This is a genomic window from Arthrobacter sp. 9V (assembly GCF_902506065.1).
In the GTDB taxonomy this organism is placed as follows: domain Bacteria; phylum Actinomycetota; class Actinomycetes; order Actinomycetales; family Micrococcaceae; genus Arthrobacter.
This window is the reverse complement of sequence record NZ_LR732912.1, coordinates 4,256,683-4,312,456: the sequence shown is the minus strand read 5'-3', so window position 1 is coordinate 4,312,456 and position 55,774 is coordinate 4,256,683. Positions and strand designations below refer to the sequence as shown.

At 62.0% G+C, this 55,774-nt stretch carries 57 protein-coding genes and 1 pseudogene (1 of these 58 cut by a window edge); 33 read left to right on the top strand and 25 right to left on the bottom strand.

Annotated features, from left to right (window positions below; genetic code table 11):
- Nucleotides 1–152, top strand: the 3' portion of a protein-coding gene (locus BACI9J_RS19845; protein WP_159735878.1) for a sigma-70 family RNA polymerase sigma factor. 1,498 nt of this gene lie to the left of the window's left edge; only the last 152 of its 1,650 coding nucleotides appear in the window; the start codon falls outside the window, past its left edge; its stop codon occupies nt 150–152.
- A gap of 190 nt (nt 153–342) precedes the next feature.
- Entirely contained in the window at nt 343–3,294 is a 2,952-nt protein-coding gene (locus BACI9J_RS19840) for a DUF7507 domain-containing protein (protein WP_159735877.1), read from the top strand.
- Nucleotides 3,295–3,309: 15 nt separating this feature from the next.
- Here BACI9J_RS19840 and BACI9J_RS19835 read toward each other — a convergent pair whose 3' ends face one another.
- Nucleotides 3,310–3,663, bottom strand: coding sequence for a hypothetical protein (locus BACI9J_RS19835; protein ID WP_159735876.1), 354 nt, complete (start codon nt 3,661–3,663; stop codon nt 3,310–3,312).
- A gap of 252 nt (nt 3,664–3,915) precedes the next feature.
- Here BACI9J_RS19835 and BACI9J_RS19830 point away from each other — a divergent pair, with 252 nt between their 5' ends.
- The 7 genes from BACI9J_RS19830 (at nt 3,916) to BACI9J_RS19800 (ending at nt 12,579) form a co-directional block, all read left to right on the top strand.
- Nucleotides 3,916–5,478, top strand: coding sequence for a pyridoxal phosphate-dependent decarboxylase family protein (locus BACI9J_RS19830; protein WP_159735875.1), 1,563 nt, complete (start codon nt 3,916–3,918; stop codon nt 5,476–5,478).
- Nucleotides 5,475–6,818 (top strand): lysine N(6)-hydroxylase/L-ornithine N(5)-oxygenase family protein, encoded by a 1,344-nt coding sequence (locus BACI9J_RS19825; protein WP_159735874.1) that lies wholly within the window; start codon nt 5,475–5,477, stop codon nt 6,816–6,818. The genes BACI9J_RS19830 and BACI9J_RS19825 overlap by 4 nt, the downstream gene beginning before the upstream one ends.
- Nucleotides 6,815–7,405 carry a GNAT family N-acetyltransferase gene (locus tag BACI9J_RS19820; protein ID WP_159735873.1) on the top strand — a complete coding sequence of 197 codons (591 nt, stop codon included), beginning with the start codon at nt 6,815–6,817 and terminating at the stop codon, nt 7,403–7,405. The genes BACI9J_RS19825 and BACI9J_RS19820 overlap by 4 nt, the downstream gene beginning before the upstream one ends.
- The gene (locus BACI9J_RS19815; RefSeq protein WP_159735872.1) at nt 7,402–9,243 is read left to right on the top strand and encodes an IucA/IucC family protein; all 1,842 of its coding nucleotides are present in this window, start codon (nt 7,402–7,404) and stop codon (nt 9,241–9,243) included. Before BACI9J_RS19820 ends, BACI9J_RS19815 begins: the two co-directional genes overlap by 4 nt.
- Before the next feature lie 100 nt (nt 9,244–9,343).
- A complete protein-coding gene (locus tag BACI9J_RS19810) occupies nt 9,344–10,123 on the top strand; it encodes an SDR family NAD(P)-dependent oxidoreductase (protein ID WP_159735871.1) in 780 nt (259 codons plus the stop codon).
- Nucleotides 10,124–10,296: 173 nt separating this feature from the next.
- Nucleotides 10,297–12,063, top strand: coding sequence for a sigma-70 family RNA polymerase sigma factor (locus BACI9J_RS24665; protein ID WP_159735870.1), 1,767 nt, complete (start codon nt 10,297–10,299; stop codon nt 12,061–12,063).
- Nucleotides 12,064–12,147: 84 nt separating this feature from the next.
- Nucleotides 12,148–12,579 (top strand): hypothetical protein, encoded by a 432-nt coding sequence (locus BACI9J_RS19800; RefSeq protein ID WP_159735869.1) that lies wholly within the window; start codon nt 12,148–12,150, stop codon nt 12,577–12,579.
- On the opposite strand, the gene BACI9J_RS19795 is transcribed toward BACI9J_RS19800, so the two are convergent.
- Entirely contained in the window at nt 12,576–13,667 is a 1,092-nt protein-coding gene (locus tag BACI9J_RS19795) for an FUSC family protein (protein ID WP_236558868.1), read from the bottom strand. The genes BACI9J_RS19800 and BACI9J_RS19795 overlap by 4 nt on opposite strands.
- 123 nt (nt 13,668–13,790) lie before the next feature.
- Here BACI9J_RS19795 and BACI9J_RS19790 point away from each other — a divergent pair, with 123 nt between their 5' ends.
- Together BACI9J_RS19790 and BACI9J_RS19785 are read left to right on the top strand one after the other, a co-directional pair.
- Complete coding sequence (locus tag BACI9J_RS19790) at nt 13,791–14,276, top strand: SRPBCC family protein (protein WP_159735868.1); 486 nt, start codon at nt 13,791–13,793, stop codon at nt 14,274–14,276.
- On the top strand, nt 14,273–14,794 hold the full coding sequence (locus BACI9J_RS19785) for a GNAT family N-acetyltransferase (protein ID WP_159735867.1): 522 nt from the start codon (nt 14,273–14,275) through the stop codon (nt 14,792–14,794). Before BACI9J_RS19790 ends, BACI9J_RS19785 begins: the two co-directional genes overlap by 4 nt.
- On the opposite strand, the gene BACI9J_RS19780 is transcribed toward BACI9J_RS19785, so the two are convergent.
- From BACI9J_RS19780 to BACI9J_RS19770, 3 genes are all read right to left on the bottom strand, one after another.
- Entirely contained in the window at nt 14,791–15,330 is a 540-nt protein-coding gene (locus BACI9J_RS19780) for an HPP family protein (RefSeq protein ID WP_159735866.1), read from the bottom strand. The genes BACI9J_RS19785 and BACI9J_RS19780 overlap by 4 nt on opposite strands.
- Before the next feature lie 108 nt (nt 15,331–15,438).
- Complete coding sequence (locus BACI9J_RS19775) at nt 15,439–15,840, bottom strand: VOC family protein (protein ID WP_159735865.1); 402 nt, start codon at nt 15,838–15,840, stop codon at nt 15,439–15,441.
- Nucleotides 15,841–15,902: 62 nt separating this feature from the next.
- Nucleotides 15,903–16,823 (bottom strand): DMT family transporter, encoded by a 921-nt coding sequence (locus tag BACI9J_RS19770; RefSeq protein WP_159735864.1) that lies wholly within the window; start codon nt 16,821–16,823, stop codon nt 15,903–15,905.
- Here BACI9J_RS19770 and BACI9J_RS19765 point away from each other — a divergent pair.
- On the top strand, nt 16,822–18,252 hold the full coding sequence (locus BACI9J_RS19765) for an aminotransferase-like domain-containing protein (RefSeq protein WP_159735863.1): 1,431 nt from the start codon (nt 16,822–16,824) through the stop codon (nt 18,250–18,252). The two genes, BACI9J_RS19770 and BACI9J_RS19765, sit on opposite strands and share 2 nt — an antisense overlap.
- 130 nt (nt 18,253–18,382) lie before the next feature.
- On the opposite strand, the gene BACI9J_RS19760 is transcribed toward BACI9J_RS19765, so the two are convergent.
- Complete coding sequence (locus BACI9J_RS19760) at nt 18,383–20,017, bottom strand: MFS transporter (RefSeq protein ID WP_159735862.1); 1,635 nt, start codon at nt 20,015–20,017, stop codon at nt 18,383–18,385.
- Nucleotides 20,018–20,280: 263 nt separating this feature from the next.
- Nucleotides 20,281–21,111 carry a putative protein N(5)-glutamine methyltransferase gene (locus BACI9J_RS19755; RefSeq protein WP_159736573.1) on the bottom strand — a complete coding sequence of 277 codons (831 nt, stop codon included), beginning with the start codon at nt 21,109–21,111 and terminating at the stop codon, nt 20,281–20,283.
- A 235-nt stretch (nt 21,112–21,346) separates the two neighbouring features.
- Here BACI9J_RS19755 and BACI9J_RS19750 point away from each other — a divergent pair, with 235 nt between their 5' ends.
- Together BACI9J_RS19750 and BACI9J_RS19745 are read left to right on the top strand one after the other, a co-directional pair.
- On the top strand, nt 21,347–21,547 hold the full coding sequence (locus BACI9J_RS19750; RefSeq protein WP_159735861.1) for a hypothetical protein: 201 nt from the start codon (nt 21,347–21,349) through the stop codon (nt 21,545–21,547).
- Between the two features lie 68 nt (nt 21,548–21,615).
- Nucleotides 21,616–21,876: a hypothetical protein gene (locus tag BACI9J_RS19745; protein ID WP_159735860.1), complete on the top strand. Its 261-nt coding sequence runs from the start codon at nt 21,616–21,618 to the stop codon at nt 21,874–21,876.
- A 48-nt stretch (nt 21,877–21,924) separates the two neighbouring features.
- Here the strand turns inward: BACI9J_RS19745 and BACI9J_RS19740 are convergent, their stop codons facing one another.
- Nucleotides 21,925–24,516, bottom strand: coding sequence for an ATP-dependent DNA ligase (locus tag BACI9J_RS19740; protein ID WP_159735859.1), 2,592 nt, complete (start codon nt 24,514–24,516; stop codon nt 21,925–21,927).
- Between the two features lie 38 nt (nt 24,517–24,554).
- On the opposite strand from BACI9J_RS19740, the gene ku reads away from it, so the two are divergent.
- Nucleotides 24,555–25,421, top strand: coding sequence for a non-homologous end joining protein Ku (gene ku / locus BACI9J_RS19735; protein ID WP_159735858.1), 867 nt, complete (start codon nt 24,555–24,557; stop codon nt 25,419–25,421).
- A gap of 84 nt (nt 25,422–25,505) precedes the next feature.
- Here ku and BACI9J_RS19730 read toward each other — a convergent pair whose 3' ends face one another.
- From BACI9J_RS19730 to BACI9J_RS19720, 3 genes are read right to left on the bottom strand one after another with little or no spacing between them, the layout of a single operon-like run.
- A complete protein-coding gene (locus BACI9J_RS19730; protein ID WP_159735857.1) occupies nt 25,506–25,772 on the bottom strand; it encodes a DUF7218 family protein in 267 nt (88 codons plus the stop codon).
- Nucleotides 25,773–25,788: 16 nt separating this feature from the next.
- A complete protein-coding gene (locus BACI9J_RS19725) occupies nt 25,789–26,496 on the bottom strand; it encodes a DUF6766 family protein (RefSeq protein ID WP_159735856.1) in 708 nt (235 codons plus the stop codon).
- Nucleotides 26,497–26,502: 6 nt separating this feature from the next.
- Entirely contained in the window at nt 26,503–27,027 is a 525-nt protein-coding gene (locus tag BACI9J_RS19720) for a DUF6328 family protein (protein ID WP_159735855.1), read from the bottom strand.
- A gap of 129 nt (nt 27,028–27,156) precedes the next feature.
- Here BACI9J_RS19720 and BACI9J_RS19715 point away from each other — a divergent pair, with 129 nt between their 5' ends.
- The gene (locus tag BACI9J_RS19715; protein WP_159735854.1) at nt 27,157–27,378 is read left to right on the top strand and encodes a hypothetical protein; all 222 of its coding nucleotides are present in this window, start codon (nt 27,157–27,159) and stop codon (nt 27,376–27,378) included.
- Nucleotides 27,379–27,484: 106 nt separating this feature from the next.
- Here BACI9J_RS19715 and BACI9J_RS19710 read toward each other — a convergent pair whose 3' ends face one another.
- Complete coding sequence (locus BACI9J_RS19710) at nt 27,485–27,655, bottom strand: DUF4175 domain-containing protein (RefSeq protein ID WP_143711595.1); 171 nt, start codon at nt 27,653–27,655, stop codon at nt 27,485–27,487.
- A gap of 307 nt (nt 27,656–27,962) precedes the next feature.
- Here BACI9J_RS19710 and BACI9J_RS19705 point away from each other — a divergent pair, with 307 nt between their 5' ends.
- On the top strand, nt 27,963–28,442 hold the full coding sequence (locus tag BACI9J_RS19705; RefSeq protein ID WP_141283449.1) for a Dps family protein: 480 nt from the start codon (nt 27,963–27,965) through the stop codon (nt 28,440–28,442).
- A gap of 41 nt (nt 28,443–28,483) precedes the next feature.
- Nucleotides 28,484–29,440, top strand: coding sequence for a DNA topoisomerase IB (locus BACI9J_RS19700; protein ID WP_159735853.1), 957 nt, complete (start codon nt 28,484–28,486; stop codon nt 29,438–29,440).
- Nucleotides 29,441–29,561: 121 nt separating this feature from the next.
- Here BACI9J_RS19700 and BACI9J_RS19695 read toward each other — a convergent pair whose 3' ends face one another.
- The 5 genes from BACI9J_RS19695 to BACI9J_RS19675 form a co-directional block, all read right to left on the bottom strand.
- The gene (locus BACI9J_RS19695; protein ID WP_014920471.1) at nt 29,562–29,837 is read right to left on the bottom strand and encodes an HPr family phosphocarrier protein; all 276 of its coding nucleotides are present in this window, start codon (nt 29,835–29,837) and stop codon (nt 29,562–29,564) included.
- An 87-nt stretch (nt 29,838–29,924) separates the two neighbouring features.
- Nucleotides 29,925–31,931, bottom strand: a complete 2,007-nt coding sequence (locus tag BACI9J_RS19690) for a PTS fructose transporter subunit IIABC (protein ID WP_159735852.1) — start codon at nt 31,929–31,931, stop codon at nt 29,925–29,927.
- Nucleotides 31,928–32,920 (bottom strand): 1-phosphofructokinase family hexose kinase, encoded by a 993-nt coding sequence (locus BACI9J_RS19685; protein ID WP_159735851.1) that lies wholly within the window; start codon nt 32,918–32,920, stop codon nt 31,928–31,930. Before BACI9J_RS19685 ends, BACI9J_RS19690 begins: the two co-directional genes overlap by 4 nt.
- Nucleotides 32,917–33,723, bottom strand: coding sequence for a DeoR/GlpR family DNA-binding transcription regulator (locus BACI9J_RS19680; RefSeq protein ID WP_159735850.1), 807 nt, complete (start codon nt 33,721–33,723; stop codon nt 32,917–32,919). The genes BACI9J_RS19685 and BACI9J_RS19680 overlap by 4 nt, the downstream gene beginning before the upstream one ends.
- A 727-nt stretch (nt 33,724–34,450) precedes the next feature.
- A complete protein-coding gene (locus tag BACI9J_RS19675; RefSeq protein WP_236558782.1) occupies nt 34,451–34,783 on the bottom strand; it encodes a hypothetical protein in 333 nt (110 codons plus the stop codon).
- Nucleotides 34,784–35,060: 277 nt separating this feature from the next.
- Here BACI9J_RS19675 and BACI9J_RS19670 point away from each other — a divergent pair, with 277 nt between their 5' ends.
- The 3 genes from BACI9J_RS19670 (at nt 35,061) to BACI9J_RS19660 (ending at nt 37,730) form a co-directional block, all read left to right on the top strand.
- Nucleotides 35,061–35,834, top strand: coding sequence for a GAF and ANTAR domain-containing protein (locus tag BACI9J_RS19670; protein ID WP_159735848.1), 774 nt, complete (start codon nt 35,061–35,063; stop codon nt 35,832–35,834).
- Nucleotides 35,835–36,073: 239 nt separating this feature from the next.
- Complete coding sequence (locus tag BACI9J_RS19665) at nt 36,074–36,532, top strand: hypothetical protein (protein WP_159735847.1); 459 nt, start codon at nt 36,074–36,076, stop codon at nt 36,530–36,532.
- 58 nt (nt 36,533–36,590) lie between these two features.
- Entirely contained in the window at nt 36,591–37,730 is a 1,140-nt protein-coding gene (locus tag BACI9J_RS19660) for a glutamate--cysteine ligase 2 (protein WP_236558781.1), read from the top strand.
- A gap of 79 nt (nt 37,731–37,809) precedes the next feature.
- Here the strand turns inward: BACI9J_RS19660 and BACI9J_RS19655 are convergent, their stop codons facing one another.
- Complete coding sequence (locus BACI9J_RS19655; protein WP_011773069.1) at nt 37,810–38,211, bottom strand: VOC family protein; 402 nt, start codon at nt 38,209–38,211, stop codon at nt 37,810–37,812.
- Nucleotides 38,212–38,221: 10 nt separating this feature from the next.
- Nucleotides 38,222–38,671 carry a helix-turn-helix transcriptional regulator gene (locus tag BACI9J_RS19650; RefSeq protein WP_159735845.1) on the bottom strand — a complete coding sequence of 150 codons (450 nt, stop codon included), beginning with the start codon at nt 38,669–38,671 and terminating at the stop codon, nt 38,222–38,224.
- Between the two features lie 71 nt (nt 38,672–38,742).
- Between BACI9J_RS19650 and BACI9J_RS19645 the strand changes: the two genes are divergently transcribed.
- From BACI9J_RS19645 to BACI9J_RS19630, 4 genes are all read left to right on the top strand, one after another.
- Complete coding sequence (locus BACI9J_RS19645; protein ID WP_159735844.1) at nt 38,743–39,369, top strand: alpha/beta hydrolase; 627 nt, start codon at nt 38,743–38,745, stop codon at nt 39,367–39,369.
- A gap of 233 nt (nt 39,370–39,602) precedes the next feature.
- Nucleotides 39,603–40,604 (top strand): LacI family DNA-binding transcriptional regulator, encoded by a 1,002-nt coding sequence (locus BACI9J_RS19640; RefSeq protein WP_236558780.1) that lies wholly within the window; start codon nt 39,603–39,605, stop codon nt 40,602–40,604.
- Nucleotides 40,605–40,612: 8 nt separating this feature from the next.
- Complete coding sequence (locus tag BACI9J_RS19635) at nt 40,613–41,344, top strand: HAD family hydrolase (protein ID WP_159735842.1); 732 nt, start codon at nt 40,613–40,615, stop codon at nt 41,342–41,344.
- Between the two features lie 30 nt (nt 41,345–41,374).
- On the top strand, nt 41,375–43,729 hold the full coding sequence (locus BACI9J_RS19630) for a glycoside hydrolase family 65 protein (protein WP_159735841.1): 2,355 nt from the start codon (nt 41,375–41,377) through the stop codon (nt 43,727–43,729).
- A gap of 55 nt (nt 43,730–43,784) precedes the next feature.
- Here the strand turns inward: BACI9J_RS19630 and BACI9J_RS19625 are convergent, their stop codons facing one another.
- Nucleotides 43,785–45,497, bottom strand: coding sequence for a PucR family transcriptional regulator (locus tag BACI9J_RS19625; protein WP_236558779.1), 1,713 nt, complete (start codon nt 45,495–45,497; stop codon nt 43,785–43,787).
- Between the two features lie 130 nt (nt 45,498–45,627).
- On the opposite strand from BACI9J_RS19625, the gene BACI9J_RS19620 reads away from it, so the two are divergent.
- Both BACI9J_RS19620 and BACI9J_RS19615 read left to right on the top strand, forming a co-directional pair.
- A complete protein-coding gene (locus tag BACI9J_RS19620) occupies nt 45,628–46,923 on the top strand; it encodes an alpha-hydroxy acid oxidase (RefSeq protein WP_201296627.1) in 1,296 nt (431 codons plus the stop codon).
- The gene (locus BACI9J_RS19615) at nt 46,923–47,852 is read left to right on the top strand and encodes an ABC transporter substrate-binding protein (RefSeq protein ID WP_159735840.1); all 930 of its coding nucleotides are present in this window, start codon (nt 46,923–46,925) and stop codon (nt 47,850–47,852) included. Before BACI9J_RS19620 ends, BACI9J_RS19615 begins: the two co-directional genes overlap by 1 nt.
- A 59-nt stretch (nt 47,853–47,911) precedes the next feature.
- Here the strand turns inward: BACI9J_RS19615 and BACI9J_RS19610 are convergent, their stop codons facing one another.
- Entirely contained in the window at nt 47,912–48,187 is a 276-nt protein-coding gene (locus tag BACI9J_RS19610) for a hypothetical protein (protein ID WP_201296626.1), read from the bottom strand.
- Between BACI9J_RS19610 and BACI9J_RS19605 the strand changes: the two genes are divergently transcribed.
- The 4 genes from BACI9J_RS19605 to BACI9J_RS19590 all read left to right on the top strand — a co-directional run bounded on the left by BACI9J_RS19605 (nt 48,186) and on the right by BACI9J_RS19590 (nt 51,005).
- A complete protein-coding gene (locus tag BACI9J_RS19605) occupies nt 48,186–48,818 on the top strand; it encodes an amino acid ABC transporter permease (RefSeq protein ID WP_201296625.1) in 633 nt (210 codons plus the stop codon). The genes BACI9J_RS19610 and BACI9J_RS19605 overlap by 2 nt on opposite strands.
- Entirely contained in the window at nt 48,818–49,582 is a 765-nt protein-coding gene (locus BACI9J_RS19600) for an amino acid ABC transporter ATP-binding protein (protein WP_159735839.1), read from the top strand. Before BACI9J_RS19605 ends, BACI9J_RS19600 begins: the two co-directional genes overlap by 1 nt.
- A gap of 37 nt (nt 49,583–49,619) precedes the next feature.
- Nucleotides 49,620–50,000, top strand: coding sequence for a RidA family protein (locus BACI9J_RS19595; RefSeq protein WP_159735838.1), 381 nt, complete (start codon nt 49,620–49,622; stop codon nt 49,998–50,000).
- A 288-nt stretch (nt 50,001–50,288) separates the two neighbouring features.
- On the top strand, nt 50,289–51,005 hold the full coding sequence (locus BACI9J_RS19590; protein ID WP_159735837.1) for a sigma-70 family RNA polymerase sigma factor: 717 nt from the start codon (nt 50,289–50,291) through the stop codon (nt 51,003–51,005).
- A 40-nt stretch (nt 51,006–51,045) separates the two neighbouring features.
- Here the strand turns inward: BACI9J_RS19590 and BACI9J_RS19585 are convergent, their stop codons facing one another.
- From BACI9J_RS19585 to BACI9J_RS19575, 3 genes and pseudogenes are all read right to left on the bottom strand, one after another.
- Nucleotides 51,046–51,435: a hypothetical protein gene (locus tag BACI9J_RS19585; RefSeq protein WP_236558778.1), complete on the bottom strand. Its 390-nt coding sequence runs from the start codon at nt 51,433–51,435 to the stop codon at nt 51,046–51,048.
- Between the two features lie 174 nt (nt 51,436–51,609).
- Nucleotides 51,610–52,976 (bottom strand): annotated as a pseudogene (locus tag BACI9J_RS19580) (MFS transporter).
- Between the two features lie 202 nt (nt 52,977–53,178).
- Complete coding sequence (locus BACI9J_RS19575) at nt 53,179–53,697, bottom strand: MarR family winged helix-turn-helix transcriptional regulator (protein WP_236558777.1); 519 nt, start codon at nt 53,695–53,697, stop codon at nt 53,179–53,181.
- A gap of 122 nt (nt 53,698–53,819) precedes the next feature.
- Here BACI9J_RS19575 and BACI9J_RS19570 point away from each other — a divergent pair, with 122 nt between their 5' ends.
- Both BACI9J_RS19570 and BACI9J_RS19565 read left to right on the top strand, forming a co-directional pair.
- Entirely contained in the window at nt 53,820–54,155 is a 336-nt protein-coding gene (locus BACI9J_RS19570) for a hypothetical protein (protein ID WP_159735836.1), read from the top strand.
- 234 nt (nt 54,156–54,389) lie between these two features.
- Nucleotides 54,390–54,857, top strand: a complete 468-nt coding sequence (locus BACI9J_RS19565; RefSeq protein ID WP_159735835.1) for a DUF4383 domain-containing protein — start codon at nt 54,390–54,392, stop codon at nt 54,855–54,857.
- 94 nt (nt 54,858–54,951) lie between these two features.
- Here the strand turns inward: BACI9J_RS19565 and BACI9J_RS19560 are convergent.
- On the bottom strand, nt 54,952–55,774 hold an 823-nt coding region (locus BACI9J_RS19560; RefSeq protein WP_201296624.1), incomplete at its 5' end, for an HNH endonuclease.

Below are 55,774 nucleotides of genomic sequence, written 5' to 3'. Positions count from 1 at the left end.
AAGTCCGTTGCACCACCTCCTCAATGGCGGCTCGCGAGCTTGCCTTCAGGGTGGGCGTTGCCATGCCGGATAGCGCCGGCAGTGGAATGTTGAATTACCAATTTGGCGGCAATGGCATTGCCGGTAAGTCGTTCGCCAACGGATATCACTAGGCGCTGTATGGCATTCCCAGGTCTTTTGGACAGGCAGATGACGTCTTTCTAAAAGTCCTTGGGATTTTCGCGTCACGATTCGGTTGCCACCCGCACTTAAAGTTCGGGTCCCTTGTGTTTTTCGGTGCCCTCTTGGATTTATTGAACTTTCAACCGCATCAAGCTCCGGTTGAGCGCACTGAGGATAGCCATGAAGGACGCAGGTCCACGCAAGCTGCTGGCGGCCACGATCGCTACGGCGATGGCGACTGCGATGTTGATACTGGGCGGTGCCTTGGCGCCGTTTGCACAGGCCACGGCGGGAACACCTGACGTTACCCAAGCAGGCACCACCGTCTACCTTGAGAACTTCTCAAACGAGGATGCTACTGCCGGGGCCATCAGCATCCTTGATTACCAAGGCGGTCCCGCAGCAGCCAATGAAACTTACGCAGCTGACCTGCCCTACACACCCGCCGGCGGAGAGTGCGACGGTTGGATTCTGAACTCCTCCACACCGTTGCCCACGTCTGACTCCGGCTGCCTCAGGAACCAGCCGGCGGGTTGGGAACAGGTCCGCCAGATGGCGGTTGTGCTCGGCCTGGCGCAGGGGCAAAGCCCGGCTCAAGCTGCCGAAAATCAGGTGTTGTCCGAGTACACCAACAGTGCGGTGGGAAGCATGGCTGCCGGCGTACAATTTCGGTCCGAGCGGAACGCCGTCCCTGCATTGGAGGGCCACTACTACGCTGTGTCCGCATACTTCGCCCAAGTGAACTGCTATGCAGCACATGCAAGTCAGACCTTCAGCCTCCTCGTCAACGGGACGCGGCAGATCCTCAGCGCAGGGCTTGACCCGTGTGGGACCAGTAACCAAGCCGGCGTTCAGGTCACCAAGCTGCAATCGGCTCCGTACCAAATCCCCGTTGGTACCGCTAACCCCACCCTTGGCCTGGAGCTGCGGAATGAGACCACCACCGGAGCCGGCAATGATGTGGCTTTCGATCTCCCTCAGATTGTGGACGTTACTCCGCAGTTGGACAGGGCGTTTTCACCCGATGTGGTGGGTCCCGGCGGAACATCCCGGATGACACTCACTGTCACCAACACTGACGATCTCAAGGCCAAAAACGATTGGTTCCTGACAGATACCTTCCCGGCCGGCCTTGTTGTGGCCGGAACTCCCAACATTGGCGGCACTTGTGAACAGTCGCCGGGGACCGGCCCCTTGGTTCGGACTGCGGTGGCCGGAAGCAGCTCAATTTCCGTTAACGGCGGTGATATGGCGGCGGGAATGACGTCTTGTACCATCACCGTGGACGTCACCGCTGCCGCGGAGGGAACGTATGTCAGCGGTCCCGGAAACGTGGTCACCAATCTGGCCCCGCCTGCGGAAGGTACTTTGACGGTCCGGGCTCCGCGCCTTCAACTGAGCGTGGCCCTGAACGCCACCAGGTTGTTGAACGCGGACCAGTTCACCAGTGAAATCCGCGCAGGTTCGGCCGATGGGCCCGTGGTCAGCAGGAGCGCCAACTCCACCACTATGGGTTCAGGTGCCACGGTTACTGCCGGTACCGGCGTGACGGACGAGTACATTGCCGCAGCCGGCGGCTCGTACTACCTCACCCAATCAGGGTCCAATCTCTCCGGCTATGACAAAAGCATTACTTGCACCGACGCCCGTGGTCTCCAGCCAGGCTTGCCCAACGGCGCCCACTTCACCGGTTCTCTTGCAATTGTTCCCGTTGCCGGTGCGGAGATCAGCTGTGTAGTGACCAACACTGCCGACTCCGCGCCGGACATGGCATTCACTTTCTCCGCCGATGCTTCCGGAGTGCGGTCTCCGGCAGTCGTGGGGGATCGGATCAGTTATTCCTTCACCTCGAAGAACACGGGTAACGTGCCGCTGACCAACGTCGTCATCGATGACCGGAAAGCCGGCCTCTCTGCCGTGGCCTACTCCTGGCAGGGTACTCCGGGCGAGCTTCTTCCCGGCCAAACAGTGACGGCGACGGCGTGGTACGCCATTACCCAAGCAGACATCGACGCCGGCCACGTCGCCAATCAGGCTTTCGCTACCGGACACCCGTCCACGGGTCCGCCGCTCACTCCTCCTCCCGGTGAATCGGATACCCCCTTGGTCATGGCTGCAGCCATGCAGTTCACCGGCTCCTCCCAGGAACCCGATGCCGAGAGGTTGTCCAAGGTTGGCGACGTCATCACTTACACCTTCACCTCGACGAACAGCGGCAATGTCACGCTCAAGGATGTGGGGATCGACGCTCCGCTGCCTGGTATTTCCACCTTGGAGTACGCCTGGCCGGGTACTCCGGGCGTAGTTCTCCCGGGCCAATCGGTGACGGCTGCGGCAACATATGTGATCACCCAAGCGGACATCGACGCCGGCCAGGTAGCCGTAGGCGCTAGTGCCAAGGGAACTCCTCCGGCCGGATCTCCCGTAGCACCTCCGCCGAGTAAAATGGACACTCCACTGAACACCGCCTTGGGCTTGAAATTCAGGGCAACTGCGGACGCTTCTGCACTGGGGGACCCTTCCCTGGCGGGCGAGGTGATTGTCTACAAGTTCACGTTGCAAAACACTGGAAACGTGCCCATGGCGGCCGTTGCGGTCAATTCCCAGATGCCGGGCCTCCCGGTTCCGAGCTACGGTTGGCCCGGTGTTGAGGGAGTCCTGCTTCCCGGCGAAACTGTGACCGCTACGGCAAGCTATGCCATAACCCAGGCCGACGTAGACGCCGGAAATGTCAGCAGTTCGGCCACCGCAACAGGTAAACCTCCCCTGGGGGAGCCGACGAAGACCGCACCTGCACGCGTTCTTGTGACCTTCCCGTCAGATGCCATGAAAGTGACTTCGCCTCCTGCGCCGGGTGCAGAACCTGGGTCAGGTACAGCCCCTACATCCGGGACGGAACCCGGCGCCGGGAGCAAGCCCGCAACTTCTTCCCCCGGAAGTACCCCTGCCACTGAGCCTTCGCCTGACACTGAGCCTTCGCCTGACACTGAGCCGTCGGAGGCCCCTGCCCCGTTCGGCGGATTCCTCGCCGCTACCGGAGCTGCCCTCACGGTCCTGCCCATCGGCCTTCTGGTGGTCGGATTGGGGCTGTTCATGTTCCTCGTCGGACGCCGCAGGCGCCCCCAGCCTTAGTCGTCCGCGTTCCTGTCAGGGCCGCTTCTTTTGCCACTGCACTGCATGCCAGAAGAGGAGGGCGGCGGTAAGCAGCAGGCCCCCCAGAAGTACATATGGCGTGTAGGACATCAGCATGAAGCTCAACTGGGCGGAGGTGTTGAACTGCGTCGGTCCTGCCATGGCGGCCGCTGCTTCGCTCAGAGCCCAAAAGCCAAAAATCATCAATGCCGCGTCCAGCACCCACAGCGCAATGATGAACGGGTTGATTGAACGGCGGGTCCGTTCCGCATCCGGCTGCTCGGGCACATGAGGGCTGACCGCGGGCACAGTGTTGCCGTGTTCGTCGATTTCGCGGAAACCGATGCGCTCGTGAACGTGGTCTTTCATGTGGTCCCCCAACCGCTGGCAGACGATAGTCCTTGCACTCTACTCCCTGCCGATCTGAGCCGCTGGTCGAAAAGAGTGCCATATTTTGCACCCAACGCAGCTCGAAGAAAAGTCAATGACGCCGTACCGAGTGGTTGAAACGTGAGAAAGCGCCTTCTACGCGAAATAGGTCACAAAAGTTTGACGGAAAGGCTTACCTAAGTAAGGCTTGCCTATGCTAACAAGCGCCCAACGCAATGGAAGGAAGCTGACGTGACGTCACCTAGTGTCGAAGAGCGGATCGCTCAGGAGCAGGATTTTGGCTCCAAAGTGGAACTGGCCCTCGCAGCCACAAACCAGCTGTTCAATGCACGAAATTCACCTAGTTACGTCGCTCAGGTCCTCCAGGGGGTCAATGCGGTCTCCACCAAAGTCCAACGGACCTCCCAACCGTTTACCGGCGTCGGGCATGCCGAACTGAAAGCCAAAGTTGGGGCGGTGGACCTTGAACGTCCGCTGCCGGACACTGCCGCAGCCTTGGAAGAGCTCGACGATCTCTACCTCAAGGACGCCATCTACTTCCACGATTCCCGCTACGCCGCGCACCTGAACTGCCCTGTGGTCATACCGGCGTTGGTAGGTGAAGCAGTGCTGTCGGCCGTGAACTCCTCCATGGACACCTGGGACCAGAGCGCGGGTGCCACCATGATCGAGCGCCGACTCATCGATTGGACCGCCGAGCGCATCGGCTTCGCGGAAGACGCTGACGGTGTGTTCACTTCCGGTGGCAGCCAGTCCAATTTCCAGGCGCTGCTGATCGCCCGCAATCATGCCGTGGCCAAGCTGCGGGCGGCGAATGGGGACGCGCGCCTGCCGCACCTTCTTGACCGGCTCCGGATCTTCACCTCAGTGGACAGCCACTTCAGCATCCAGAAGTCGGCTTCCATGCTTGGCCTGGGCTTTGACGCCGTCATCGCAGTGCCCACTACCGAAGACCATCGCATGGACGCCACCGCCCTCGCGGCTGCTTTGGCGGAAGCGCACGACGCCGGGTTGGTGCCTATGGCGGTGGTGGCAACTGCCGGGACCACGGACTTTGGTTCGGTTGACCCGCTCCCGGAAATGGCCGCGCTGGTCCGCGCTTATGATTCCTGGCTCCACGTCGATGGCGCCTATGGTGGAGGGCTGATCGTGTCCGGCCGCCACCGGCACCTCCTGAACGGCATCCACTTGGCGGATTCGGTCACCGTGGATTTCCACAAAACCTTTTTCCAGCCCGTCAGCTCCAGCGCAGTCCTGGTCCGCAACGGCTCCATGATGGGCCATGTCACCTACTACGCGGACTATCTCAACCCGGAGAGCGCTGCGAAGGCGGAGATCCCCAACCAGGTGGATAAGAGTATCCAGACCACCCGCCGCTTCGATGCCCTGAAGCTGTGGCTGACCCTCCGAATCATGGGCGCCGACGCAATCGGCGCGCTCTTTGACGAAGCCATAGACCTCGCCGCCCGGGTGGGAACTTTGCTGGCTGATGACGCGGAGTTCGAGCTCGCCGCCGTACCGCAGTTGAGCACCTTGGTGTTCCGTTACCGTCCCACGATCGACGGTGCGCCCCTCGACGACGACGCCGCAGACGTCCTCAACCCAGCCATCCGTTCCGCGATTTTCGCTTCCGGCGAGGCCGTTGTTGCCGGCACCAAGGTGGCTGGCCGCCACTACCTCAAATTCACCCTCCTCAACGCCGAAGCGAGCCTTCGGGACATCCAGGAAATCATCGAACTCATCCGCCGGACGGGCAACACCCTGCTGGCGAGCACTACGGAGGCTGCAGCGTGAGCACCCAAGACAACGGCAAGATCCACGACGTCGCAGGAATCGGCGTCGGGCCTTTCAACCTGGGCCTGGCCGCGCTCTGTGAGCCGGTTGAGGACCTTGACTGCGTGTTCGTGGAGAGGCGCGAGTCTTTCGACTGGCACCCTGGCATGATGCTGGAGCCGGCGCACTTGCAGGTTCCGTTCATGGCGGACCTGGTGACGCTTGCCGACCCGACCTCGCCATTCTCGTTCCTGAACTTCCTCAAGCAGACCGGCCGACTGTACCGCTTCTATATCCGCGAAAACTTCTACCCGCTGCGCGCCGAGTACAACCAGTACTGCCAGTGGGTGGCCGGCCAGCTTGAATCCGTTCGTTTTAGCACGGATGTGCTTGATGTGACCTACGACGACGGCGTGTACCGCCTTGCAGTGCAGGGTCCGGAGGGCGCTGAGGTTCTTCGCGCCCGCAAGTTGGTCCTGGGCACAGGCACATCTCCGTACGTCCCTGACTCCTGTGCAGGAATAGTGGACGCCGGCGGACTTGTCCTCCACAACGCCGACTACCTGTCGAGGAAGAGTGAGTTGCAGTCCAAGCGCAGCATCACCATCGTGGGCAGCGGCCAAAGCGCTGCGGAGCTGTACTACGAACTCCTTCAGGAAATCGACGTCTACGGCTACCAGCTCAACTGGGTCACGCGCTCGGGCCGTTTCTTCCCGCTGGAGTACACCAAGCTCACCCTCGAGATGACCTCGCCGGAATACGTTGACTACTTCCATTCGCTCCCCGGCGAGCAGCGCGATTCGCTGATCAAGAGCCAGAAGAACCTGTACAAGGGCATCAACTCGGACCTGATAGATAGCATCTACGATCTCCTCTACACCAAGAGCCTCTCCGGCATGGTGGACACCCAACTGCACACGCACTCCTCGCTCACCGCGGCCGAGTGGGATCCCGCTACGGGCACCCACACGCTCCAGTTGCACCACGAGGAACACGGGCAGAGTTACTCGCTGGAGTCCGAGGCCGTGGTCCTCGCCACCGGCTACACCTATAAGGAGCCCGCTTTCCTGGCGGGAATCCAGGACCGGATCCGCCGCGACGCCAAGGGCCGGTTCGACGTTGACCGCTACTACGGCACCGGAATTGAACCCGGGGAAATCTTCGTTCAGAACGCCGAGCTCCACACGCATGGCTTCGTCACCCCTGACCTTGGCATGGCTGCCTACCGTAACTCCTGCATCCTGCGCGAAATCACCGGTCGCGAGGTCTACCCGATCGAGCGCAGCATCGCGTTCCAGCAGTTCGGCGCACCGGCGCCCGTCACTGCAGGCTTGCCCGAAACTGCTGGAGCCACCGTATGAGCTTCACGTTCCGGCCGGTAGATCCCGTAGCGGATGCACCTGTCCTCCACAGCTGGGTCAGCCAGGAGTACGCCCGGTTCTGGGGCATGCTTTCGGCAACCGAGCAGGACGTCGTGGAGGAGTACTCCCGGATTGCCGAATCGGGCCACCACCAAGCGTTTGTGGGGCTCGACGACGGCGTTCCCGCCTTCCTGATGGAGCGGTACCGGCCGGAGTCCTCGCCGTTGGCGGACGTCTACGAGGTCCAGCGAGGTGATGTTGGCATGCATCTTCTGGTCTCACCACCCGAGGGCGAGCCGAAGCCCGGCTTCACCACCCACGTCATGCAGTCCGTGATGGCCGAACTGTTCGCTGACCCCGCAACCCGGCGCGTCGTGGTCGAACCTGACGCCCGTAACCACAAAATCCACGTCCTCAATGAAAAAGTGGGCTTTCGGCCGCACGGCGTGGTGACCCTTCCCGCCGTCGACCCTGCCGAAGACCAGAAACAAGCGCTGCTGAGCTTCTGCACCCGTGAGGATTACCTCGCCACCCTGACCCCGATTCTGGCCGCGCCTGCCGCGGCGACCAGAGGAGAATCCCTGTGACCACCACCGCCGATGCCGCAATCACTGCGGCCACCGATTCTGTATCCCACCTGAGCCCCGAACGTTGGGCCATCGCCAACCGGCACCTGGTCCGGAAGGCAATTGCCGAGTTCTCGCACGAGCGCATCCTGGTCCCGGAGCTGATCCGGGAGGAGGGCGCCGGCGTCGGGCTTTACAAGGTAGTGAGCGATGACGACGCTACGGAATACCGCTTCCGCGCCCGTGTGCTGCAGCTCGATCACTGGTCCGTTGCGGCGGATTCCATGGTGCGCCTCCGCGGCGACGAAGAACTGCCGCTGGACGCGCTGGACTTCATCGCCGAATTCCATGAGGCACTGGCCATCCGTCAGGAAATGCTGCCCGTGTACCTTGAAGAAATCAGCAGCACGCTGGCCAGCCACGCCTACAAGCAGGGCAAGCCCTTCAGTTCGGCGGAATTGGCTGCTGGCATCACCGGCGGTACTGATCGGGCCGCTGACTTCCAAGCCATTGAGCACAGCATGTCCGAGGGACACCCGTGCTTCGTGGCCAACAACGGCCGGCTTGGGTTCGGGATATCGGACTACCATGCGTTCGCACCGGAAACCGGCGCAACCGTGAAGCTCCAGTGGATCGCCGTCCATCGCAGTAAAGCAGTCTTCACGTCCAGCGCAGGGTTGGATTACAAGACGCACTTCGAGGCCGAACTCGGCCCGGCCACTCTTGCGTGGTTCAATGCGGAGCTTTCCGCGTCCGGCATGGATCCGGAGGACTACCTCCTCATGCCGGTCCATCCGTGGCAGTGGGACAACAAGCTCACGGTGACGTTCGCGGCAGAAATCGCCCAGCGCCACATCGTGAACCTTGGCACGGGCGAGGATTCGTATCAGGCACAGCAGTCCATCCGCACGTTCTTCAACATCGACTATCCGGAGAAGGCCTACGTCAAAACGGCAATGTCCGTGCTGAACATGGGCTTCATGCGCGGACTGTCACCGCAGTACATGAAGGCAACGCCGGCCATCAATGACTGGCTGCAGGAACTGATCGGCAATGACCAGGAGCTCCAGAACCGGGGCCTGGCCATGATCCGTGAAACCGCGGCAATCGGATACCACAACCACTACTACGAGGCTGCTTCGGCCAAGGGTTCCCCGTACCGGAAGATGCTCTCTGCCCTGTGGAGGGAAAGTCCGCTGCCGTTGCTCAAGGATGGGCAGCAACTGGCCACCATGGCATCATTGCTGCACGTGGATGCTGCCGGCACTTCCGTGGTGACTGCCCTGATTGAACGCTCCGGATTGGTCCCCACTGATTGGCTTCGCCGCTACTTCGAGGCCTACCTTGTACCCCTTGTCCACTGCCTCTACGAGTACGAGCTCGCGTTCATGCCGCACGGCGAAAACGTCATCCTGATCCTCGAGGACGGTGTGCCTGTCCGCGCGATCATGAAGGACATTGCCGAGGAAATCGTTGTCATGGGGGATCGGCTGGAACTTCCCGAAGAAGTCTCACGCGTGAAGGCGGAAATTCCGGCCGAGGAAATGGTCCTTGCAATCTTCACCGATGTGTTCGACTGCATCTTCCGCTTCCTGGGGGCAATCCTTGTTGAGGACGGGACGGTGCGCGAGGACGAGTTCTGGGGAACTGCCGCCGCTGTGCTGCGGGAATACCAGCAACGTCACCCGGAGCTTGCGGATCAGTTCGCCATGCATGATTTGTTTGCCCCGGACTTCGAGTTGTCCTGCCTCAACCGCCTTCAGCTGAGGAACAACCAGCAGATGCTGGACATCTCGGACCCCTCCGGCGGACTTCAGATGGCGGGGCGGCTGGCAAACCCCTTGGCCACGTTCGCCTGATCCACTCCGCCGAGATGGCAGTTAACTCCAATTGTGGCGGGGGACATGGGTGTTAACTGCCTACTCGGCGTGGAAAATGGGGAGGGGTTAGTCTTGGCGCATGATCACTCGAGCCAACGAACTAACAGCCCTCGTCACCGGGGCCACCGCCGGGCTCGGTGCGGAATTCGCCCGCCAGCTCGCCGAAGCCGGACACCACTTGGTCCTGGTGGCCCGCGATGAACAGCGTTTGAGGGACACAGCCGAGGAATTTGAACGCGACTTCAGTATCTCGGCGGAGGTCCTTTCGGCTGACTTGACCACCGACGTCGGCGTCTCGGCCGTTGCGGACCGCTTGCGGGATGCTGCGCGGCCCGTGGATGTTCTGGTCAATAACGCCGGCATAGGACTTTTGAAGTCTTTCGAACGCAATGACCTGGATGAAGAACGCCGGCACCTGCGGCTTCACGTGCAGACACCCATGGAGTTGAGCCACGCGGCCCTCGAGGTCATGCTGGCCCGCGGAAAGGGCAGGATCATCAACGTGGCCAGCGTGGCGGCATTCGCCAACAGGGGCACTTACTCCGCAGCGAAAGCGTGGCAGGTGACATTCAGCCGTTGGGCCAACATCTCCTACGCGAAATCCGGGGTGCAGGTCACCGCCGTTTGTCCCGGTTTCACACACACGGAATTCCACGATCGCATGGGCATGGATAAGACCGTAGCTCCGCGCTTCCTTTGGCTGACCGCCGAGCGCGTAGTGCGGGAGGGACTGGAGGCCAACGCCAAGGGCAAGGGGGTCTCCATTCCGACGCGTCGGTACAAGGTGATCAGCTTCTTCGCCCGGGTTCTCCCGGCCAAGCTGACGGCCGGCCCGCCACGTCGGCCGATTGAACGATAAACCAAAAAACTTACCGTTGGTGTTTTCTTGATGGGTCACGGGCCTTAGGCTGGGGCTGGAGTGTAGCGCCGGGCACGGCTGCTGCACGGGGACTACAGCAGCGTGGTCCCGCAAACGGACCCTGCGAAAGGCCCGTTTACCTGTGATCTTGCCGTGTCCGAAGCGGGTATCACATGGACGAAACAGCTCCACCGGAGGGCGGCCGGCAGCAGGGAAAGCACGACGGCGGGGCGGTTGCCGTCCAGGACAGCGATGCACAACTGGTGCTGCTGGTCCGTGCGGGGAACCAGGCTGCCTTCGAAACGCTCTTTGCCCGGCATCGTCCCAGTGCCCGAACCGTGGCTGCGGCGCAACTGGACAATTTTGCTGATGTTGACGATGTTGTGGCAGATGCCTTCACGTCCGTTTACCAGGCCCTGGCCGCCGGGAAGGGGCCCGACTCCTTCTTCCGGGCATACCTGCTGACCACGGTCCGGCGATTGGCACACCGCATGAACCGGGATGCCACCCGTATGAGCCCGACCTCCGAGTCTTACATTTTGGATACCGTGGACGCCCACGATGATCCGGCCATAGCTAAATTTGAATCGTCGGCCGTGGCACAAGCGTTCCGCTCCCTCCCTGAACGTTGGCAGGAAGTCCTTTGGTACGTGGACATTGAAGGACTGAAACCTGCCGCAGCCGCGCCGCTCCTTGGCCTGACGCCCAATGGAGTGTCCGCGCTGGCCCTCAGGGCGCGGGAGCGTCTTCGCCAGGAGTACCTCCAGAACCACATCAGTTCCTCGGCAGGGAAGGACTGCGAGGAATACTCAACGCAGCTGGGTGCCTACTCCCGCGAAGGCCTGAGCCGGCGCAACCAGGCGCGGGTTCAGGAGCACCTGGAGGGCTGCCCTCAGTGCACGGCCCTTCTCCTTGACCTCAATGACGTCCAGTCCGCCATGCGTGCATGGATCTTCCCGTTGGTAACGGGGGTAGCGTTCAGTTCGGCTTTCCCGGGGCTGGCAGGGGCAGGGGCCGGCAGTACAGTAATGCACGGCCCTGACGCCACCGGCACGGTAATCCACGGCGTACCGACCCAGGGAATCTCCCTCGCCTGGAAAGTGGGAGCCGGTGTGTTGGCGGTGGCGGCTGTCGCCGCGAGTGCCGCTATGGCGTTGGGAGTCGCAGGACCGGACACCTCGGGACCGAAGGCAAATGCAGCACCCACCGCGGGTCAGTCCGCCGTGCCCCCGCTGAAGCCGCCGGCGGGCGAGGACATTTCAGAGGAAAATCCGCTGTTTCCGGACCTCAACGATCCGTCCAACGGGACCCCTGAGAAGCCGGTCTTCTTTCCCTTCCCGCCGGGCAAGGAACAAGGACCCGGCCTCCTACCCAATCCCTGGCCATCCCCGGGAAAGCCCCTGCCGCCACTCCTCCAGCCGCTGCCTTCCATTGCGCCTACGGTCCCACCGACCCTGCCAGTGCCGCCACCCAACCCAACACCTACCCCCACGCCTGCTCCGAGTACCACCGCAAGCGCTGTACCGGGCCCAACTCCAAGCCCAACTCCGAGTCCCGGTCCGAGCGAAACGCCGGCTCCCGCGCCGGCTGTGACGGCCACCTTCACCGCAGAGCCAGGGACAACGGCGTCGGATACCAATGTCACTGTCACGTTCGAACTCAAGGACCAAGCCGCAGTACCTTCCTCCGCCGAGGTGGTGTTCACGATGTCCGCCGGCACAGACTTGATCCCGGGCAAACTGAGTGAACCGGCAACTTGGACCTGTGTAAAGGAAAAAGCTGCCACAACACAATTCCGCTGCACCAGCACTGCTGTGAACCCTGGCGAGTTGACGTTCTTGCTCGGAGTTTTCAAGCAGGACGAAGAGGAGGCAGCCACTCTGGACTATTCCTTCAGCGGCACAGGCATAGCAAAAGCCGCGTTCTCCAATACCTTCTAGCCCCGACCGCGCCCTGGCTTGACACGACCCCTGCCGAATGGCGGGTTACCATGACACTTCATTCGAGCCTGAGGGGGCAGTGCTATGAAGAACAAAACCTTGGCATTCATGACGGCCATGGTGGTTAGCGGAATGCTGCTGGGCGGCTGTTCCAGTCCCGCGTACACGGGCTTCAAGGCGTTGGAACGCGAGGCAACGGAGTCAGATACTCCACCCAAGGATACAAACCTTGAACAGTTGGATTTGGAAAAGGTTCTTCTGGTTACCGAGGCAAACGGGAACAAGTACTACTTGGGACAAGGCAAGCAAGGCCGACCGTCCTGCCTGATCGTGGCAGCTGCCGATCCGTACTTCTCGCACAGCGGCTGCACCGACTCTCTCCAGGGAGAGATGCTGAGAATCAGCGGGCCCGAGCAAAAGTCGGCGGTGTTGGTTTCCGACGGCTATGACACCAAGGAACTGGAATCGAGCGGCCTGACGAAAATCCACCCGAACATCCTGGTAGTAGCGAACTAGCCCGTTTCTTGAGGAACCCGCCCTCGCGGGGACCTCACCAGTACAGCCACGGCAATGCCAACCACGGCTCCCACGAACGTCTCAATGGCGCGTTCCAGGACCAGCACCCCGGGATCCATGGGTGAAGCCAGCTGCGCAATCAGCAGGATGACCGGAGTGAAGAACACCATGGCCCATCCGTAGTGCCTTGCCATGAACAGCTCCGTGGGGAACTGGCACAGCACCACCAGCACAGCGAGCACCACCGCGGTCTGGCCGGGGAAATACTGAAGCGGTGAGAGCGGGCCTGGAAACAGCACGACGGCGACGATCCCCAGCCCGAGGAACGTCCCCACAATTCTGTGAATACCCCGGTGGACGCGGCTTGGGAGGTCAGCTCCTGCGAGGGGCACAGCCGCTGCGGCCATGGCCCAATGCGGGTGGCCGCTGCCGCTGAGGACTCCAATGGACCCGGCTGCACCAACGGCCAGCGAATAGCGTGCGGCGTGAACAAGAACAGCCCTCATCAGTTTCTTCTGTCCCTGCGGACCGCGAAATACGGGAACATCCCGACCGGCACCTGCTACCCAGGTGCGCCGCCGGAACCAGCCGCCGAAACCCACCACCAGGGAGAAGACGGCGGACGCGGCCCCGATGAGTACCGCCGTCGTCAATGGAACATTGGTGGGCACGGAGGCGCAAGCTCCCAGTGCGAGGATGCCGAAGAACGGGCCGATGGGTTTGAGGCGCACAGCATCGGCGTAAAGGGATCCTGCGCCGGCAAACAGCGTGGCCACGAGTACCAACCACCACGAGTGGATGTGGTTGACGGAAAGGAACACTCCAATAGTCAGCCCGCTCATCAGGAACAAGGCAGCCTGCGCTTGGTGTTTTAGCCTGAGCTGATGAGTTTCGTTGCGGCCGTACATTCCGGTGAGCGCACCGAAAACGGCGTACATCATGAGGTCCGGCCGGCCGATGAGAATGAGGAACAACCCGGGTACTGCCACGCTCAAGGCCACACGTACTGCGGAGAGGCGATCGTTGTTGGCAGGACCCAACTTGTGGAGTTCGCGGGCGTGGACCATCAATGCCGGCACGTCGAACACCACCAATCAGTCAGGGTTGTCCTTGAAAATTATCAGCATGGCCGCACGGGCCGCCATAAGCCCGGTCACAAGCCGTAGCAGATTCCGGCGCGGAGAGAGGAGAAGGTCTGGGAAGATCGAGGTATGCCCGTCGCTTTTGTCTGCCGCACCCGTTCCAGCATGTCACCGCAGGAGCTGTTCGATCTTTCCCGCAACATTGACGCTCACGTGGGGTCCATGACGCACAGCCGCGAGAAAGCAGTCGCCGGTGTCACCACCGGACTGATTGCCGAAGGTGAGACTGTTACCTGGCAGGCATGGCACCTCGGAGTCCGGTTCCGCATGACCAGCCGCATTGTGCGGATGGAGGAGCCGTCGTCGTTCTCTGACGAGCAGGTGAAGGGCCCCTTCAAGTACCTCCGCCACACGCACGAGTTCCGGCCCGATGGCAGCGGGACCCTCATGGTGGACACCGTGGAATTCGCTGCACCGTTCGGTCCGCTGGGCAGGCTGGTGGAGAAGCTGATCCTGGCCCGCTACTTGCAGAACCTCATTGAGAAGCGCAACGGGTTCCTGGTGGCCCAAACTCCTCCAACGGAAACCGGGCCAGGCTTGGACGCACGGCAATGATCAGGCTCGCGCATGCGGACGACCTCCTGATTCTGCAGGAAATCGAGCGTGCCGCGGGCGAGGCTTTCAGGGCGTTGGGTATGGACTCCGTGGCGGACGACGAGCCGCTCTCCATCGATGAACTGGGAAGCTATGCCGCAGCCGGGCGTGCCTGGGTGTCCGTAGACGGGCTCGACTACCCGGTGGCGTACCTGCTGGCGGACATCGTTGACGGCGAAGGCCACGTAGAGCAGGTCAGCGTCCATCCGGATCAGGCGCACCAAGGCCTTGGCCGGGAACTGTTGCACGCATCGCGCGTGTGGGCGCGAGGCCACGGGATGCAGCGGCAAACTTTGAGCACCTTCCGGGATGTGCCGTGGAACGCCCCGTACTATCGGCGCCTGGGCTTCGAAGTGCTCGACGCCGGCGGTTGGGGTCCGGAGTTGGCCCGCCTCATGGAGCACGAGGCTGAGTTGGGCCTGACACGTTGGCCCCGGGTAGCCATGTGGCGCCCCGCCGTCCCGCCAGTTAACTTCTAGCCGTTCTTAGGGGCCGGCCTCGTGCCGAGGGCGATGTTGATTGCCCAACCCAGCAGGGTGACCAGCACAATGGCGCCAGCCATGCTGAGAAGTTGGGCAGGAGCGGTAAGAATCCCAAGGCTCACAATCAGCGTAGTAGCCCCGGCAGGTGGATGAGGCCGCTTGATGGCTGTCAGAACCATGGTGGTGACGGCGACGGATAAGGCACCGGCAATCACATACTGAGGATTGAGGCCGCCCACGGGAGCGGGGGGCGTAGTGGTCAGACCCAGCGCATAAAAGCAGGCCACCCCCGCCACCAAACCAACACCATGGCCTACCAAGGCGTTGACCGGCCTTGCCGACTCTTGCTCCGGTGACTCGAAAAACAGCATAACTGTGGGTCCCAGGCTGGGAAATAACCACGGCAGATGTGTCACTAAGCCAACAAGGCCGGCCACTCCGAGAACCAGAAAGCTTAGAAGGGCGGCATAAGTGCCCGCGCCAAGCTCCCCGGCAGCCGCTTTGGCCCCTTTCAGAACCGGTGTGCGTGACATGCGCTGAACCTCCTCCGATGCGGCGGGACAAAGTGGTTCGGGTGCTTTGTCCATCGAAGGTGATGTACCCGACGGCGACCCCGGTAAACCATTGCCCCCAACAGGTGCCTAGCCCGCCACCAACTCAACCTCGTAGCTGTCCGTATTAAGCAGGTACGCCGCGTAATGATCAGGGCCTCCCGCGTGCGGGTACTTCGACTCGAACATCTCATACCAGCCCGCGTCCGCTCCGAGCGCCCGGATCCTGTCCACGTTCTCCCGGGTTCCGGCGTGGAAAGCTACGTGGTTGACCCCTGGATCAGTGCGCCGATGGGTAGTAGCGGTAGTGGCGTCGGTCTGTTCCACCACCACATAGGTGCCATCAAGTTTCCAACTGCACCCGGTGGGCCACTCCTTGAACGGTTCATAGCCGAGCTCGCCCAGCAGCCAGCCCCACTCTTGCTTTGCACGTTCAAGGAACGGCACCCAGATCTCAAGATGGTGGATGGAACCCACCGGAATCTCACGCATGCGCCGATTCTACGAGGTCCGGGCGGGCTCCACACCGGTTGCGCTCGCCGTGGGCCCGGCTCCTACTTCCTGAGCCGGACACGAACGGCGGCGCCAGCGCACAGGATCACTGCCAGGCCGCCCACTACGGTGGTCCACGTCATCGACTCACCCAAGAGCAGTCCTGCCCAGGCGATACTCATGACCGGTTGGACGAGTTGGATCTGGCTGACCTGCGCCATGGGCCCGATGGCCAGGCCGCGGTACCAGGCGAAGAAGCCGAGGAACATGCTCACCACGCCCAGGTATGCGAAGGACAACCACTGGATGGGCGTGGCAGCAGGTGCGTCCGAACCCAGCGAGACCATCGTCAGGAGGATCATCACCGGAGAGGCCACCACCAGCGCCCAGGAAATGGTCTGCCACGCACCAAGTTCCCGGGCCAGCAAGCCGCCCTCTGCATAACCAATGGCAGCGGCAATCACGGCTCCAAGCAGTAGAAGATCAGCCCAGTGCAGGGAACCGAAGCCGCCGGATTGAACAAGGGCGAACGCTATTGCCGCAGCAACGCCCACCAGCGTCAGGACCCAGAACAAGGGGCGGGGACGTTCGCGTCCCCTGATCACCGCAACAGTCGCCGTAGCCGCGGGCAGTAGCGCGATCACCACGGCACCGTGGCTGGCGGAGGTGCTGGTGAGCGCAAAGGTGGTGAGCAAAGGGAACCCGGCCACGATTCCGCTTGCCACAACGGCCAGGCGGAACCATTGGAGACCGCGCGGAAATCGTTGGCGGGTCAATCCCAGCGCCAGGGCCGCAAGAATGGCGGCCACCACCGCCCGGCCCGCGCCAATGAAGAGCGGTGAGAGACCCTCCACGGCCACCCGGGTCAGGGGAACTGTGAAGGAGAAAGCAACCACGCCGAGGAGGCCCCACCAGACACCTGTCGATGTCCGGGTGGATACCACTGGCCGAGAAAGGGTAGTAGCGCTACTATTAGGACTCATGGATAACGATAGCAGTTCCCGAATCGTCGCGCGATTGAAAGAATGGATTGCGGGAGCTGCGCCGGGAGCAAAGCTGCCATCAACCCGGCAACTCGTGGCCGAGTATCAAGCCAGCCCCGTCACGGTGCAAAAAGCCTTGAGGACGCTCACGGGGCAGGGCCTCATAGAGAGCCGTCCCGGCGTGGGGACCTTCGTGCGTGCCTACCGGACGGCCCGGCCCTCGGATTATGGCTGGCAAACCGCCGCGTTGCGGGCAGCCCAAACCGCACGTCCCCTCATTTCCGGGGCAATGCGGAGTGCGTCCAATGATGTAGTTGCGTTCCACTCCGGATACCCGGACCGGGAACTCCTCCCGGAAAGACTCGTTCGAGCCGCTCTCACCCGTGCCGCCAGGGGAGACGCTGCCCTGTCCCGGCCACCGGCGCAAGGGCTTCCCGAACTCCAGACCTGGTTCGCGCAGGAACTCAGTACCTCGACGCCGGTGGGCGTTACGCCTCCCCAGCCCAGCGACGTCGTGATCCTTCCGGGAAGCCAAAGCGGGCTCAGCTCGATTTTTCGCGGGCTGGTGGGGCATGGGCAGCCGCTGCTGGTGGAATCGCCCAGTTACTGGGGTGCGTTGCTGGCGGCCGGCCAGGCGGGCGTGAACGTGATCCCCGTTCCCAGCGGTCCGGAGGGCCCGGACCCGGAAGAGCTGGACAGGGCCTTTGAGGAATCGGGCGCGCGGTTGTTCTACGCCCAGCCCAACTTCGCCAATCCCACCGGAGCTCAGTGGTCCGCTGAGCGTGGGGAGGAAGTGTTGCGGATTGTCCAACGCCACGGAGCTTTCCTTGTGGAGGACGACTGGGCGCATGACTTCGGCATCACCGCAGCTTCAGCTCCGCTGGCTGCCAAAGAGGATTCCGGCCACGTGGTCTACATCCGTTCCCTGACCAAGAGCGTTTCGCCGTCCATCCGCATTGCCGCGGTCATCGCGCGGGGGCCGGCGCGTGAACGAATCATGGGCGCCCAGGCGGCCGAGTCAATGTACGTCAGCGGCCTGCTTCAGGCAGCAGCGCTCGACGTCGTCACGCAGCCCGGGTGGCAGACTCACCTTCGCGGCCTCAGCCATCAGTTGCAGTCCCGCCGCGACCTCCTGGTCACCAGCCTCCGTGACCACGTTCCGCAGGCCCACCTCAGCCACCTGCCCAAAGGTGGCCTGAATTTGTGGCTGCGGATGCCGGACGGGTTCGACGCCGATCAACTCACCAAGGACTGCGAGGCGGCCGGGGTGCTGATCGCCGCAGGCACGGAATGGTTCCCCGCAGAACCGGAAGGACCGTACATCCGGCTCAACTACGCGGGACCCAATCCGGGCGGCTTCCCCGAGGGTGCACGGATCATTGGTGAGGCGGTGCAAGCCCAGTTGGGTATCCAACGGGTGGGGACTTAACAGCAGTAGCCACCAACACCAAGGAGAGCGCCTTGGGGTTGGTGGCTACGCTGGGCGGCAAGATCGCCGCGAACTAATGTCAATCGCTTGTAATAAGCGTCGCTATGCAGAAGTTGCAGGCAGTGAGTTCCTAAGCGGGAGTCAGGTCCTTGTTGCCTTTGCCGAACACGGCATCATCAATGGGCTGGCCGTCGAAGGGCATTTCGTCCAGGTTGATGAGCGGGTTGGTGTCCTGCGTTGCAACGAGCTCGCGGGCCTCGGCCTGGGTGTCCACGCTGGGCATGGAGCCGGGCAGGGGACGCTGAGCGGATTCGCGCAGGAAGTAGATGGCAATTGCGCCCACAATGGACGTGGCCATCAGGTAGTACGCGGGCATCATGTCATCGCCCGTGCCTTCAATGAGGCCCTGGACAATGAACGGCGTGGTTCCGCCGAAGATCGCCACCGAGAAGTTGTAAGCGATGCCCATTCCGCCGTAACGGCTGGACGTCGGGAACAGAGCCGGCAGGGCCGAGGCCAGGTTGGCGATGTAGAACGTCACCGGGAAGGCGATCAGGGCGAGGCCGGCCAGCGTGGACCAGATCTCGCCGATGCCGATCAGCAGGAAGGCCGGAATGGCGAAAACGATGGTGCTGCCTGCGCCCACCCACAGCACTGGGCGGCGGCCGATCCGGTCCGAGAGCTTACCGGTCAGCGGGATGCACACAGCCATGATCACCAGGACCGGGATGGTCAACAAGGTGCCGTGGACGGGGTCGTAACCCTTGGAATCGGTGAGGTACGTGGGCATGTAGGACGTCAGGGCGTAACCAACGGTGTTGGCTGCGGCTGCGAGGATCATGGCCAGCACAATCTGGCGCCAGTAGGCCTTGATGATGCCGATGGGTCCCTTGGCAACGGCAGCGTCCTGGGATGCTGCATCCTTTGCCGAAGCTTCCTGCGCGTCCAGGGTTGCCTGGAATTGGGGGGATTCCTCAATCTTGCTGCGGAAGTACACGGCAATGAGGCCCAGCGGACCGGCAATCAGGAACGGGAGCCTCCAACCCCATTCCTCCATGGCAGCCTGTCCCAGCGTGAGCTGCAGGACCGAAACCAGGGCGGCACCCAGGGCGAAGCCAATGTAGCTGCCCATATCCAGGAAGCTGGCAAAGTAGCCGCGGCGCTTATCCGGGGCGTACTCGCTGACGAACGTGGTGGCACCGGCGTACTCGCCACCGGTGGAGAAGCCCTGGATGAGCTTCAGGATCACCAGCAGTGCGGCGGCCCAGATGCCGATCTGCGCGTAGCCGGGAAGGAGGCCGACGGCGAATGTACTTGCCGCCATGAGCATCAGTGTTGCTGCGAGCACCTTCTGGCGGCCCACCTTGTCGCCAAGCCAGCCGAACACCACCCCGCCGAGGGGGCGGGCGATGAAGGTTGCGGCGAAGGTGCCCAGAAGGAAGAGTGTCTGGACGGACTTGTCTGCTTCGGGCAGGAAGACAGGGCCCATGGTGGTGATGAGGTAGCCGAACACGCCGACGTCGTACCATTCCATGGTGTTGCCGACGATGGTGCCGCCGAGTGCTTTGCGCAGCATCGGCTTGTTCACCACGTTGACGTCGGACTCTTTGAGCCGGCGCTTCGGGCGAAGCTTCGTCTTCTTCGTTGCGTTCTTTAGTTCATGTGTTGCGTTGGTGGCGGCCGGGGTGGGGCCTGCCAATACCTGATTCCCGGTGGCGTTCCTTGCGCCATCCGGAGAGACGGTGTTGCTTTGGTCTGTGGGCATTTGGGCTTCTCCTAGGGAGGTCATTTGCTTGCGACTTCTGCTGCCCCGCTCTGGGCAGGGTTTCAATTTTACGGGTTTTGGACCGAAAACCCGAGTTGAGATCCGATTTTTGGGCCCTCAGAGGGTGCAAATTGCCTAGGTGTGTTGCATCTCATTACCCGCTCTTGCCCTGCAATCATGCGGATCCGGCCCCATTTTTGCCCTCTGGAGCACGTTGTTACCAAATTGTTTAGCTGCGCCCACGTAACGGGGCTGATTCGGGACTAAAAGCTGATGGATTCGGGGTCTTCCTGGCTGTCGGGCTCCTCCGCTTCGACCACCTTCGAGCCGATCACTACAGTGGCGTCTACCTCTTCGTCCGACGCCACGTTCACGAGCAACCCCACCCTTTGCAGGAGTCCGGCCGACTCCGGGGCTTGCTGCTCCGAGGTTTCCATCACCAGAAACCCACCCGGCGCCAGCCACTGAGCCGCGCCCAGCGCTACGCGACGCTGTACCGCCAAACCGTCAGCGCCGCCGTCGAGCGCTGTTCCCGGCTCGTGGAGTCGCGCTTCCGGCGGCAACATTCCGATAGAGCCGGTGGGGACGTATGGCGCGTTTGCCAGCAGCAGGTCAACTGTCCCGCGCAATTTCAGGGGAAGCGCGTCGAACAGATCCCCCTGGTGCACCCACCCGCCGCGAGGCTCAATGTTGAGTCGCGCGCACCGGACCGCAGCGGGATCAATGTCCGCGGCGTGCAGCTCGCAGCCGCCCAGAAGATCGTTCAGCGCGGCACCGATAGCTCCGGAACCGCAACAAAGGTCCACGACGACGGCTCCGGGTTTGGCGAGTATCGCCGCCTTGCGGACCAGGAACTCCGTGCGACGCCTGGGCACGAACACACCGGGTTCCACCCGCATGCGCTTCCCGCAGAAATCCGCCCAACCCACAATGTGTTCCAGGGGCAGTCCGCTGAGGCGCTGGGCCACCATGCGGTTGAGCTCCTCCGGATGGCGGGCGGCGTCGAGGAGGACCCGGGCTTCGTCCTCCGCAAAAACGCAGCCCGCGGCCCGCAGGGCGTTAGCAACATCGGATCCGCGGGTCATGTCCGCCATGCTAGCCAAGGGGTTCCCAAAGTTCTCCTTTATTGGCTAGGGTATGAGGCATGGGAACACTGATTTTTGAGTAGACCGGCCACTGCCTGAGCTGCACTGCCGAGTTTCACCTGACAAAAATCCACGCCTGTTGAGGCCACGCCTCCATGCCGTTCCCGTTCTCGACGCCTTTTTCCCGAACCGCAACGACAGGGATACGTGTCTCTTCAGGACTCACACTTTTAGGAGTCCACATATGACTGCCAACCCTTCCGACAACAAGAAAACCCCGGACGCCGGGGGCATCAAGTCCAAACTGACCGACGCCCAAAAGGCCATGCTGGCGAGCAAGTCCGGCGGCGGCGCTCCGGCCGGCTGGCAAAGCACCGGCAAGGGGCACAAGCCCACCTCTGCCAGCGGCAAGCAAGCCAAGACCGAGAAGAAGGTCCGCTGGTAAAAACTGCGGACAGGCACACTGGAAACACAGGCACACTGGAAACACAGGCACACTGGAAAGGAAGAACCATGACTGCGAATCACGAGTCTGAACGCATCAATCCTGAGGTTGCTAGCCACCTGGTGGAGTCCATGGACATGGCACCGATGCCCGAACCCACCACCATTGCCGTTGCTTTGGGCGCCGACCAGAGCAGGCAGTGGCCGGACGGTAACGGTAAGCACCGCCACCCGAAGGAGCGCGACCAAGCCCACGGCCGCCTCGGCCAAGGGGCAGCTGTGACGGCGGTCCACAGGACCAGCCGACCGCAGATGCCGCACTCTTCCTAGCTACACCGTAACTACCCTGACTAACCCCGTAGCGAGCCCAACTGCGAATCAGTTGGGCTGGCTTACCTCGTGCGGGGACTTATCCGGACGCCACCCACGCCACACCGGATGACGCAGGCGGCCGGGTCCCGTCCACTCACCGAAAGTCACCTCCGCCACCAGCTCAGGGCGCACCCACGTGGCACCCGCTGCGTCCTCCCTGGGAATGTCCGCGAACGGGGACTCATCCACCACCCGGGGCTCCAGATGCTCCATGACATCCCGGAGTTGCCAGTCCTTGAAACCGGTGCCCACGCGGCCAACATAGTGCAGCTTGTCGCCATCGGGGATGCCCAGCAGCAAGGCACCGAAAGTCCCGCTCCGGGCCCCCGCCCCCGCCCGCCAACCGCCCACCACTACTTCCTGGCTCTGCTCCAACTTCAGCTTGATCCAAGACCTGCTGCGGCGGCCGATCACGTAACGGCTGTCCGCCTTCTTGGCCATCACACCCTCCAAGCCAAGCTCGCGGGCACTGGTCATGAGGTCCTCGACGTCGTGATCCAGGACCGCCGAAACGTGCAGCGGGCAGCCTCTTCGCAGACGATCCGCAAACCCGGAAAGCCTCTCGCGGCGCTCGCGGAACGGCAACCCGCTCAGGTCAGTGCCGTCGTCGTACAGAAGATCGAACAGCATGAGTTGCACCGGAACAGACGCCCTTGCCCGTTCGATGTCAGACGATTTGACCAGGTTCATCCGTAGCTGCAACCGCCCGAAGTCAGGCCTGGACCCCTTACCAAGAGCCACAATTTCGCCATCCGCAACGAAGTCTCCGTCTGGCCAGCACGCGCGGTCGGTCAACTCAGGGTAGGTGGCCGTGAGATCGTTCCCGTTGCGGCTCATGAGCCGGATCCTGCCCTCGGTACCGGTAATGATCGCCCGGATTCCATCCCACTTCAGTTCATACAGCCAATGGTCGCCGCGGAGATCGGCAGTGGTGCCTGAGGTGGCCAGCATGGGGGTGTAATTCGGCATGGGCTGAGGAGCGGCAGGCGCGGTTGCAGACGGGCGCGGCTTGACTGCCCCGGCTTTGCCCCCGGAGGGACCGCCACGCCGCCCACCGGGTTGCTCCTTCATCAAGTGGATCAGCCAGTTTTGACCAGTATTGATGAGGGCCAGGCGTTTGGTGCCGCCGAGGCCACCTCCGGGTTCGCCGGTGAGGGTTGCGATCACTTCCTTGCCGTCGCGCCATTTCTCGCAGGTGTATTCGCCGCGGTCCCAGATGGTCATGGTCCCTGCCCCGTACTCGCCCTTGGGAATGACTCCGGCGAACGTCGCGTATTCCATGGGGTGGTCTTCGGTATGGACGGCAAGGTTATTGCGGTCCGGGGTTTCCGGGACACCACGCGGCAATGCCCACGACGCCAGGACGCCGTGGTGCTCAAGGCGCAGGTCCAAGTGGTAACGGCGGGCGTGGTGCTCCTGAATAACAAAGATGCCGCCCGGCGGTGGAGGATCGCCGGGCTTTGGCTGGTCCGAAGAAGTGCTTCCTCTTTGCGGGGAGCCGGAAACAGCCGACGACGACGGGAACGGCTCCGGGGTTTTGCCCGGATCGCGCATCCCAACGTATTTGGCGAGACGATTCTCCACGGTCACCACCCGTTCGCGAGTGCTGCCGGTGCCAGTGCCGCCGGTGCCTGAGCTGCCGGCGCCCGAACCGGCGGTGCCGGCACCGGCGTCGTCCTTCTCATCCTCACCGTGAGGCGGCAGGTGCCGTTCGGATATCGGTGCGAAATGGTCCTTGCTTGTCTTGACCCGCTTCATCACGGCTTGATAGTCCAAATGCTCCAATGAGGCGGAGGAGAGCTCACGCCACGTGCGCGGCGCAGCCACGGTAGGCCGCGCCTTTCCACGGAGTGAATAAGGGACGATGGTGGTCTTGTTCCCGCTGTTCTGGCTCCAGTCCACCAGCACCTTGCCGTGGCGGAGGGACTTCTTCATGTCGCTGACCACCAGATCGGGGTGGTCCGATTCCAAGGCGCGGGCGAGCTCTTTGGCGAAAGCGGACACTTGCTCGGACTTCAGGGTTCCGTCCAGGCCCGTGTAGAGGTGGATACCTTTGCTGCCGCTGGTAACCGGGACGGGGTCCATGCCCATGTCCTGCAGGATGGAGCGGGCGAGCTTGGCTACTTCAACGCACTCGGGAAGTCCTGCCCCAGGTCCGGGGTCAAGGTCCAGGACGAAGCGGTCCGGACGGAGCGGCTTCCCCGCAGGGTCCACTTGCCACTGAGGAACGTGAATTTCCAAGGATGCGATTTGGGCCATCCAGGTGAGAGTGGCCAGGTTATTGACCATGGGATACACGTTGGTGTGGTCCGAATGCTGGATGGCGGCACGGGGAATCCACTTGGGTGCAGAGTCCTCAAGGTTCTTTTGGAAGAACACCTGCCCTGGGTTTTCGGCGGTACCCACCCCGTTGACCCAGCGCTTGCGGGTGACGGGCCTGTTGGCGGCGGCGGGGATCAGGAATGGTGCCACTGCGGCGTAATATTCCAGCACCTCAGCCTTGGTGGTGCCGGTTTCCGGGTAGATGATTTTGCCCAGGTTGGTGAGGGTGAGCTCGTGGCCTTCCACGTTCACGCGCTCCTGTTGCTTGCCTGCCACCTCTTCTCCTCTGCTGTGTTGTGCTGTTGACTGGGTGCATGAGGGCCATATGGAAGGGATCTATCGCGTTCGGTCTGGTCAACGTACCAGTGAAGCTCTACAGTGCCACGGAGGATCACGATATTGGCCTGCACCAAGTCCACAATAAGGACGGCGGGCGCATTCGATACCAGCGGAAATGCGAAATTTGCGGCGAAGTTGTGGCGTATGAGGACATTGATAAGGCCTACGAGGAAGAGGGCCGCACTGTTGTCTTGACTTCGGCGGAATTGAAGTCCTTGCCGGAGGAGAACAGCCGGGAAATTGAGGTGGTGGAGTTTATCCCCGCCGAGCAACTGGATCCCATCATGTATGAGCGCAGCTATTTCCTGGAGCCGGACTCCAAATCGCCCAAGGCCTACATGCTCCTGAGGCAGACTTTGGAGGACACGGACAGGATTGCCATTGTCCAGTACGCGCTGCGGCAGAAGACCCGTTTGGGTGCGCTGCGAGTGCGCGGGGATGTGTTGTTGCTGCAAGCACTCCTGTGGGGTGATGAGGTGCGCGAAGCAAAGTTCCCGTCGCTGGAAACGGATATCAAAATCTCGGACAAGGAACTTGAAATGTCCTCGGCACTGGTGGAGTCCATGGCGCACGACTTTGACCCCGACGAATACACCGATGATTATCAAGCGCAGCTCCGAACATTGATTGAGGCAAAGCTGGAAAAGGGCGAGGCCCTGGATACCGAGGCTACTTTCGGTGCCACGGAAGGCGAGGGGGAGGGCGGCGACGTCATCGACCTCATGGAAGCGCTCAAGCGCAGCCTGGACAAGAAACGCGGCAAGGAAAAAGCGGACGACGACGCTGCTGCCGCCAGCAAAACTGCCGCCAAACCAAAGGCGCGGGCCAAGAAAAAGGCCTGAACCGGCGTCGTAATCCACCAGTGAAATTCAAGAAAGCAGCGGCCGCCGTCTCAGCGGCCGCTGCTTTCTTGTCTTTTTTGGTTGCTAGTGGTCACGCAGCATGGAAATAAGCTCGGATTTCTTCTTATCCGAATAGCCGCTGAGGCCAAGTTCTTTAGCGCGTGATTTCAATTTGTCCACTGTCCAGTCTTCATAGTCGCCGGACTTTCCGCCCTTGCTGCCCACTTCCTTGCGGCCTTTGGCTGCGGCGGCGTTGGAGATGCGTGCTGCCTTCTCCTTGGACGCGCCATCCTCGCGAAGGTCCTCATAGAGCTTGGGGTCCTTCAAACTGGAATTCTTCTTTCCAGGCATGATGAGTTTCCTTTCTCTAGGCGCCGGTTTCGTAATGCGGTTCGGCAACAGGTTTGGATTCCGGTGAAGCACGTTCGCGGAGGTATACGGAAGCGCCTACCAAGACCGCCACGGCAAGGAACTCGCTTTGCCAGTTCTGGAAGGATTCGAACCAGAACTGGCTGGATCCCATATATTGCCACGTGGAGATCTCCGGAAGCCCATGGCTGAGTTGTTCCTCGTTATAGGCTGCCGTTCCGCCGAACGCGTGCAGGGTGAAGGAGAGCAGGAAGAGCAACCCCAAGAGACCGGAGAGCGAGTGTTCGTAGACCTTCAAGACCCAGCCGCCGCGCCGCACTGGCCATGGGGTTTTGGCTGACTTTTTGGCATCCCTGGGGTCTTGGTCCTGTGGAGCGTCCTTGTCTACAGGCTTTGACTCTGATGATCCTCGTTGGAACAGGAAAATCGTCAGGACCACATACATGGCCATCTGAAGGAACTCCGACTCCCAGTTCTCAAAGACCGCTTCCCAGAAATTGCCTGAGGTCAGGAACTCGGAAATGCTGGTGGCCGGCTGTCCGTGAGCCTGTTGTTCCTCGCTGTAACTGGCAGCTCCTGAAAGGATCATTCCGCCGAGGAAGACCACAAAGAGGCCCGCGTTAACCAGCAACAGGCCATGGTCCTTCACCCAGTTGCGCTTCTTGTCCTTGCCAGGCGTGTGTTGATGTTGAACAGGTCGCAGCATGTCTGTTCACACCTCCCTTGCAGCTCCACCGTTGCCGTTGCCGTTCCGGACGGCTCGGCGGTGCAGCCATAGCGGCGTGCCCACCACCAGGAGCAAGAGCACCAGGATGATGAATCCGCCGGCAACCAGCCCTGCGGTCCGCCCGGCCGTGAAGTCGAACACCAAGGTGGCCGAGCCCACGATCAGGAGTGCTACCCCGCCCAGCGCCCACTTGGTGACCACATCGGCGCTGGACACCAGTGTTGCCTTGAGGCCCCGGCGGAACAAGCGGCGATGAACGCTGACGGGGAGCACTATCAGGACAGTGGTCAGTGCCGCCACCATCACGTTGACGAGGTAGAGGCTCCGCTGCCAGTCGTCCAACTGTTCAAAACGTCCCTGGAACGGCAGAGTCAGCAGGAAACCGCCCAGAATCTGGACGCCGGTTTGGAGCACCCTTAATTCCTGGATCAACTCCATCCAGTTACGGTCCATGCGCTCCTCGATGGACTCGTTCCTGCCGATCCTGGGAGCCTGCTCCGGCTCTATCATCTGTGCACCTCCAGGGTGGTTTGGTGGACGAATGTGATGGACGGTGACCATTCGCGGGACTACGGTCGAACTGTCAGCATTCCTCGATCTTTTCTATCGGGGCCTCACCGGATTTCCAAGGAGGAAGCAATGAGCCAGGACGAACACCGCGTAGACCCGGGGAGCGAACCCGGCGGCTACGGCACCCCCACCCCTGAGCAGGAAATGCCTGGTCAAGGTGATGAACGCGAAACGCCGGAACGGCCTGCCCAAGGTCCCCCTGACGCCCCCGGTGAGGAGTTTCCCACACCGCAGGATCCGGATGCGGCCCCACCTCCCGCGACAACCGGTGACGGCTCCAACGGAGGATGATGCGGAGGGCTGCTCCCGCCGCACTTTCAGCGGTGGGAACAGCCCTCACGATCTGTAAGTGCTTACGGCTTGGCCGGATAAGTCCGGGCGGGTAACTCTTGCGGATTTATACCGTATGTCCCCTGCGACCGGACATGAAGCTCAGCAGCCAGCCAATGGCTGCGATGACGAGGAGGATGACGCCTACCCACAGCAACCAGTTAAGGGCCTGCGAGAAGCCGCCCACAAGGAGGAGAACAATTGCTACTACACCAGCAATGATCAGAAGCGTATTCATGGTCAGCACATTCCTTTCCGGGGAATCTTTGATGAATCGCGATTCCCGACTATGCATTCCGAGCTACTTCAATTTAGTTATGCCGGTACTTGGAGGCGTTCCACGGCCTCAAAGTGCCTTTTCGTGTATCACATACCGGCCTTCGCCTTGAGGAGAAGTTCGCCAGCTGTGAACAGTAACACTCCTCATTGTACTACTAAGCATCCTTATGAAAGGCTTATTGCAGTCGTCACTTGATGATTGGGCAGTTGCCGCAGAGGTTTTGCGGCGCGTTTTTGGCTCACATGAACGTCCATGAGAGGAACACATGAAAGCGTCACAGCAGCTTGCAGACAACCTTCAGATCGTCCTGACAGACCTTATTGAGCTACAGCTCCAGGGAAAGCAGGCGCACTGGAACATCGTGGGGCCGAACTTCCGCGATCTTCACCTCCAGCTGGACGAACTTGTCCTCGCCACCCGCCAGTTCGCTGACGATACCGCCGAGCGCATGCGCGCCCTCCACGCCCTGCCCGACGGCCGCAGCGCCACCATCGCCAAGGGCACGCGCTTGGAAGAATTCCCGGCCGGCCTGGTCAACACCAAGAACGCCGTCAAGTTGGTCACTGACCGTGTGGAGCGTGCTGTGCAGACCATGCGCGACGTCCATGACGAAGTGGACGAGGAAGACCCCACGACGGCGGACCTGCTTCACGCGTTCATCTCCCGCCTTGAGCAGCTCGTCTGGATGATCAACGCTGAAATCATGAATGCCGGTGCCGCCGTTACGGATCCGGACGAGGCCTAGCACTTACCGGACCGGTGGATCACGGATAGGGCGGAAGAACCGTGCCCAGGCTTAAGCGCAGTGACCTGTCCAAGCCCGGCATCGTCCGGCGCAAGGTAGGGAAAGGGTTCAGCTACCGGCATCCGGACGGCACACTGGTCAGCAAAGAGGATCGCCAGCGCATCAACGCGCTGGCGATCCCGCCTGCGTGGACCGATGTGTGGATCAGCCCCTACGAGCACGGGCATATCCTGGCCACAGGCGTCGATGGGGCCGGGCGCAGCCAGTACATCTACCATCCGCGGTGGCGCGAACGGAAGGACACCGAGAAGTTCCTTCGGGCAGCCAAACTGGGCATGGTCCTGCCTGCCATTCGACGCAACGTCACCGTCCACTTGCAGAACACGGATGACCCCCGGCAGCAGACCCTTGCTGCTGCAGTACGGCTCATGGACCTTGGCGCCCTGCGTGTTGGCTCCGAGGTCTACATGAAGCAGAACGGATCCTATGGTCTCACCACGCTCAGGTGCCGCCATGCACGGGTTGTAGGGCAGGACGTTTTCCTGAAGTTCCCAGGCAAGAGCGGCCAGCTGTGGGACACCTCCATCCACGACCCCGGACTCGCAGCCTTCCTGGAACCCTTGGCCCAGAGGCCCGGCAAAGAACGGTTGCTTGCCTACCAGAGCAACGGGACGTGGGTTTCCGTGGACGGGCCCATGATCAATGAATGCTTGCGCGGCATAGCCGGGGAGGCTTACACATCCAAAGACTTCCGGACGTGGAAGGGCACCGCGGCGGCGGCTCTTTACCTGATCAAATCAGGTCACAAAGGGACTCCGCGCCAAGCGATAGTACTGGCCATCAAAGAAGCTTCGGAGCTGCTGGGCAACACCCCGTCCGTGGCCCGGTCTTCCTACGTTGATCCGAGGATCATTGAGGCCTACCTCGCGGACAAGCTCAAGGAAGTGAAACCCACTGAGGCTTCCGTTGCCGCCTTCCTGAACGGCGGGAACCCCTAGCGGGAGAGGGAAAACCGAACGGGAGAGAACAACAAAAGGGCCTGGCGAGCACCGTTATCCGGTGCTCGCCAGGCCCTTTTTGTTGCCACCGGCTCGTGTTGGGGCCGGCAGTGATGACCGCTTAGGCGTCGTGGTCCGTTTCGAGGATCTTTACCAGGCTGTCCAGTGCGGCGTCTGCGCCTTCACCCTCGGCGCGCAGCACTACAACGTCGCCGTGGGAAGCGCCCAGGCTCATGAGGGACAGGATGCTGGCGGCGTCCATGGCGTCGTCGGCAGGTTCTCCCTGACGTGCAATGGTGACGTCGATATCCAGGTCTCCGGCTGCCTCGGCGAAAATGGCTGCCGGGCGGGCGTGGAGGCCTACGCGGCTGGCGATGGTGGCTGTACGTTCTGGCATTGGTGCTCCTTTTTGAGAAGGGTGGCGGTTATGGGAGGTGGCTTTGTGGGAAGTCTAGACGGTGTGGAGTCTGGACCGTGGGGATGGTTAGACGCTGACTGTTGCCGGAGCGGCTTCCGCTTCTACCGGCTTCTTGACCGCAAAGCGCTTGAGGGCGATGACAGCCAGCGCGCTGACCACCATTCCGGCCACGATCGCGATGATAAACATCGGCAGGTTGCCAATGGCGAAGAAGACGAAGAGCCCGCCGTGCGGAGCCTGTGAGGTGACTCCTGTGGCCATGCAGAGCGCACCGGTCAGTGCACCGCCCACCATGCTGGCCGGGATGACTCGCAGGGGATCGGTTGCGGCGAAGGGGATGGCACCTTCGGAGATGAAGGAAGCGCCAAGCAGCCAGGCGGCCTTTCCGTTCTCGCGTTCATTGAGGGTGAAGAGCTTCTTGTTCAGGACCGTGGCAAGGGCCATGGCCAGCGGCGGAACCATGCCCGCGGCCATCACTGTGCCCATGATCAGCCACGGTGCCTGGTTGTCAGCACTGCCGGCGCTCAGGCCGGCCACTGCGAAGGCGTAAGCAACCTTGTTGACCGGACCCCCGAGGTCGAAGCACATCATGAGGCCGAGGATGATGCCGAGAACCACTGCTGAAGCGCCACTCATACCCGTGAGCCAGTTGTTCAGAGCCACGGTGAGACCGGCGATGGGACCTCCGAGGACCAGGAACATGAGGCCGGAAGCGACGATGGAGGCCAGCAACGGGATGATGACAACAGGCATCAAGCCACGGAGCCAGCGAGGTACCTGCCAGGTCCCGATCAGGTGTGCGATGTAGCCGGCCAGGAGACCGCCCACGATTCCGCCGAGGAACCCTGCACCCATGAAGCCTGATACCGCACCGGCAACGAAGCCTGGTGCGATACCGGGCCGGTCGGCGATGGCATAGGCGATGTAACCGGCCAACGCAGGAACAAGGAAGCCCATGGACAGGGCGCCGATCTTGAACAAGACCGCGCCGAGGTAGATAGCCAGGCCGCCTTCGGGCAAGTTGCCGAAGTTGTTCTCCACCACAACCTTGTCGGCAACCTCAGTGATGTCGTACCCGCCAAGGAGGAAACCAAGGGCAATCAGCAGCCCGCCACCGGCGACGAACGGAATCATGTAGCTCACGCCCGTGAGGAGTGCACGCTTCAGCTTCTGGCCGATGTGCTCGCCCTTCTCATCCTCGGCGCGTTCAGCCTGCTCTTCGGCGCCGGAGTGTGGAACGCGGCGTGAGTGCGGGTCTTCGGCAGCTGCGAGTGCTTCCTGGACCATCTTTGTGGGCTCGTCAATGCCACGCTTGACCGGCGCATTGATGACCGGCTTGCCTGCAAAGCGTTCCTTGCCACGAACATCCACGTCAACTGCGAAGATCACAGCATCCGCCGCTGCGATGACTGCCGGGTCCAGCGGCTTGGCGCCGGAGGAACCCTGGGTCTCCACCTGGAGGTCAACGCCCATTTCCTTGGCAGCAGCAACAAGTGAGTCAGCAGCCATGTAGGTGTGGGCAATTCCCGTTGGGCAAGCGGTCACGGCCACAATGCGCTTTGGTGCGGCAGCCGCCGTCGGGCTTGGGGCGGCGGGTTCAGCAGCATGTGCTGCAGCGGGCTTGTCCGCCAGCGCGCCGTCCACCAGGTCCACAATGTCCTGCTCGGTGGCTGCTGCACGCAGCGCTGCCGTGAAGTCCTTTTTGATCAGGGACCGGGCCAGCTTGGAGAGCAGCTTCAGGTGCTCCTGATCTGCGCCGTCCGGGGCTGCGATGAAGAAGATCAGGTCAGCGGGACCGTCCTTGGCGCCAAAGTCCACCTTGTGGGACAACCGCGCCATGGCCAAGGCAGGCTCCTGGACTGCAGCGGAGCGGCAGTGCGGAATGGCGATGCCGCCGGGGACGCCGGTTGCGGTCTTCTGCTCGCGGGCGAAGGCGTCGGTGAAGAGCCCTTCCACCTCGGAAGCACGGCCGGTGGCGGCAACTTTGCCGGCCAGGACGCGGATGACGTCGGCAGGGGAGTCGCCCAGGTTTTGGTCGAGGGTGACCAATTGGGTTGTGATCAGCTGGGTCACTGTGAGTCCTTCTGGAGGGCCGTGATGGTTACGGCATCTGGGGTTGTCTGGTGAACTGCCGGGACAGTGGAGCCCGGCAGCGAAGCAGCAGCGGCACCATGTGCCACGGCTTGACGAAGGCAGTCCTGAGCAGAGCCGCCTTGGGTTGCGGCCAGCAAGTAGCCGGCCAATGAAGAGTCCCCGGCGCCCACCGTGCTGACGGCTTTAATGGGCGGATGCGTGGCAAGCCACGCCCCGTCCGCCGTCACCAGGACAGCTCCTTTGGACCCGAGTGTTGCTAGAACGGCACCTACACCGCTGGCGACGACGGCGGCTGCGGCTTCCGCGGCTTTGGCCGGGTCCGCTTCCAGTTCGTCAGCAGTGGAGACGTTGGTAAAACCGGCTGCGGCAGCAAGCTCTGCGAGCTCTTCCGCGTTCGGCTTGAGGAGGTCCGGCTTCCCTTCGGCATCGCCCACCAAAGCGGCCGCGAGCGGCGCCCCGGAGGAGTCGATGGCGATGCTTGGGGAGGCCGTTCCATCCGCGTTCGACCGGAGCCGACGGGCGATGGTGGCGTAAAAATCTGCGGGTACCCCTGGCGGGAGCGAGCCGGCGAGAACCACCCAGCTGGCGCCGCGGGAGCGCTCCAGCAGCAGCCCGATCAGCGCTTCCTGCTGTTCACCGTTCAACTCCGGGCCGGGTTCGTTGATTTTTGTGGTGACGCCATCGGGTTCGGTGAGGGTGACATTGCTGCGCAACGCCTGACCTATGGGCAGCGCCGCGAACGGTACACTGCCGTCGTGCAGTCCCAAAAGAACCGGGTCCGAATCGGCGCCCGGAAGAACTGCCAGGGTGTCCAGTCCGGAGGCCACGAGCGCCCGGGAAACGTTGACGCCCTTTCCGCCGGATTCCTGATGTACTGCCACCGCGCGCTGAACTTCGCCGCGAGCCAGCGCAGAGGAAAGTTCAACGGTGCGGTCCAGGCTGGGGTTGGCGGTCAAGGTGACGATCATGCGATCACCACGTCAACGCCGGCTTCTGCCAGGGCTGCTGCGAGTTCCGCGGACGGTTCACCGTCTGTAATCAAGGTGTCAACATCCTTCAGGTTGGCGAACTGGACCAGGGTTTCAGAGTCCAGCTTGGAAGAGTCAGCCAGGGCGACCACGCGGCGGGCTGAAGTGACAAAGGCGGCTTTGACCGCAGCCTCCTCAGGATCGGGGGTGCTGAGTCCGAACGTTGCGTGGATGCCGTTGGCCCCCACGAAGGCGATGTCCGGGCGAAGTTTGTATGCCGCTTGCACGGTGGACTGCCCGACGGCGGCCTGGGTCAGTCCGCGGACACGGCCACCAAGGATTTGGAGTGCTATGCCTGGCGTAGAGGAGAGCTTGCCGGCGATGGGGATTGCATGTGTGATGACCACCAGTTCGTCGCTGCCATTGGCTGATTGCACCTGGTGGGCTTGTGACTGCTGGGCCAGCAGATCAGCGAGGGTTTCCGTGGTGGACCCGGCGTCCAGCAGGATGCTCCCAGTGGTGAGCTGCGGAATCAGCGCGAGGGCCGCATTGGCGATGCGCAGTTTCTCCACCTGGCGCTGGACGGCGCGCTCCAGGATGGACTCTTCACGGGTGCTCAGGCGGTCCGAGGGGACGGCGCCGCCGTGTACGCGCCGGAGATTGCCGGAGACCTCAAGAGCCGCGAGGTCGCGGCGGATTGTTTCAGTGGTGATGCTGAAACGGTCGGCGAGGTCTGTGACGCTCACCCGTCCGCGCTCTGCGACGAGTGCGGAGATCAGTTGCTGGCGCTCTTCGGCGAACACTTACCCTCCATTGGTCAAGCTGCTTAGCGGTGCAGCCACATCCCAGTGACTACTGTCACAACGATGTGGAATTGCCTGACTCTATCTTTGTTTGTGTTGGTAAGTCAATAGAAACCAACATAAACACAGATTCAACTACCGGGGAGGTGCACATCCAAACGGAGAAGGTGCACGAAGCGCACCAAAAAGGGCATGCCGCGCTCCCTGTAGCGCGGCATGCCCTTCGTTCGGATCCCGACTGGGGGATTGCGGGACCCGGTCTATGGAATGGACCTAGATCAAAAGCCCTGGCGGCTCTCCAGTTCCAGGCCCAGGCCCGGGTCCAGGTCCAGGCCCGGGTCCCGGCGTCGGCGTGGGCTCTGGAACGGGCGGCGGTCCCGGCTCCGGCAGTGGAACCGGCTCAGGCGTGGGACCCGGTTCGCGGGTGGGATCCGGGTGTGAAGGATCCGGCGGAAATTCGCTCACGGTCAGGCGCTCCGCCGGTGAGCGGAGTGTTGCGGCCGGAGGCTTCCCGGAACAGTGGATGGGTACCTGCTGGAGTCCCACCCCGAGCCGGGATAGTCGATGGGCAGATTGTCCGGATCCGGGGGGTCAGGAAGGCTGCGCTTGTTGGCCGTCCCGGGCTTTCCGCCTGTAGTGGCTGACTCTTTTCGTGGTGATTCTGCGTGCATGTGATCCCTCCCGGTAGCTTCAAAACTGTTGGTGTAGTTGCCCATGGTTCCCCGCCTCAATCCGGGATTTCCATGCGGAAACCGCAATGACACCCGAGAATGCGCGTGTTGATAAGTACCTCGTACATACGTAGCTGCGCGCCCGGTGTCAGCACCAGGGGTGCCTGGATTCTGCGCAACTCGCAGCTTTTGGTCTTCATGGGTTCCCCGCAGTGCAGATACTGTCCGCCGAACTGCAGCACTCCTTGAGGGACACCGGGGCGGTTGAGTACCGCTGCCACGCGCCGAACAGAGGCAACGTGTTCATAGGAGTACCTGCAGGCATGGCATTCATACGCCACTTCCACCATGTTGGGGGCGGGCGGATAGTGCGACTGAATGGAGTTCACCAAAAGGTGCTGGTCCGTATTGCATCGCGAGCACCACAACGGTTCGTCGGGTGGTTGATGTGCTTCGTCCGGGACTCTGGACGCTGGCTGGGCCGGCATGGGTCTGTACCTCTGCATCAAAAAAATGCGGGATGCCCGTCTGCATGAGCTGGAAAGCCTGGGTCCTGTGATGTGGACTATAGGTTGATTGTGCACATAGGTGCACCTCAGATGCAAGGATTCTGTTTCGGCTGCCAAAAGGGTGACGAGTTAGCTCCGGACGATCGTAAAATGAGGCATGGACGAAATGAACGTTGATTTTGCGGCGCCTGATGCTGTCTCTGCGCCTGACGATGTTTCGGTGCCTGAGCAACTGCAGGATCTGGTGATAGACAGCGAAGACGTGGGCGGATTCCTCCATGAGCTTGCCGTCTTTTCGGCTTCCGCTGTGTCGCAAGCCGTTGGCTTGGACGTGCTCTGCGGCATCACCCTTAGCCGTCGCCGCCGCACTGCCACAGTGGCTGGCAGCACCCACGAAGCCAGGCTGATCGATGAGGTCCAGCAGGCCTACGGGGATGGTCCGTGCCTGGAGGCCATGCGGAGTCATGGCACCCAGCATGTCCCTGATACGTCAACCGAAGACCGGTGGTCCGAGTACTGCACGGTCATTGCAGAGCGGGGTCACCTCTCGGCACTCTGCGTGCCCTTGGAATTGGATGAAGGAGCCACGGCAGCCCTCAACTTTTTCGCCCCGCAAGCCCACGCCTTTGACGACGCCACCATTCGTAATTGCGAGCTCTACGCCAGCCAAGCCGAGCGGTCGCTGCGGCTGGCCGTCCGGATTGGTGTGAAGCAGCAGCATGCTGAAGACCTCCAGGATGCAATGCAGACGCGAACGGTAATCGACCTGGCCAGCGGAATCATCATGGGCCAGAACCGCTGCACCCAGGAGGAAGCGTTCCAGATCCTGAAGAAGGCGTCCAGCACCCGAAACCAGAAGCTGCGGGACGTGGCCGAGTCCCTCGTCAAGAGTGTGGCAAAGCAAGCTCCGGTAGCCCATTTCGAGGCCTGAAGTGCGCTGAAAAGGGTTGATCGCACGCCCCCAACCGATCCATCAGCGGTCTCATCACTTGTGACGGCCGCCACTGGTGAACTACATTCATACATGGGTTAAGCAGATAGCCCTTGGAACCTCATGAGTTTGTGCCATCCAAGATGGTCCAAGAACTGCACTTTTAGCCGTGGCCCTTTTCGGCCGGCTCACAGCGTGCCTCCATGCAGGTTCCTTGAAGGAGCAAAAGGAGAATGGCAATGACGCTTGGATCCCCGATTCCCGCCCCAAAGCCTGCAAGCAGACGGGCGCCTGCAACTGTCGATGCCGGAGCACGCCCTTGGTGCACCGTTTGCAACACTGATTCCTACGTTTTCGTAGAGACGGTTGTGGAAGCAACACCGAATCAGTCGGAGATCGTTGAAGTCAGCTACACCTGTAGCGAATGCGATACGTTTTACGCCCACGCAGTCCGCTTGGATGCCTTGGTACCCGAAATCCAGAGTGAGTTTCTTTCCACATCCGCAGCCGGGCTCTGGTTCAGTTGCACCCACTGCGGTGATCCCATGACCTTGGGACGCCCTACGGAACGCGTCATTGAGGCGCCCCGGACCACTGACGATCCGGAGAGTCCGAGCCTCCTTGAGGTGTATTTGCAGACCCAGGTGCTCCATTGCCGCTGCGGTTTTCAAATGGAGGTTCCGCGCCACGTTGGATAACCATCGGCTCTGAACAACTGAGGCCGTCTCTGAACAACTGAAGCCGGGGAGGGTGGCTATGCGTACGTTTGGCGTCGAAGAGGAATTGCTGATCGCGGATCCCGGGGATGGATTGCCCTTGGCGCTGGCGTCCGGACTGTTGGATGCGGCGGTCCCTTCCGAAGCGGAATTCGGTGCCGAGGGTGGGCCGTCGCTGAAATCGGAGTTCAAGCAGGAGCAGATTGAGGTCAACTCGCGTCCCTGCCGTACCGCGAAGGAGCTGCGGGCTGAAATCCGTGCCGGACGGGAACTGGCGGACTCTGCGGCCCGGGCTGTAGGTGCGCGTGTTGCCGCATTGGCCACGCCCCCTGTTTTTCATGCCACCCCCACCACAGGCAACCAGCGCTACGCCACCATGGGCGAGGAATTCGGTCTGATTTCCCGTGAACAACTCACGTGTGGCTTCCACGTTCACGTGTCCATCGAATCCCCGGATGAGGGCGTGGCAGTGCTCGACCGGATGCGCCACTGGTTGCCGGTCCTCCTGGCGTTGAGCGCGAACTCCCCGTTCTGGATGGGTGCTGACACGGGCTTTACCAGCTACCGGACCCAGATTTGGAACAGGTGGCCCACGGCTGGCCCCATGGATGTTTTCGGTTCAGCTGCGGGTTATAGGGCTGTGTTGTCTGAGCTGCTGTCCACCGGGGTGCCACTGGATGAAGGCATGATCTACTTCGACGCACGCTTGTCCAAGGGGCACCCCACCGTGGAACTTCGGATCGCTGACGTTTGTCTTTTCGCCGAAGACGCCCTGACCATTGCCGTCCTCGCGCGGGCCCTGGTGGAAACAGCGGCGGGCGAATGGCGCAAGGGGGAACCGCCGTCGAGCATGTTGACCCCGGTGATCCGCATGGCCAACTGGAAAGCCAGCCGCTTCGGCGTCAACAACCAACTGCTGCAGCCTCTGGAGCAGGCGCCGTATCCCGCCGCCGACGTCGCCGGTGCCCTGCTCAGGCACATCCGCGGCGCCCTGACGGCATCCGGGGATTTGGCGTTGGCGCGGAGCGGGGTGGCCAACATTCTCCGACGCGGGACCGGCGAGCGGCTGCAGCGGCAAGCCTACGGCCAGCGGCGGCGATTGTCCGACGTCGTCTCCGCCGCCATTGCCTCAACCCACCAGTACGGCGAGCGATCCGACGCCGGCCTGTTGAGCCGCTGAGAAGCACGACGACGGCGAAGGTCACCGCGGATGCCCACGGTGACCTCACGCCATGGTGACGCGAACGGAGGCGCCGGCCTCAGCCTTGGTTGATGCGGATCATGTTGCCGGAGGGGTCGCGGAAGGCGCAGTCCCGGGGTCCCCACGGCTGGTCAATGGGTTCCTGGAGTACTTCGGCGCCGGATGCCCGGAGCTTTTCGAAAGTGGCATCAAGATCATCCGTGGTGAACACCAGCATGGGCATGACGCCCTTGGTGAGGAGCTCCTGGATGGCGTCGCCGTCGGCCTGTGAGCGGCCGGCGTGCGGAGGGGAAAGGACCAGTTCAAGATCGGGCTGGGCATCGCTGCCGATTGTCACCCAGCGCTGGCCGTCCGAGCCGACGTCGTTCCGGACGTCAAAGCCCAAGGCGTCCCGGTAGAAGGCGAGCGACTCATCAACATCGTTGACTGTTACGTGTGCGTACTTCAAGGAAATGTTCATGAATCACACGCTATTGCAGCTGTGACGCGGGCGCTTCTTCAATCCTGCTCAAGTTTTTGATGCCGGTCCTTTCGGGACGTGTGTGCTGCTTGGCGATGCAGCTCGGCATGGCTTTCACCGCGTGGTGCTCCCGGGCGCGGTATTCGCTGGGATTGATTCCCACGATTTCGGTGAAGCGCGTGCTGAACGAGCCCAGCGAGGTACAACCGACTTCCATGCAGGCATCGGTGACCGAGGTTCCCGCCCGGAGCAGGGCCATGGCCCGTTCGATCCGCCTGGTCATGAGGTAGTTGTAAGGCGATTCGCCGTAGGCGGCCTTGAACTGGCGGGAAAAATGCGCGGGGGACATCAGGGCGCCGGCGGCCATGGTGGGCACGTCCAAGGGACGCGCATATTCGCGATCAATGAAGTCGCGGGCCCGCCGCAGATGGGCCAGGTTGGCCAGTTCCTGCGGAGTCATGGAGCACAGTCTACTAGGAGGTGGAGCGCAGCGTACTGGGAGCTGGAGCACAGTCTACTAGGCTCGTGCCCATGGAATCAGTGGTCTGGTCAAAGCCCGAAAACCAGCGAAAGGGCACCCCTTTGCTGGTGATGATGCACGGTTACGGCACCAGCGAGCAGCGCATGGTGAACCTTTTCCCGCACCTTCCCGGCGAGTTCAGCTGCGCAGCCCTTCGCGGCCCCAAAGTGATTGGCGATGATTATGGCTGGTTTCTGCTGGACTACTTCCTGACGAACGACTTCTCGGATGTCATAGCGTCCACCAACTCGGTATTCAATTGGATCAACTCGGTCAAGGACAATCACAGCAGTGTCAGCCTCCTGGGCTATTCGCAGGGAATGGCCATGGCCAGCACCCTCCTCCGCTTGCGGCCCCACGCATTCAAGGCAACGGTGGGCTTGTCCGGGTTCGTGCTCGACAACGATCTCCTGGCGCTGAGCGAATCCTTTGACACCCCGCCGCCGTTCTTCTGGGGGCGGGACAAAGCCGATCCCGTCATCAACGAGGACGCCATTGCCCACACGGAGGAGTGGTTGAACGCCAATGTAGCCCTGACGGCCCGCACCTATCCGGGCATGGGGCACAGGATCGAGCCCCCCGAACTGGTGGATGTCAGTGCGTTCCTGAAGTACTACGTCCTGAACGGCGCCGCGTAACGGACCAGAGCCCCGGATAAGGGCCAAAGTCCCCGGATTAGAAGGCATCCGGCCACCGGAATCAAGCTTCTGGTGAGATTCGCGTCACAATTTCGCATTCGAGCGCACTCTATTGAATGACAAAATTGTAAGCGCTTACACTTTTGGCTGGTGACCCGGTTCGGGGCATACGCCAAGGCGTCAGGCGAGGATGGAAAGGGTTGAGGCCGTGTTGCATGGTTAGGACTCACAGAGTGACAATCCAGGACGTGGCCGTCTTGTCCGGTTTGTCCATTTGCACGGTGTCGCGGGCGTTGAGGAAGCTCCCCAACGTTTCTGACAAGGCCCAACGACAAGTGACCGAGGCAGCCAGCAAACTTGGTTACAAGGCCTCGGCTGCGGCCTCCAGGCTTGCCGGTGGAAGCACGGGATCGGTGGCAATCGTCGCCCCCACGGCTACGGCATGGTTCTTCGCGCAGGCCGTGGAAGCTGCAGAGGAAGTGTTCGGCGACAGCGGTTTGGACACCGTCCTGGTCAGCCTGCGCAACAAGGCCAGCGTCAGGCAGAGGTTCTTTGCGGACCTTGCAAACCTGGCGCAAAGAGTGGACGGGCTGCTCCTGCTGAACATTGACCTCACCCCCAAAGAGGTGGAAGCGTTGGAATCCTGCGGGTTGGCCATTGCCTGCGTGGGCATGCGAAATGTTCCGTGGGACAATGTTGGTATCGATGACGAACACGCAGCCTGGCAGGCTACCCAACACCTGCTGGGGCTGGGCCATTGGAACCTGGCCGTTCTCTCAAGCAATGAAAACCCCGTTGTGACTGAGACCCCACGGTTCCGCGGTTTCAGGCGTGCGCTTGATGAACACCACCTCACCGTCCACCCGGATCTTGTGGTGGGAAGCGGGCCAAGCATCGAGGACGGCAGGCGGGCAATGACTGAACTCATGACCCGCGGCGGACGGCCCACAGCAGTGTTCGCCCACTGTGACGAGGCTGCATTCGGTGCCTTGACGGCGCTGCGTGAACACGGCGTTTCCGCGCCAAAGAACATGTCCGTGATCGGTATAGACGATCACCCCATGAGCTGGTTCCTTGGCCTGAGCACCGTGGCCCAACCCGTCGCTGACCAAGGTGCCTTCGCCGCAAACCTGCTGTGTGAACGGCTGCTGAATACCGAATCCCCCCATCAACCCTCCAACCACCTGCTTGATACCAAGCTCATCGAACGCAAGACCACGCGCCACAAGCGCTGAACGGAACAATGCACATGACTGATCTTCGTAATGCCTGGACCGGCGCCTCGGCGCTGTTGTTCGACCTCGACGGCGTGCTGACGCCCACTGCCGTGGTGCATGAGCGGGCGTGGCAGGAACTTTTCGATGACTACTTGGCCGGTACAGGCAACCCGCTAAGCTACCGGGAGAGCGACTATTTCGATCACATCGATGGCAAGCCGCGCTTTGACGGTGTCCGTGATTTCCTGACCTCGCGCGGAATTACGCTGCCCGAAGGTCCGGTGAATGACCACCCGGACAACCAAACCGTGCAGGGCCTGGGCAACCGGAAGAATGCCATCTTCAACGAGATCGTGAACTCCCGTGGCGTCGAGCCGTATGAAGGCTCGGTCAAGTTCATCAACGCCGCCGTGGAACTGGGGCTGAAGGTGGCCGTGGTTTCTTCCTCCCGCAACGCGCCTGCGGTACTGAAGGCCGCGGGCCTGGACCACCACTTTGAGGTGGTGGTGGACGGCCAGGTTGCTGCCGGCGTCGGACTTCCCGGTAAGCCGGACCCGGCCACCTACGTTTATGGGGCGGGTCTTCTGGGTGTGCCTGTGGAGGAATGCATTGTGGTGGAAGACGCTGTATCCGGTGTCCAGGCCGGTGCCGGTGCCGATTTTTATGCCGTGATCGGAGTGGACCGCGGAGCAGGCCGACAAACCCTGCTCGACGCCGGCGCCACGCTGGTAGTGGACGACCTCAACGATCTTCTCTGACCCTACTTTTTCGAAGGACTTCAACAGCCCATGGCACTCATCAGCTCCGATCGGCTTCGCTTCCCCTGCGAGCCCTGGAAGCTCGTGGAGAATATTCACGTCCCCGGTGACGAGGGAACGCTGGAAACGCTGTTCGCGCTCGGCAACGGCCACCTTGGCATTCGTGGCTCGCACTCAACGGCCGGGGACGGCGAGCTCCCGGGCACGTTCGTTAATGGCTTCCACGAGATTTGGGACATCAAGCATGCCGAGAATGCCTACGGTTTTGCCCGCACCGGCCAGCGAATCGTTTACGTGCCGGATGCCAACAACTTCACAGTCTCCATTGATGGCGAGGCCCTGAGCCTGGCTGAATCCACCGTGCTGGACTACCACCGCAGCGTGGACTTTTCCACAGGCGTGTACGAGGAAAGCATCACGTGGGCCTGCCGTTCAGGCGCCACCGTCACCACGGTGGAGCGCCGAGCTGTGGGCTTTGATTCCCGCGGATGTCTGGGCCTTGAACTGTCCTTGACAGCGGATCGGGACGTGTCCGCGGACATCACTTCCGGCGTCGTGAACCGTCAGGACCAGCCGGTGGAGGACCACTCGGTCCATGACCCGCGCCGCTCCGGCCGCCACGCCGGCAGAGTCCTCCTGCCGCTGCACCTGCAGGGCGCCGACGGCTCCCTTCGCCTTGCCTGGGAAACGTCCGAGTCCCGTCAACGCGTGGCCATGGCCGTGGATCACTGGATCTCGGCGGAAGGGCAGCCGTTCGAGACCTTGGTGGCGGAGGACGACTCCTCCGTCCGCTACGTTTTGGCCATTCACGACGGCGACACTTTCCGTTTGGAGAAGTCGGTCAGTTACGTAGTGGCCGGCTCCTCTGACGCCGAGGACCGCGGCGAAAGCCTCGCGGCCGAGGCCGAAGCGAACCTGGTGTCCTTCGCCGACATCCTGGCCCAGAGCACGGCGCACTACGAGCAATACTGGACTACGGCGGACATCTTCATCGGCGGTCAGCCGGAGATGCAGCAGGCCGTGCGGTGGGGTCTGTTCCAGCTGGCGCAGGCTACTGCGCGCGCCGGTGTGGCGGGTATTCCGGCCAAGGGCGTGAGCGGTTCAGGCTATGAGGGGCACTACTTCTGGGACCAGGAGGTCTACCTCCTCCCGTACCTGACCTACACCAACCCGTGTGGCGCGCGGAAGGTGCTGGAGTCGCGGCACGCGATGCTGCCGGATGCGCGCGTTCGTGCCAAGGAGCTCAGCGTGGACGGGGCACTGTTCCCGTGGCGGACCATCAACGGCCTGGAGGCCAGTGCCTACTATGCGGCCGGTACCGCCCAGTTCCACATTGCAGCGGCCATCGCTTTCGCGGCCAACCGTTACCAGTGGGCCAGCGGTGACGACAGCTTCAACGGCGAACTGGGTGCCGATCTGCTGATTGAGACAGCACGCATGTGGGCCTCGCTGGGCTTCTTCGGCAAGGACGGAATGTTCCACATCCACGGCGTCACCGGCCCGGATGAATACACGGCCGTGGTCAACGACAACCTCTACACCAACGTCATGGCGCGCTTTAATCTGCGTGCCGCTGCCGCACTGGAGCATGAGGGAATTGCAGACACCGAGCGCATGGTGTGGCGACAAGCGGCCGAGCGGATGACACTGCCCTTCGATCCCCACATGGAAGTGTTCAGCCAGGACAACGACTTTATGACACTGGAGCCGTGGGACTGGAACACGCCCAAGTCCAAGTACCCCTTGCTGCTGAACTTCCACCCGCTGGTGATCTACCGGCACCAGGTGCTCAAGCAAGCCGATACCGTGCTGGCCATGTTCCTCCAGTGGCAGGACTTCACAGCCGAGGAAAAGCAGCGCGCTTTCGACTTTTACGATCCCATCACCACCGGCGACTCCACCCTGTCCGCATGCGTGCAAGGCATCATGGCAGCCGAGGTTGGATACGGCGACGTCGCGTTGCAGCACTTCACTGAGGCACTGTTCATTGACCTGGACAACTCGCACGGAAACACCATCGACGGCGTCCATATCGCCTCCACCGGCGGTATCTGGAGCTCCCTGGTGTGCGGTTTTGCCGGCATGCGGGATCAAGGCGAAGTGCTGCGCTTCGATCCGCGTTTGCCCACGGAGTGGGAAGGCCTGTCCTTCCGGCTCAAGGTGCAGGGCCGCTTGTTGGCCGTGGATCTGGCGCAGGGGTCCATCGCACTGACACTGGTATCCGGTGAGGACTACAGCGAAGAACCGCTCCACCTTGACGTGCGGGGACAACGCGCCACTGTTGGTACGAGCACCGTGACGGTGCCGTTGGAAACCGTACCTGTGCCGCCGCCGTCGATCTTTCCAAGCGTCTTCCCGACGGCGGGCCTTCCGATCATCCGGTAAGTCACCACTTCTTACAGGAGGATGCCTTCGTTCAGCCAGGTGACGCGTTACGTCGCTACGTGGATGCGAGGTCCAAGGTAGTCAGGCGCAGCCACAACCACAGTCGTTTCTGCGGGTCCGCCAGGTCCAGGTTGAAATCCTCGGCCAGGCGGGTCACGCGGTAACGGACGGTGTTGTTATGGACATGGAGTTGGGCGGCCATGGCTGAGATGTTTCCGTTGGAGGCAAGGTAGGCGCGGAGAGTATCCAAGTAGTCGGTTTGCTGCTCGGCGTCGCGGGCTTGGATCCTGGCGATCCCGTCCTCGCCGCCCAGCCCGTTTTCTTCGATGAACTCGCCGATCTTCAGCAGGTTCAAGGGGATCTGGAAGTCCTCGTAGAGTGCCACACCCTGCACGTTTCCCTTACCGGTGGCTTTTCCTCCGCCTGCCTTGCCTTCGCGCGACTGCAGGTTCAGCAGATAGTGGAGAGTCTGGATGGCCTCGGACCTGGACCGGGGCACATCCTCGATCTCGTGGGCGATTCCACCCACTGTTGCGATGACAGGGAAAGAGCTGATGGTGTGCGAATACGCCTCAATGTCCTGAATGATGCGCCCGTGCGCCGCACGCGGTGCGGTCTCGTTGCAGGGCAGCAGCGCATAGACCACTGATCCGATCAGGGCGCTGTGGCTGGTCCCGAACTGCACATTGCAGACTGTGGTCACCAAGTGCAGCAGCCGGTGGATGTCGCGCACGGATTCCAGGCTCCCGGTCTCCGGCCGAACAATGGAAAAGGCTGCCACAGCCAGGCCGTTGGCGGTGTCCAACCCCAATTGGGCGGCCGCAAAAGACGCGTGCGGAGTGTCGTCCATGAGCGTCCGGAGAAGATCGGCATTGCGCCGTTCGCCGAAGTCCGAGGCAGAGCGGGCATGCAGCATGTGCAATCCTGCCAACGGGGCCATGCGGTCCAGTGCATTCAACGCAGCGGCCCGATTTTCCTCGCCGGGGTCGATGATCCAGATGGAACCCAGCAGCTCGCCCCCGGCCCGTACGGCCAGCGCGAGGCGGGCCATGCCGTCGTCGGGCGCTGGTACCAGCACCGCTCCCGGGGAGGCGTAGACAATCTTGAAGTCCTGGTCAAAGGCCGGCGGAGTGGTCTCCTCCAGGGTGAGCGTGGTGATGCGCCGGAGCTCATCAATGGGCTGGCCGGGGAGGGTGGAGTACCCAATGATGCGGCCCAGCGGATCCACAATGCTCGCGGCGCCATTGGTGATGGAAGCCGCGGCATTGGCGAACGCGTAAAGGTCTCCAAGCCGTACCCCGGACACCGAATCGGCCGCCGCGCCCATCACCGATGCCCGGGCCAAAGCCACCAGGCGCGTCCAATCCGCAGTGTCCGGTGCCACCAGCACAGAGAGGCTGTATCCCACGGCGGCAGCACGCAGTTGCTCCATTTTCGCGCCGTGTGCCTTGACGATCACTGCCGCCGCGTTGCTGTTCGCTGCCCTGTGGAGGAGTTGATCAAAGTCAGGGGATCCGTAGGTGCACCCCACCGCCAAGATGATGCGGTCATCCACGCTGGACCAATGGTCCAGGGGATCGTACATCAGGACGTCGGACACCGGATGCCCGAGGTTCTCCGGCGTGGGATTGGCGTGCACCAGATCCGCCTGCATGAGCTGGATGCAGTCGGACAAGCGTACGGCGGATTGCTGCATCCCGGACTGAGGCCGCTGTTGAGGACCTGAAAGCGACTGTTGAGGACCTGAAAGCGACGCTGCTGTCTCCATAGCTGGACGTTATCACAAGCAGATTTCTCGCCTTGTGGAGGAACTCACATATAGAGCGGGAGAGATCTAGGTCACTATTGGGAAAGAAGCTGGACGGGTTACCCCAACAGGAACGTAAAGGACACACACCATGAAACTCAAGGACATCAAGGCACTCGCCTCGGTGCAGGGACCTGCCGGATCCGTCCCGGAGCGCTTGGCACGCACGTGCTTCAGCGTGGAGGACATGCGCAAACTGGCAGCCAAACGCTTGCCCAAGAGCATCTTCGAATACATCGAAGGCGGCGGCGAAGACGAGGTTTCACTGCGCCGGAACCGGTCCTCGTTCAATGATTGGTCCTTCCTCCCCAAATGGGGTTCCGTGGAGAACTTCGATCTCAGCTCAACGCTCCTGGGCGGCCCGGTTTCCATGCCGGTGACTCTCTCTCCCACAGGCGGCACCCGGCTTTTCCACCCGCAGGGTGAGTCCGCGGTAGCCCGTGCAGCGCTCGCCGAAGGTATCCCCTACGGACTGGCCCACCTGAGTACAACCACCATGGAGGACGTCAGCGCCGCGGCACCTGGACTTCGCCGCTGGTTCAACCTGGAACCCACCTCGGACAAGGGCCTCCTGCAGGCCGTCCTGGACCGGGTCTCCAACGCAGGCTACGAAGCCCTGCTGGTCAACGTGGACTGCCGGGCAATCGGACACCGCGAGCGTGATTACCGCAACGGGTTTACTGCCCCGCCCTCCATCAAGCCGAAGACTGTTGTAGAGGGAGTGTTGCACCCCGCATGGGCCCTGCGCTTCCTTGCCAATGACGCAATCGCTTTCCCTAACCTGGACGCTGAGGTTCCGGAAGGTCCCTTGGCCAGCTCGCCGGACATGTGGCGCACCCTGCTCGCCGGTTCCTACGAACCCACTGACTGGGACGACATTCGCGATTTGCGCGAGCGCTGGAACGGTCCGATCGTCCTGAAGGGAGTGGTGAATCCGAACGACGCCGCATTGGCGGCTGCGATCGGAATCGACGCCATCCAGGTCAGTAATCACGGCGGACGGCAGTTGGATCACATGGCCGCGCCCATGGATGTCCTGACGGACATCGTTGAGAGAACAGCCGGACGGCTGGAAATCATCGTCGACGGCGGCATCCGCCGAGGTTCGGACGTCGTCAAAGCTCTGGCTCTCGGCGCGGATGCCTGCTCCATCGGCCGCCCGTACCTGTACGGCTTGGCTGCCGCCAGCGAAGCCGGCGTAGCCCACGTCCTGAAAATGTTCAGGGCCGAAATGACCCGCACCATGATGCTCCTGGGAGTATCCACCATTGAGGAACTGCGTACCGAAGGCCGGGATTTGATCCGGCACCGCAATGAAGCGTTCACCGGCACCCCACCCGTCATCCCTGAGGCCCCCTTGGGCCGCGAAGAAATGAGGACCCCCTGATGAAGAACTTTTCCATGAAGCCCGGATTACCCGCGCTGGTTGTTACGGCAGCACTGGTGCTGTCCGTCACGGCATGCAGTCCCGCCGGCAATGCCTCGACGTCGAACCCGTCCGGCGACGCAGGCGCAGCGGGAACCGGCGTCCCCGCGCTGGAAGTCAACCAAGCCGCCGTCGACCTCCTCCCGGAGTCCATTAAGGCTTCCAAGGTGCTGCGGGTTGCCATTCCCACCAACGAGCCGCCGACGCAGTTCTACCGCGAAGGCACACAGGAAATGACCGGCACCAACCCGGACGTGGCCCGCCTCATCGGTGAGGCACTAGGTGTCAAAGTGGACATCCAGGTGGCCAACTTCGATTCGATCATTCCCGGGCTGGCGGCCAACCGCTACGACATGACTGTCTCCTCCATGACGCCCACGGAGAAGCGCATGGAAGTCCTGGACTTTGTTGACTACCTGCAGATCGGCAGTGGGATTGCCGTGCCCAAGGGCAATCCTGGAGGTATCAAGGATGAGAACGCCCTGTGCGGCAAGAAGGTAGGTTTCCTGACGGGCTCGTACCAGCTGACTGTGAACGTTCCTTCCTATGACGAAGCCTGCGCGGCTGCCGGCAAGGACGCCATCCAAAGGAACGAGTTCCAGGACACCCGGCAGGCCATTTCCGCGCTGACCAGCGGGCGCCTGGACACGGTGCTGGCGGACTCGCCCATCCTGGACTACGCAGCTTCCCAAAACCCGCAGATCGAGGTGGCCAGGACGTTCGATTTCGCTCCAGTGGGCGTGGGGGTGCCCAAGGAGTCCGGCCTGGTGAAGTCCGTTTCCGCTGCGCTGGACGCCGTCATCAAGAGCGAGTCCTACGTCAAGGTCCTGGGCAAGTACGGCCTTGAATCCAGTGCCATCACCGACGCCCGCGTCAACTTCGCCCAGTAGCGGAATACACAGTAATGGATTCCTCCAATAAAGAGGTGACGGCTATGCATCAGCAACCCTCAGTTCCTGATACCAGGGAGCCGGCCACTGCGGCCAATGACTCCATCCCCGTAGTCCCGCTGAGGCACCCGGTCCGTTTGGCTCTGGCGATCGTCCTCATTGTGGTGGCGCTCGGTGCCGCCTGGGATGTTGCAGTGAATGAGCGGTACCGATGGGACGTTGTGGTGTCCTACCTGTTCGCGCCTCAGATTCTTGCCGGCGCCGGGCTGACGCTCCTGCTGACCATAGTGTCCATGACTGTGGGCATAGCGCTGGGTACATTTGCTTGCGATCATGCGGCTCTCCGACAACCCGATCCTGAGCACCATCAGCCGCGGCTACATTTGGTTCTTCCGCGGAACTCCGCTGCTGGTCCAACTGATTTTTTGGTACAACATTGCGGCACTCTATCCGGTGATCGCCTTTGGGCTTCCCTTCGGCGGACCGTCCATGGTTCTGGGGTCCGCGAACGTGCTGATCTCCCCCTTGGGCGCTGCTCTCCTGGGTTTGTCCTTGAACGAAGCTGCCTACATGGCCGAAATCATCCGGGGCGGCATCGGCTCCGTGGATAAGGGCCAGTACGACGCAGCCCGTGCACTAGGCATGAGCGGTAGCAAGCTGATGAACAGGGTCATCCTGCCCCAAGCCATGCGAGTGGTGCTTCCGCCCACCGGTAACCAGGTCATTTCGATGCTCAAGGGCACATCCCTTGTGAGCGTCCTGGCGATCTCGGACCTTCTCTACTCGGCCCAGATCATTTATGCGAACAACTACCAGACCATTCCGCTGCTGATTGTTGCCAGCCTCTGGTATTTGCTCATGACCACGGTCCTGAGCTTCTTCCAAAACAAACTTGAACGCCGGTACGGACGCGGTTTCGACTCAGCACCGCGACGGATCCGCAAGCCCAAGACAAGGACAATATGATGACTACCGCCATGGTGGAAGCCCGGGGAGTCCGGAAGAACTTCGGCGTTATCGAAATCCTGAAAGGCATTGACCTCAGGGTTGAAAGGGGATCAGTGACCTGCCTGATCGGCCCGTCCGGCTCCGGCAAAACCACCTTCTTGCGCTGCATCAACCACCTCGAAAAGGTGGACGCCGGCCGCCTTTACGTTGACGAGCACTTGGTTGGCTACGCGGAGCGCAACGGGAAGCTCTATGAAATGAAGGAGCGTCAGACGGCCCGCTCACGGCTCAACGCAGGCATGGTGTTCCAACGCTTTAACCTCTTCCCGCACATGACGGTGTTGGAGAACATCATCGAAGCACCTGTCCACGTGCTCGGCCGCCCCCGCAAAGAAGTTGTTGTGGAAGCCCAGGCCCTCCTGGACCGGGTTGGTCTGGGAAACCGCGGGCACTCCTACCCCCAGGAGCTCTCCGGCGGTCAGCAGCAGCGGATCGCCATTGCCCGGGCGCTGGCCATGAAACCCAAGTTGATGCTCTTCGACGAGCCCACGTCCGCGCTGGACCCCGAACTGGTTGGCGAGGTTCTGGACGTGATGAAGTCCCTGGCTGAGGCAGGAATGACCATGGTTGTGGTGACCCACGAGCTCGGTTTTGCACGGCAGGTGGCGGACCAGGTGGTGTTCATGGATGGAGGCGTGGTGGTGGAAAGCGGCCCGCCGGAGCAAGTGCTGGGCAACCCGCAGCACGAGCGCACCAAAGCGTTCCTATCCAAGGTTCTTTAGCAACTTTTTCCAATAGCCACGAAAGGCCCTCAACACCATGACCCGACTCCAGGTCACCACTGACCTCGCACCAAGCCCGGCCGGCCCTTACTCCCAGGCCATTGTGGCCAACGGATTCCTGTTCACCGCTGGGCAAACGCCCCACGATCCCGTCACGGACGAGCGCGTTGGGATCACCATTGAAGAACAGACCATTCAGGCCATGAAGAACCTGGGCGAGGTCCTGGGCGCACACGGTCTGGACTTCTCCCACGTAGTGAAGGCGACCGTCCACCTGCACCACCCGGGGCGCGACTTTGACGGGTTCAACGCCATCTACGAAAAGTACGTGGTAGCCCCTTACCCTGCGCGCACCACAGTGGGTTCGTTCCTTGGCGACTTCCTGGTGGAGATCGACGCCGTAGCGGTCATCCCGTAGCAGTGGTTCCGTAGCCAGCCTCCCTGGCAGGGGAGCCCCAGGGATTCCAAGGAGCCCCCGATATTTTCAGGCGGCCCCGTCCGATGCATGTGACTGCGCATTAGACGGGGCCTCTCTTGACTGCGCCCGTAAGACGCCTGCGCCCGTAAGACGCTTGCGCCCACAGCACGCTTGCATCACGTCAGGCCAGACGCTTCCGTCCACCCCATACCTACCCTTTGAAAGGCCGTCATGTCAGCCCAAGCCTTACCCTTCCCAAGCCGCGGTGACCCGGCTTCCACTTCACCATTGACCGATCGTCAGCTGCTGGCGATGGTGTGTGGAGGTGACATTGCTGCCTTCGGCGAACTGTTCATCCGGCACCGGCGGCTGGGAGAGTTCGTGGCTCGGGCAGAATCCGATAATCCCAGTGATGCCGCGGACATTGTGGGTGAAGCGTTTGCCGCGGTGTTCCAAGCGATCCTCCAAGGCAGGGGCCCTGTGGAGTCGTTCCGGCCGTATCTTTTGACCACCATCCGGCGGATGGCGCACCGAAGGAACCAGAAGGAAACGCGGCTGGTGGTAATTAATTCCGACACTGTGGATGCGCTGTCCTTTGCCGGCCACGATCATGTGCTGGGAACCCACGAGTCCATCATCTTGGTGCGCGCCTTCCGCGAACTTCCCAGGCGTTGGCAGGATGTGCTCTGGTACGTCGACGTTGAAGGACTCAAACCGGCCCAAGCAGGGCCGCTCCTCGGCTTGACCCCGAACGCCCTCTCTGCCTTGGCCTTGCGGGCTCGTGAGGGGCTACGCCAGAAGTACCTGCAACAGCATGTTGGCGAGGCCACTGTTCAGTCGTGCAGAGACTACTTGAGGTATATGGGCAGGTACGTCCGGAATGGTCTGCGGGGAAACGCCCAAGCCCGGGTGCGGCAGCACACTGAGCGCTGCACCCATTGCTCGGCCGTCCTGGCAGAACTCCGGGAGCTTCAGGCTTCCATGCGGACCAAGGCGATCGAATAGCGTCAGCAGCCGCGCTAGCCGAATAGCGTCAGCAGCCGTGCTAGCCGGCGCCGGGGCTGCTGACTGGATCCATATCAGACGCCTGGTTTCCACCCGATGACTGATTTCCCAGTGAACGCCGACGCTCCAACTCGCAGTTGATCAGCTCCAGCAGCGCTTGGGCCGGCTCGGACAGGTGGTGCGTGTCGGGCGAGCCCAGCTGGTCGCAGTGCAGGAGCACGTGACGGATCCGTTCCAGTTCACGGGATGGCACCAATGGCCAGCGGTGGAACAACTGCCTGACGGCTATGGCTCCAAGCAGGGCATCGGGCTTGTTGGTCACTCCGTGGTTTCCTTGGTGGGCGGCTGCTCTTCGCCTCGCGATGCTGGCTGCGGAGGGCGCAACGCCATGAGCCATGAGATTTTCGGCCTTGAGTGAATTCGGGGCCATGGGGACCTCCCCGGGTAGAGCGAAGGGAAGCCATTTGCCTGACTACGAAACCAGCTTACAGAATGTGAGTTACGTCATGTCAATCATTACGTGGCGTAACCGCCGTCGTGATTTATAGTTCGGTCACATAATGAAAAGTGCCGCCACCCGGGGCGGGGTGGCGGCACTTACGTGTTATCCAAGGTGGATATGCGGGGCGTCCCCGGCGCCGCTGAAAGTTTTGCGGTCGATCCTGATCAGGAGCAACGCGATCGGGGCGATCACTATGGCCACGGCTGCGGCCCACAGGAACACTAGTGAATAGCCGGACGTCAGGGCGTCCAGCGTCCCGCCGCCCGCTGCGGCTGTGGCTGCAGCCGCGATGGTGCTGAAGAGGGCGATGCCCAGCGAGCCGCCAATCTGCTGTGAAGCATTCACCAGTGCGCTCGCGACGCCGGCATGGTCCTTGTCCACGCCGAACAGAGCCAGATTCTGCATGGGAACGAAGACCATTCCCAAGCCGACGCCCATCAGAATGAGTGCCGGGAGCATGTTGACCGCGTACGTGCCGTCCGGCGTGACTTGGGTGAGCCACAGCATGGCTGCTGCCATGAAGACCGGTCCCAGCGCGCTGGGGATCCTCGCTCCCAGTTTGGGCAGGTTCTTGGCAACCAGGCCCGCCGTGATGATCAGCACCACGGTCATGGGAAGCGAAGCGATCCCGGCAGTAAACGGCGCGAAGCCCAGAACAATCTGAAGGTAGAAGTTGATGAAGAGGATGCCGCCAATGAGCACTGCGCCGGCCAGGAACGAGGCAAGGAAGGCTGCCGCGCGGTTGCGTTCCGTAGCGACGCGCAAGGGCAGCAGCGGATTCTTGACCCTGCGCTCCACGGCGACGAACAGCGCCAGCAGAACCACGCCCGCGGCAATGAAACCCCACGACTCGACGGCAGCCCAACCGTGTTCGGCATTGGCGAAGCCGTAGACCAGGGAGCCCAGGCCCAGTGCGGCAAGTACGACGCCGGGCCAGTCGTATTTGGTGGAGCCGCCGGCTTTGCTTTCACTCACCAAAGTCCAGACCCCGACAAGCGCTATGACGGCGATGGGAACGTTGACAAAGAAGCACCAGCGCCACGAGACAAACTCTGTGAGGAATCCGCCAAGCAGGACGCCCGCTGCCGCGCCCACCCCGCTGATGGAGCCGAAGATGGCGAACGCAGTGCCGCGATCCTTGCCGCCGGGGAAGGCGACTGTCAGGAGTGCAAGCGCTGCGGGGGCGAGCAGCGCAGCAAAGATGCCCTGTAGGGCGCGTGCCCCGATTAGTTCCCATGGTTGTTGGGCGAGTCCCCCGATCAGGAGGCAACCGCGAAGCCGGCCGAGGCTGTGATAAAGGTTCGTTTCCGCCCCCAAAAGTCCGATATCCGGCCGCCGAGCAGCAGGAACGCGCCAAAAACCAGTGCGTAGGCCGTGACCACCCAGGCTCGGGTGGAGTCGCTGATGCCCATCTCCATCTGGAGGCGGGGGAGGGCAAGGTTCACGATGGTGCCGTCCAGGACAACCATGAACTGGGCGAGGGCGAGGAAGGGGAGGGCCCGCCAGCCGATGCCCTTTTTGTTGTTGTCTCCCTTGCCGCTGCGGCCCAAGGAGCTATACGTCTGGAGTAGTTGTGATGCCACGCGTCACCCATTCTTGTCAGTAGTAATACTTATGAAAGTATAAGTACTTTTGGGTACTCGTGTAAGCCGCGAGAGGGTGACTTTCGTCCTAGTTCGACGGGGTCCTGTTGTCTGGTGCCGTGTTGTCCAGTACCCGTTCCGGTGCCTTTTCCGGTGCCTTTTCCGGTTCAGCAAGGAACGAGGCCAGCCGCTCCAGGGCGGGCAGGCTTGCCGCGATCTGATCCCGCTCTTCGGGAAGCAGCCGCTCGCTGGCTTTCGTCAGCGCCTCGGCCCATGCCCCTTCGAGGAGTGACTTGATGCGCTTGGACTCATCGGTGGGGTGAAGGGAGACGTACCGCTTGTCCGCCGCATCCTTGACCCGTGTCACAAGCCCGGCAGCCACGAGCTCGCGTAACTGCACACTCACGTTGCTCAATTGACGGCCCAAGCGGGCGGCCACCTCGGCAACTGTGACGCCGGGGTGGCTTTCAATGACCCTGAGGATCTCCAGTACACCGTTTGAGATGGGACGAAGGCCTGTTTCATTGAGCGACTTTCGCCGGATATCAGACGAAATATCAATCATGCAGACGGCCAACGCCACGTGGTCCACTGGCTTTTCTCCCATTCGTCAAGCATAGGTGGAGGCGGTGGTGCAGGTTCCCTGGCGGCGTGGAGGGTCTTTGGAGCCGCGCTGAACGTGACGGTCCAGGCGGTCTGGCGTCCTGGTCCGATTGTTAGGCTGATGTTATGACCCGTCGCCTCGCCGCACTGTCCACTGTCCCCCTGTTGCTGCTGCTGGTCGGCTGCGGAGCCGTGGAGGAAGCAGCCACAAGCGCTGCCAGCAACGCCGCATCGAAGGTGGCCACAGCAGCGGCCGATGAAGTGACAAAGCAGGTCTGCGCGGTGGTCCAGGATGGTTTGGTAAGCGTGCAAGACAAGCAGTTGCTGGCCGGCTTGGTCTCGGCCGCCAGCGCCGCCGGCGTCCCCGCAGAAATCACGACGCCCTTGAATCAGATCGCGGAAGCAGGAGACGAAGTCCCGGCTGAGTCTGTTCAGGCCCTTAAGGATGCCTGCGCTCCGTAGCAGTGGTTCGGCGGTCCATAGTAGTGACTCGGCGGCCACCGCTGCGGCCACCGCTGCGGCCGCCGCTACGGCGGCCCGGGCGCCGCATGCCGGTGCAATGTTTCCCGTTCGTAACAGTTCAAACTCTTCTTATGATAAGTATCCTTATGATATTTTCGGATTGACTGGGATTGAGCAGACGGTTCCGGTCATGACAACCAGGATCTTGAGCCGTTTGCCAATAGAGGAGAACTCATGACATCCACCAACAGTCCCGCCAGAACGCGATCAAACATCCAACGAGCAGCACAAATTGTAGGAGCGGTATTCCTCCTTGTCGGAGTACTGGGATTTATCCCGGGAATCACCTCGAACTACGAGACATTGTCTTTCGCAGGACACGATTCAGATGCACTCCTCTTGGGAATCTTCCAAGTCTCGATCCTGCACAACATCGTGCACCTGCTCTTCGGTGTGGCAGGAATTCTGATGGCCCGTACACCTGGGCAGTCCCGCAACTACCTCATCGGTGGTGGAGCCGTGTACCTGGTGCTTTGGATCTACGGTCTGCTGATCGATCAGGAATCCAGCGCCAACTTCGTGCCGGTAAACAACGCCGACAACTGGCTGCACCTCCTGCTGGGTGTGGGCATGCTGGCTCTGGGCTTGGCTCTTAGCCGACGGACCAGCACCACCCGCACGGGATCCGTGACTGGAAGGTAACCGTATTCTGCGCCCTCACGGTCATTAGGCGCGCCAGGCAAACGGGCGGACAGCTGGGCGGTCCGCCCGTTTGCGTGTGTGTACCCTTCGTTTGTTAGGGCAGCGCCTCAGAAGCGTCGGGCAAACGCTGTGCAGTGGGTTCAACCCGATGCCCGGGGAGGGGTGGGGGCCTGGACCGATAGCGACGGCCGGATGGCGTGCGGACTTCAAAGGCGTGGACTTCCCCGGCAATCGTGCCTTCGCGACTGCCATTGCTCCTGCTGCCAACGTTTGTAGATCCGGAAGTCCCGGCGCCCGGGGTGGTTCTTGCGCTCCATCCGGGGTTTTCCTTGGTGTGGTTGCAGGCTTCGCAGAGGCCCGCCGCGTTGGCCAGGCTTGTTTCTCCGCCTCCCTTCCACGGAACCACATGGTCAATGTGCCGTATGGGCGCGTCGCAGTAGGGTGTGCGGCAGGTATGGTCGCGGATTTCAACAAAGCGACGCAACCGTTGAGGGAAGAACCTCGCTTTTGAATCTGTTCCCAGAAGCTCGCCGCTGGTTGGTGCGGTGTAGAGGCGGCGAAGCCAGACTTGGAGTCCATTGCGCTCGGTGCCCGGCTCGACGCCCGGCTCGGCCCTTGGCTGGGCGCCCGGCTCGGCCCTTGGCTCGGCGCCCGGCTCGGCGTGGGGCCGCTGCTCCTCGGGATTCCCAGGTTCCCCGCTCAGCAGCGCCCTTGCCCATTCCGCGGGGACGATTCCGTACCCCTGAAGCCGTGCTGGTTCACTATCGCCTTGGAACAGTGTCCGGTCGGTCATGACCAGGTCCAGGTTGATCCCGGTGAATCCGCCCGGGGCGCCGGTGACGCGTTCGACCAAGGTGTCGGCCATGACCTGGCCACGGGTCCGGACAACCCCGCCAGTCCCCGCAACCCCGCCAGTC

Bases quoted from the DNA above. Each gene is read 5' to 3' on its own strand.
- BACI9J_RS19750 (WP_159735861.1), top strand. From the start codon at position 21,347: ATGACTGCCAACCCTTCCGACAACAAGAAAACCCCGGACGCCGGGGGC.
- BACI9J_RS19605 (WP_201296625.1), top strand. From the start codon at position 48,186: ATGCGGCTCTCCGACAACCCGATCCTGAGCACCATCAGCCGCGGCTAC.
- BACI9J_RS19810 (WP_159735871.1), top strand. From the start codon at position 9,344: ATGATCACTCGAGCCAACGAACTAACAGCCCTCGTCACCGGGGCCACC.
- BACI9J_RS19705 (WP_141283449.1), top strand. From the start codon at position 27,963: ATGAAAGCGTCACAGCAGCTTGCAGACAACCTTCAGATCGTCCTGACA.
- BACI9J_RS19615 (WP_159735840.1), top strand. From the start codon at position 46,923: ATGAAGAACTTTTCCATGAAGCCCGGATTACCCGCGCTGGTTGTTACG.
- BACI9J_RS19790 (WP_159735868.1), top strand. From the start codon at position 13,791: ATGCCCGTCGCTTTTGTCTGCCGCACCCGTTCCAGCATGTCACCGCAG.
- BACI9J_RS19660 (WP_236558781.1), top strand. From the start codon at position 36,591: ATGCGTACGTTTGGCGTCGAAGAGGAATTGCTGATCGCGGATCCCGGG.
- BACI9J_RS19645 (WP_159735844.1), top strand. From the start codon at position 38,743: ATGGAATCAGTGGTCTGGTCAAAGCCCGAAAACCAGCGAAAGGGCACC.
- BACI9J_RS19600 (WP_159735839.1), top strand. From the start codon at position 48,818: ATGACTACCGCCATGGTGGAAGCCCGGGGAGTCCGGAAGAACTTCGGC.
- BACI9J_RS19655 (WP_011773069.1), bottom strand. From the start codon at position 38,211: ATGAACATTTCCTTGAAGTACGCACACGTAACAGTCAACGATGTTGAT.
- BACI9J_RS19840 (WP_159735877.1), top strand. From the start codon at position 343: ATGAAGGACGCAGGTCCACGCAAGCTGCTGGCGGCCACGATCGCTACG.
- BACI9J_RS19670 (WP_159735848.1), top strand. From the start codon at position 35,061: ATGGACGAAATGAACGTTGATTTTGCGGCGCCTGATGCTGTCTCTGCG.
- BACI9J_RS19765 (WP_159735863.1), top strand. From the start codon at position 16,822: ATGGATAACGATAGCAGTTCCCGAATCGTCGCGCGATTGAAAGAATGG.
- BACI9J_RS19755 (WP_159736573.1), bottom strand. From the start codon at position 21,111: ATGGCGGACATGACCCGCGGATCCGATGTTGCTAACGCCCTGCGGGCC.
- BACI9J_RS19725 (WP_159735856.1), bottom strand. From the start codon at position 26,496: ATGCTGCGACCTGTTCAACATCAACACACGCCTGGCAAGGACAAGAAG.
- BACI9J_RS19710 (WP_143711595.1), bottom strand. From the start codon at position 27,655: ATGAATACGCTTCTGATCATTGCTGGTGTAGTAGCAATTGTTCTCCTC.
- BACI9J_RS19760 (WP_159735862.1), bottom strand. From the start codon at position 20,017: ATGCCCACAGACCAAAGCAACACCGTCTCTCCGGATGGCGCAAGGAAC.
- ku (WP_159735858.1), top strand. From the start codon at position 24,555: ATGAGGGCCATATGGAAGGGATCTATCGCGTTCGGTCTGGTCAACGTA.
- BACI9J_RS19820 (WP_159735873.1), top strand. From the start codon at position 6,815: ATGAGCTTCACGTTCCGGCCGGTAGATCCCGTAGCGGATGCACCTGTC.
- BACI9J_RS19835 (WP_159735876.1), bottom strand. From the start codon at position 3,663: ATGAAAGACCACGTTCACGAGCGCATCGGTTTCCGCGAAATCGACGAA.
- BACI9J_RS19610 (WP_201296626.1), bottom strand. From the start codon at position 48,187: ATGATCGCAAGCAAATGTACCCAGCGCTATGCCCACAGTCATGGACAC.
- BACI9J_RS19650 (WP_159735845.1), bottom strand. From the start codon at position 38,671: ATGACTCCGCAGGAACTGGCCAACCTGGCCCATCTGCGGCGGGCCCGC.
- BACI9J_RS19720 (WP_159735855.1), bottom strand. From the start codon at position 27,027: ATGATAGAGCCGGAGCAGGCTCCCAGGATCGGCAGGAACGAGTCCATC.
- BACI9J_RS19585 (WP_236558778.1), bottom strand. From the start codon at position 51,435: ATGGCCCCGAATTCACTCAAGGCCGAAAATCTCATGGCTCATGGCGTT.
- BACI9J_RS19730 (WP_159735857.1), bottom strand. From the start codon at position 25,772: ATGCCTGGAAAGAAGAATTCCAGTTTGAAGGACCCCAAGCTCTATGAG.
- BACI9J_RS19630 (WP_159735841.1), top strand. From the start codon at position 41,375: ATGGCACTCATCAGCTCCGATCGGCTTCGCTTCCCCTGCGAGCCCTGG.
- BACI9J_RS19715 (WP_159735854.1), top strand. From the start codon at position 27,157: ATGAGCCAGGACGAACACCGCGTAGACCCGGGGAGCGAACCCGGCGGC.
- BACI9J_RS19570 (WP_159735836.1), top strand. From the start codon at position 53,820: ATGACCCGTCGCCTCGCCGCACTGTCCACTGTCCCCCTGTTGCTGCTG.
- BACI9J_RS19770 (WP_159735864.1), bottom strand. From the start codon at position 16,823: ATGAGTCCTAATAGTAGCGCTACTACCCTTTCTCGGCCAGTGGTATCC.
- BACI9J_RS19575 (WP_236558777.1), bottom strand. From the start codon at position 53,697: ATGGGAGAAAAGCCAGTGGACCACGTGGCGTTGGCCGTCTGCATGATT.
- BACI9J_RS24665 (WP_159735870.1), top strand. From the start codon at position 10,297: ATGGACGAAACAGCTCCACCGGAGGGCGGCCGGCAGCAGGGAAAGCAC.
- BACI9J_RS19665 (WP_159735847.1), top strand. From the start codon at position 36,074: ATGACGCTTGGATCCCCGATTCCCGCCCCAAAGCCTGCAAGCAGACGG.
- BACI9J_RS19695 (WP_014920471.1), bottom strand. From the start codon at position 29,837: ATGCCAGAACGTACAGCCACCATCGCCAGCCGCGTAGGCCTCCACGCC.
- BACI9J_RS19625 (WP_236558779.1), bottom strand. From the start codon at position 45,497: ATGGAGACAGCAGCGTCGCTTTCAGGTCCTCAACAGTCGCTTTCAGGT.
- BACI9J_RS19785 (WP_159735867.1), top strand. From the start codon at position 14,273: ATGATCAGGCTCGCGCATGCGGACGACCTCCTGATTCTGCAGGAAATC.
- BACI9J_RS19780 (WP_159735866.1), bottom strand. From the start codon at position 15,330: ATGTCACGCACACCGGTTCTGAAAGGGGCCAAAGCGGCTGCCGGGGAG.
- BACI9J_RS19565 (WP_159735835.1), top strand. From the start codon at position 54,390: ATGACATCCACCAACAGTCCCGCCAGAACGCGATCAAACATCCAACGA.
- BACI9J_RS19635 (WP_159735842.1), top strand. From the start codon at position 40,613: ATGCACATGACTGATCTTCGTAATGCCTGGACCGGCGCCTCGGCGCTG.
- BACI9J_RS19775 (WP_159735865.1), bottom strand. From the start codon at position 15,840: ATGCGTGAGATTCCGGTGGGTTCCATCCACCATCTTGAGATCTGGGTG.
- BACI9J_RS19745 (WP_159735860.1), top strand. From the start codon at position 21,616: ATGACTGCGAATCACGAGTCTGAACGCATCAATCCTGAGGTTGCTAGC.
- BACI9J_RS19595 (WP_159735838.1), top strand. From the start codon at position 49,620: ATGACCCGACTCCAGGTCACCACTGACCTCGCACCAAGCCCGGCCGGC.
- BACI9J_RS19685 (WP_159735851.1), bottom strand. From the start codon at position 32,920: ATGATCGTCACCTTGACCGCCAACCCCAGCCTGGACCGCACCGTTGAA.
- BACI9J_RS19800 (WP_159735869.1), top strand. From the start codon at position 12,148: ATGAAGAACAAAACCTTGGCATTCATGACGGCCATGGTGGTTAGCGGA.
- BACI9J_RS19620 (WP_201296627.1), top strand. From the start codon at position 45,628: ATGAAACTCAAGGACATCAAGGCACTCGCCTCGGTGCAGGGACCTGCC.